54 protein-coding genes (2 of these 54 running past the window's edge) are annotated in these 55949 nt (G+C 72.3%); 30 read left to right on the top strand and 24 right to left on the bottom strand.

Annotated features, from left to right (window positions below; genetic code table 11):
- From RIN75_RS12040 to RIN75_RS11995, 10 genes are all read left to right on the top strand, one after another.
- Positions 1-192: the 3' end of an AAA family ATPase gene (locus RIN75_RS12040; protein ID WP_309111932.1), read on the top strand. The gene continues 1746 nt to the left of window position 1, outside the view; only the last 192 of its 1938 coding nucleotides appear in the window; the start codon falls outside the window, past its left edge; its stop codon occupies positions 190-192.
- Positions 189-752, top strand: a complete 564-nt coding sequence (locus RIN75_RS12035) for an FHA domain-containing protein (protein WP_309111931.1) — start codon at positions 189-191, stop codon at positions 750-752. The genes RIN75_RS12040 and RIN75_RS12035 overlap by 4 nt, the downstream gene beginning before the upstream one ends.
- Positions 749-1882: a hypothetical protein gene (locus tag RIN75_RS12030; protein WP_309111930.1), complete on the top strand. Its 1134-nt coding sequence runs from the start codon at positions 749-751 to the stop codon at positions 1880-1882. The genes RIN75_RS12035 and RIN75_RS12030 overlap by 4 nt, the downstream gene beginning before the upstream one ends.
- Positions 1879-2541: a 4Fe-4S single cluster domain-containing protein gene (locus RIN75_RS12025; protein WP_309111929.1), complete on the top strand. Its 663-nt coding sequence runs from the start codon at positions 1879-1881 to the stop codon at positions 2539-2541. Before RIN75_RS12030 ends, RIN75_RS12025 begins: the two co-directional genes overlap by 4 nt.
- Before the next feature lie 125 nt (positions 2542-2666).
- Positions 2667-3566, top strand: coding sequence for a hypothetical protein (locus tag RIN75_RS12020; protein ID WP_309111928.1), 900 nt, complete (start codon positions 2667-2669; stop codon positions 3564-3566).
- A 46-nt stretch (positions 3567-3612) separates the two neighbouring features.
- Positions 3613-6369 carry a CHAT domain-containing protein gene (locus RIN75_RS12015; RefSeq protein ID WP_309111927.1) on the top strand — a complete coding sequence of 919 codons (2757 nt, stop codon included), beginning with the start codon at positions 3613-3615 and terminating at the stop codon, positions 6367-6369.
- 49 nt (positions 6370-6418) lie between these two features.
- A complete protein-coding gene (locus RIN75_RS12010) occupies positions 6419-7834 on the top strand; it encodes a hypothetical protein (protein ID WP_309111926.1) in 1416 nt (471 codons plus the stop codon).
- A 1-nt stretch (position 7835) separates the two neighbouring features.
- Positions 7836-10673 (top strand): AAA family ATPase, encoded by a 2838-nt coding sequence (locus RIN75_RS12005; protein WP_309111925.1) that lies wholly within the window; start codon positions 7836-7838, stop codon positions 10671-10673.
- A gap of 19 nt (positions 10674-10692) precedes the next feature.
- Positions 10693-13095, top strand: a complete 2403-nt coding sequence (locus RIN75_RS12000) for a caspase family protein (RefSeq protein WP_309111924.1) — start codon at positions 10693-10695, stop codon at positions 13093-13095.
- Positions 13092-13316 carry a hypothetical protein gene (locus tag RIN75_RS11995; RefSeq protein WP_309111923.1) on the top strand — a complete coding sequence of 75 codons (225 nt, stop codon included), beginning with the start codon at positions 13092-13094 and terminating at the stop codon, positions 13314-13316. The genes RIN75_RS12000 and RIN75_RS11995 overlap by 4 nt, the downstream gene beginning before the upstream one ends.
- A 46-nt stretch (positions 13317-13362) precedes the next feature.
- Here RIN75_RS11995 and RIN75_RS11990 read toward each other — a convergent pair whose 3' ends face one another.
- From RIN75_RS11990 to RIN75_RS11965, 6 genes are all read right to left on the bottom strand, one after another.
- Positions 13363-13815 carry a luciferase family protein gene (locus RIN75_RS11990; RefSeq protein WP_309111922.1) on the bottom strand — a complete coding sequence of 151 codons (453 nt, stop codon included), beginning with the start codon at positions 13813-13815 and terminating at the stop codon, positions 13363-13365.
- A 31-nt stretch (positions 13816-13846) separates the two neighbouring features.
- A complete protein-coding gene (locus tag RIN75_RS11985; RefSeq protein ID WP_309111921.1) occupies positions 13847-14062 on the bottom strand; it encodes a hypothetical protein in 216 nt (71 codons plus the stop codon).
- Between the two features lie 30 nt (positions 14063-14092).
- Positions 14093-14629 (bottom strand): hypothetical protein, encoded by a 537-nt coding sequence (locus RIN75_RS11980; RefSeq protein WP_309111920.1) that lies wholly within the window; start codon positions 14627-14629, stop codon positions 14093-14095.
- Positions 14630-15069: 440 nt separating this feature from the next.
- Positions 15070-15984, bottom strand: coding sequence for a hypothetical protein (locus tag RIN75_RS11975; protein ID WP_309111919.1), 915 nt, complete (start codon positions 15982-15984; stop codon positions 15070-15072).
- A 176-nt stretch (positions 15985-16160) separates the two neighbouring features.
- Complete coding sequence (locus tag RIN75_RS11970; RefSeq protein ID WP_309111954.1) at positions 16161-17021, bottom strand: carbohydrate-binding protein; 861 nt, start codon at positions 17019-17021, stop codon at positions 16161-16163.
- Positions 17022-17142: 121 nt separating this feature from the next.
- Complete coding sequence (locus RIN75_RS11965; RefSeq protein ID WP_309111918.1) at positions 17143-18051, bottom strand: helix-turn-helix domain-containing protein; 909 nt, start codon at positions 18049-18051, stop codon at positions 17143-17145.
- 224 nt (positions 18052-18275) lie between these two features.
- Between RIN75_RS11965 and RIN75_RS11960 the strand changes: the two genes are divergently transcribed.
- Positions 18276-20519: a PQQ-dependent sugar dehydrogenase gene (locus tag RIN75_RS11960; protein WP_309111917.1), complete on the top strand. Its 2244-nt coding sequence runs from the start codon at positions 18276-18278 to the stop codon at positions 20517-20519.
- Positions 20520-20854: 335 nt separating this feature from the next.
- Entirely contained in the window at positions 20855-21232 is a 378-nt protein-coding gene (locus RIN75_RS11955; protein WP_309111916.1) for a hypothetical protein, read from the top strand.
- A gap of 92 nt (positions 21233-21324) precedes the next feature.
- Here the strand turns inward: RIN75_RS11955 and RIN75_RS11950 are convergent, their stop codons facing one another.
- Positions 21325-21846 (bottom strand): peroxiredoxin-like family protein, encoded by a 522-nt coding sequence (locus tag RIN75_RS11950; protein ID WP_309111915.1) that lies wholly within the window; start codon positions 21844-21846, stop codon positions 21325-21327.
- A gap of 76 nt (positions 21847-21922) precedes the next feature.
- Between RIN75_RS11950 and RIN75_RS11945 the strand changes: the two genes are divergently transcribed.
- Positions 21923-22519 carry a TetR/AcrR family transcriptional regulator C-terminal domain-containing protein gene (locus RIN75_RS11945; protein WP_309111914.1) on the top strand — a complete coding sequence of 199 codons (597 nt, stop codon included), beginning with the start codon at positions 21923-21925 and terminating at the stop codon, positions 22517-22519.
- 192 nt (positions 22520-22711) lie between these two features.
- On the opposite strand, the gene RIN75_RS11940 is transcribed toward RIN75_RS11945, so the two are convergent.
- The 3 genes from RIN75_RS11940 to RIN75_RS11930 form a co-directional block, all read right to left on the bottom strand.
- Positions 22712-23011, bottom strand: coding sequence for a hypothetical protein (locus tag RIN75_RS11940; protein ID WP_309111913.1), 300 nt, complete (start codon positions 23009-23011; stop codon positions 22712-22714).
- Positions 22995-23234, bottom strand: coding sequence for a DUF397 domain-containing protein (locus RIN75_RS11935; protein ID WP_309111912.1), 240 nt, complete (start codon positions 23232-23234; stop codon positions 22995-22997). Before RIN75_RS11935 ends, RIN75_RS11940 begins: the two co-directional genes overlap by 17 nt.
- A 135-nt stretch (positions 23235-23369) precedes the next feature.
- Positions 23370-24254: a helix-turn-helix transcriptional regulator gene (locus RIN75_RS11930; RefSeq protein WP_309111911.1), complete on the bottom strand. Its 885-nt coding sequence runs from the start codon at positions 24252-24254 to the stop codon at positions 23370-23372.
- Positions 24255-24477: 223 nt separating this feature from the next.
- Between RIN75_RS11930 and RIN75_RS11925 the strand changes: the two genes are divergently transcribed.
- Positions 24478-25311 carry an SAM-dependent methyltransferase gene (locus RIN75_RS11925; RefSeq protein ID WP_309111910.1) on the top strand — a complete coding sequence of 278 codons (834 nt, stop codon included), beginning with the start codon at positions 24478-24480 and terminating at the stop codon, positions 25309-25311.
- A 64-nt stretch (positions 25312-25375) separates the two neighbouring features.
- On the opposite strand, the gene RIN75_RS11920 is transcribed toward RIN75_RS11925, so the two are convergent.
- Genes RIN75_RS11920 through RIN75_RS11905 form a run of 4 tightly spaced genes read right to left on the bottom strand, consistent with a single transcriptional unit; the run spans position 25376 to position 28100 of the window.
- Positions 25376-26170, bottom strand: coding sequence for an alpha/beta hydrolase (locus RIN75_RS11920; RefSeq protein ID WP_309111909.1), 795 nt, complete (start codon positions 26168-26170; stop codon positions 25376-25378).
- 12 nt (positions 26171-26182) lie between these two features.
- Entirely contained in the window at positions 26183-26809 is a 627-nt protein-coding gene (locus RIN75_RS11915) for a DUF998 domain-containing protein (protein WP_309111908.1), read from the bottom strand.
- Positions 26806-27513, bottom strand: a complete 708-nt coding sequence (locus tag RIN75_RS11910) for an SRPBCC domain-containing protein (protein ID WP_309111907.1) — start codon at positions 27511-27513, stop codon at positions 26806-26808. The genes RIN75_RS11915 and RIN75_RS11910 overlap by 4 nt, the downstream gene beginning before the upstream one ends.
- Complete coding sequence (locus RIN75_RS11905) at positions 27513-28100, bottom strand: helix-turn-helix domain-containing protein (protein ID WP_309111906.1); 588 nt, start codon at positions 28098-28100, stop codon at positions 27513-27515. Before RIN75_RS11905 ends, RIN75_RS11910 begins: the two co-directional genes overlap by 1 nt.
- 137 nt (positions 28101-28237) lie before the next feature.
- On the opposite strand from RIN75_RS11905, the gene RIN75_RS11900 reads away from it, so the two are divergent.
- Positions 28238-28966 (top strand): DUF2306 domain-containing protein, encoded by a 729-nt coding sequence (locus tag RIN75_RS11900; protein WP_309111905.1) that lies wholly within the window; start codon positions 28238-28240, stop codon positions 28964-28966.
- On the opposite strand, the gene RIN75_RS11895 is transcribed toward RIN75_RS11900, so the two are convergent.
- From RIN75_RS11895 to RIN75_RS11885, 3 genes are all read right to left on the bottom strand, one after another.
- Positions 28915-29406 (bottom strand): methylated-DNA--[protein]-cysteine S-methyltransferase, encoded by a 492-nt coding sequence (locus RIN75_RS11895; protein WP_309111904.1) that lies wholly within the window; start codon positions 29404-29406, stop codon positions 28915-28917. The two genes, RIN75_RS11900 and RIN75_RS11895, sit on opposite strands and share 52 nt — an antisense overlap.
- A 10-nt stretch (positions 29407-29416) precedes the next feature.
- Entirely contained in the window at positions 29417-30874 is a 1458-nt protein-coding gene (locus RIN75_RS11890; RefSeq protein ID WP_309111953.1) for an AlkA N-terminal domain-containing protein, read from the bottom strand.
- Positions 30875-30978: 104 nt separating this feature from the next.
- Positions 30979-31164, bottom strand: coding sequence for a hypothetical protein (locus RIN75_RS11885; protein WP_309111903.1), 186 nt, complete (start codon positions 31162-31164; stop codon positions 30979-30981).
- A gap of 297 nt (positions 31165-31461) precedes the next feature.
- On the opposite strand from RIN75_RS11885, the gene RIN75_RS11880 reads away from it, so the two are divergent.
- Both RIN75_RS11880 and RIN75_RS11875 read left to right on the top strand, forming a co-directional pair.
- On the top strand, positions 31462-35505 hold the full coding sequence (locus tag RIN75_RS11880; protein ID WP_309111902.1) for a WD40 repeat domain-containing protein: 4044 nt from the start codon (positions 31462-31464) through the stop codon (positions 35503-35505).
- Positions 35506-36114: 609 nt separating this feature from the next.
- Complete coding sequence (locus RIN75_RS11875; protein WP_309111901.1) at positions 36115-36588, top strand: DUF2165 domain-containing protein; 474 nt, start codon at positions 36115-36117, stop codon at positions 36586-36588.
- Between the two features lie 65 nt (positions 36589-36653).
- On the opposite strand, the gene RIN75_RS11870 is transcribed toward RIN75_RS11875, so the two are convergent.
- Positions 36654-37241 carry a TetR/AcrR family transcriptional regulator gene (locus tag RIN75_RS11870; RefSeq protein WP_309111900.1) on the bottom strand — a complete coding sequence of 196 codons (588 nt, stop codon included), beginning with the start codon at positions 37239-37241 and terminating at the stop codon, positions 36654-36656.
- 81 nt (positions 37242-37322) lie between these two features.
- On the opposite strand from RIN75_RS11870, the gene RIN75_RS11865 reads away from it, so the two are divergent.
- From RIN75_RS11865 to RIN75_RS11855, 3 genes are read left to right on the top strand one after another with little or no spacing between them, the layout of a single operon-like run.
- Positions 37323-37832: a sigma-70 family RNA polymerase sigma factor gene (locus RIN75_RS11865; protein ID WP_309111899.1), complete on the top strand. Its 510-nt coding sequence runs from the start codon at positions 37323-37325 to the stop codon at positions 37830-37832.
- Positions 37825-38151 (top strand): hypothetical protein, encoded by a 327-nt coding sequence (locus RIN75_RS11860; RefSeq protein WP_309111898.1) that lies wholly within the window; start codon positions 37825-37827, stop codon positions 38149-38151. Before RIN75_RS11865 ends, RIN75_RS11860 begins: the two co-directional genes overlap by 8 nt.
- A complete protein-coding gene (locus tag RIN75_RS11855) occupies positions 38144-39037 on the top strand; it encodes a VOC family protein (RefSeq protein WP_309111897.1) in 894 nt (297 codons plus the stop codon). The genes RIN75_RS11860 and RIN75_RS11855 overlap by 8 nt, the downstream gene beginning before the upstream one ends.
- Before the next feature lie 150 nt (positions 39038-39187).
- On the opposite strand, the gene RIN75_RS11850 is transcribed toward RIN75_RS11855, so the two are convergent.
- Together RIN75_RS11850 and RIN75_RS11845 are read right to left on the bottom strand one after the other, a co-directional pair.
- On the bottom strand, positions 39188-41560 hold the full coding sequence (locus RIN75_RS11850; protein ID WP_309111896.1) for a LuxR C-terminal-related transcriptional regulator: 2373 nt from the start codon (positions 41558-41560) through the stop codon (positions 39188-39190).
- Between the two features lie 8 nt (positions 41561-41568).
- Positions 41569-42849, bottom strand: coding sequence for an Hsp70 family protein (locus tag RIN75_RS11845; protein ID WP_309111895.1), 1281 nt, complete (start codon positions 42847-42849; stop codon positions 41569-41571).
- Positions 42850-43078: 229 nt separating this feature from the next.
- On the opposite strand from RIN75_RS11845, the gene RIN75_RS11840 reads away from it, so the two are divergent.
- From RIN75_RS11840 to RIN75_RS11830, 3 genes are all read left to right on the top strand, one after another.
- On the top strand, positions 43079-44014 hold the full coding sequence (locus RIN75_RS11840) for an IniB N-terminal domain-containing protein (protein WP_309111894.1): 936 nt from the start codon (positions 43079-43081) through the stop codon (positions 44012-44014).
- Positions 44015-44119: 105 nt separating this feature from the next.
- On the top strand, positions 44120-45919 hold the full coding sequence (locus tag RIN75_RS11835; RefSeq protein WP_309111893.1) for a dynamin family protein: 1800 nt from the start codon (positions 44120-44122) through the stop codon (positions 45917-45919).
- Complete coding sequence (locus RIN75_RS11830) at positions 45916-47283, top strand: GTPase domain-containing protein (protein ID WP_309111892.1); 1368 nt, start codon at positions 45916-45918, stop codon at positions 47281-47283. Before RIN75_RS11835 ends, RIN75_RS11830 begins: the two co-directional genes overlap by 4 nt.
- 144 nt (positions 47284-47427) lie before the next feature.
- Here RIN75_RS11830 and RIN75_RS11825 read toward each other — a convergent pair whose 3' ends face one another.
- Positions 47428-48243, bottom strand: a complete 816-nt coding sequence (locus RIN75_RS11825) for a LysR family transcriptional regulator (RefSeq protein WP_309111891.1) — start codon at positions 48241-48243, stop codon at positions 47428-47430.
- A 74-nt stretch (positions 48244-48317) separates the two neighbouring features.
- Here RIN75_RS11825 and RIN75_RS11820 point away from each other — a divergent pair, with 74 nt between their 5' ends.
- Entirely contained in the window at positions 48318-49133 is an 816-nt protein-coding gene (locus RIN75_RS11820; RefSeq protein ID WP_309111890.1) for a PhzF family phenazine biosynthesis isomerase, read from the top strand.
- On the opposite strand, the gene RIN75_RS11815 is transcribed toward RIN75_RS11820, so the two are convergent.
- Complete coding sequence (locus tag RIN75_RS11815; protein WP_309111889.1) at positions 49130-49555, bottom strand: nitroreductase family deazaflavin-dependent oxidoreductase; 426 nt, start codon at positions 49553-49555, stop codon at positions 49130-49132. The genes RIN75_RS11820 and RIN75_RS11815 overlap by 4 nt on opposite strands.
- A 320-nt stretch (positions 49556-49875) precedes the next feature.
- Between RIN75_RS11815 and RIN75_RS11810 the strand changes: the two genes are divergently transcribed.
- A complete protein-coding gene (locus RIN75_RS11810) occupies positions 49876-50865 on the top strand; it encodes a LysR family transcriptional regulator (RefSeq protein ID WP_309111888.1) in 990 nt (329 codons plus the stop codon).
- Here the strand turns inward: RIN75_RS11810 and RIN75_RS11805 are convergent.
- On the bottom strand, positions 50862-51677 hold the full coding sequence (locus RIN75_RS11805) for an NAD(P)H-binding protein (protein WP_309111887.1): 816 nt from the start codon (positions 51675-51677) through the stop codon (positions 50862-50864). The two genes, RIN75_RS11810 and RIN75_RS11805, sit on opposite strands and share 4 nt — an antisense overlap.
- A gap of 95 nt (positions 51678-51772) precedes the next feature.
- On the opposite strand from RIN75_RS11805, the gene RIN75_RS11800 reads away from it, so the two are divergent.
- The 4 genes from RIN75_RS11800 (at position 51773) to RIN75_RS11785 (ending at position 54816) form a co-directional block, all read left to right on the top strand.
- Entirely contained in the window at positions 51773-52147 is a 375-nt protein-coding gene (locus RIN75_RS11800; RefSeq protein WP_309111886.1) for a helix-turn-helix domain-containing protein, read from the top strand.
- Positions 52148-52298: 151 nt separating this feature from the next.
- On the top strand, positions 52299-53360 hold the full coding sequence (locus RIN75_RS11795) for a gamma-glutamylcyclotransferase (protein ID WP_309111885.1): 1062 nt from the start codon (positions 52299-52301) through the stop codon (positions 53358-53360).
- A gap of 91 nt (positions 53361-53451) precedes the next feature.
- Complete coding sequence (locus tag RIN75_RS11790) at positions 53452-54030, top strand: DUF4232 domain-containing protein (protein WP_309111884.1); 579 nt, start codon at positions 53452-53454, stop codon at positions 54028-54030.
- Positions 54031-54816, top strand: coding sequence for an alpha/beta fold hydrolase (locus tag RIN75_RS11785; protein WP_309111883.1), 786 nt, complete (start codon positions 54031-54033; stop codon positions 54814-54816).
- On the opposite strand, the gene RIN75_RS11780 is transcribed toward RIN75_RS11785, so the two are convergent.
- A complete protein-coding gene (locus RIN75_RS11780; RefSeq protein WP_309111882.1) occupies positions 54804-55550 on the bottom strand; it encodes an SDR family NAD(P)-dependent oxidoreductase in 747 nt (248 codons plus the stop codon). The genes RIN75_RS11785 and RIN75_RS11780 overlap by 13 nt on opposite strands.
- A gap of 124 nt (positions 55551-55674) precedes the next feature.
- On the opposite strand from RIN75_RS11780, the gene RIN75_RS11775 reads away from it, so the two are divergent.
- A protein-coding gene (locus RIN75_RS11775; protein ID WP_309111881.1) for a hypothetical protein crosses the window boundary here: on the top strand, positions 55675-55949 show its 5' portion. Its footprint extends 604 nt past the window's final position; only the first 275 of its 879 coding nucleotides appear in the window; its start codon is at positions 55675-55677; its stop codon lies off the right edge, out of view.

Below are 55949 nucleotides of genomic sequence, written 5' to 3'. Positions count from 1 at the left end.
GCCGCCGCGTGCACCGCCGACCTGGAGAACGGGGGGCGCGGCATCGGCAACCTGCTGGAGAGCAACCTGGTCAACCCGCTGGCGCGGGTGCTGTTCGACGAGGACGTCCAGCCCGGCGCGCGGGTGCTGGTCACCGGTCTGCGCACCGGGGACCGGGGTCCGGTGCTGTCCGCCCGGGTCGGTGCGCCGTGACCAAGCGGTGCCCGGTCGACCCGGACGAGGTGTTCGACGACGCGGAAACCCTGTGCCGGGCGCACATCCGGCCGCTCATCGTGGTCGTGGACGAGCCGGAGCCGGTCGTGGCCGCCCCGGCGGAGGGCGTGCCGCGCGAACCGTGGTCGCTGGAGGTGTGCTGGCACTGCGGCACGCCCTCGCCGCACCCGGACAACCGGTCGTGCCTGCGCCCGGACTGCCGCAGCTCGCTGACCCCGCCCGCGCTGCACGTCCGGTTCCGCGACGGCGAGGTGCAGCTGGACCCGGGCGGACGGGCCGAGCTGGGCCGGCAGGGTCCGCACGCGCGGGCGTTCCGCGGGTTCCCCAACGTGTCACGCCGGCACGCCGTGCTCGGGGTGGACCCCGACGGCCGGGCCTGGATCGAGCCGCTGCCCACGCCCAACGGGACGTTCCTCAACGGGGCGGAGCTGCCCGAGTCGGTCGGCAAGACGCTGCACTCCGGCGACACCGTCCGGCTCGCGCTGCACGCCGAGGGCACGGTCACCCTCTACGACCGCACGACGGGAGGCACCCGGTGAGCGTCGTGTCCACCTGGTTCGGTGCCCGCTGGTTTCGGACCAGGACCCCCGCGGACCCCGAACTGCCCCGCCCGGTCGTCGAACCCCGCACGCCCGCCGCCCTGCTCATCGCCCAGGCCGAGGCGCAGGCCGCCGCGGACGCCCGCCGGCACGTCCGGGACAGCTGGTCGTTCGGCGGGCCGGACGAGGGGCCGTCCGAGGCGTTCGACCCCGAGTACGTGGTGAGCCTGCGCCGGTTGCGCGACGCGGCGGTCCACTCGGCGGTGGAGCGGCACGCCATGGCCCGGGACCGGACCGCCCACCTGCGGGCGCGGGCCGACGAGGCGAACCGGCTGATGAACGCCGCGCGGTCGCAGATGGACCGGCTCGCGGTCGAGGCGGCACGGCAGGTCACCGCGGGCGGGCCGGCGCCCGAGGACGTCGCCGACGACGACCCGGTGTGGGAGGGCGAGACCACCGCGCTGCCGCTGGTGTGGCGGCTGGTGATCCTGCTCGGGCTGGTGGTCGCCCAGGTCCCGGTGCACTACCTGGTGTTCCGGCACTTCCTGGCGGGCCGGGTGGAGACCGGCGCGATCTGGGCGGTGTGCGGGTCGATGGCGGTGTTCCTGGTGACCGCGCCGCACGTGGCCGCGATGCTGGTGCGGGCGCGGCAGGCCACCGGCACCGAGCGCCGGCTGACGCTGGTGGTGTGGGTGACCGGCGTGTTCTGGGCGTTGGTGGTGTCCATCCTCGGGGTGCTCTGCGGGGCCGTGCTGGAGCTCAACCGGGACCAACTGGTGCCGTTGCACCTCACGTCCCCGACGCTGGTGCTGATGTTCGTCGGCGGGCTGGTGGTGGCGGGCGCGATGGCGTTCATGCTGGGCCTGTCCCGGCGGCACCCGTTCCAGGAGGCCTACGCCCGGTACCGGCGGCAGCGCGACCAGGCGGAGGAGGCGCGGCGGGCGCTGGTGGACCGGCTCAACCCCGAGCACGTGGACGAAGAGGGACCCGAGGCGCTGGTGCGGGCGGTGTGGGCGGCGTACGCGGCGGCGGAGGAGGCGTACTTCGCGGCGCTGACCCAGGCGGTCGGCGACCCGGCGTTCACCGAGGCCGTCCAGCACCGGCGCGGCCTGCGCCCGGCGGCGCCGTGAGCGCGCTGCGGGTCAGCCGGACGCACTTCCCGGTCACCGCGCTGGGTCCGGGCACCCGGCTGGGCGTGTGGGTGCAGGGGTGTTCGTTGGCGTGCAAGGGATGCATGTCCCAGGACACGTGGGACCCGCGCGGCGGCGTGGAGGTCCCGGCGGCGGACCTGGTCGCGCTGTGGCGGGAGGCGGTCGGGCGGGGCGCGGACGGGCTGACCGTGAGCGGCGGGGAACCGCTCCAGCAGCCCGACGCCCTGCGCGAGTTCCTGGCCGGGGTGCACGCCGAGCGCGGCGACGGCGACATCCTGGTCTACACCGGGTACGAGGAATCCGAGCTGGACCAAAAGCAGCGCGATGCCGTCGAATTCGCCGACGTGCTGGTCACCGGGCGATTCGACATCACCCGACCGACCCGGTTGATCTGGCGCGGTTCGGCGAACCAGCGGATGGTTGTGCGCACTGATCTGGGCCGCCGGAGGTACGCCGAGCACCTCGACCACGAACCCGAGCGTGCGCCGATCCAGGTGCGGGCGGACGAGAGCGGGATCTGGCTCATCGGCACGCCCCGACAAGGCGGTTTGGCCGGTCTGGAGCGGGGGCTGCGGGCGAGCGGGCTGCCGGTCGAGGGTGCCAGCTGGCGGTTGAGATCACCGGGCCAGAGCGGTTGAGACGGCCGGAAAGACCCATTTCTTCTGGTTACTATTAATGAGGTTCAAGGCGGTTTATAGATTCACACAAGGCGCGCTCCTAGCTTCGGGGACATCGAATTGGCGATGTGCACTGGAGTGGCGCCATGGATGTTCGGGAAATCGCCCGGCGCGGTGAGTTGGCCGCGTACGCGGGCACCGTGACCGGCGACGCGCGCCGGCGGCTGCGGGCGGCGACCTACGAGGTCGTGCAGCCGGTGGTCTTCCACCAGTTGACCCGCAGGCTCGAACTGGCCCGCGGCCACCGGGCGTGCGCGGTCGCGGTGTCCCGGCTGGACGACCCCTGCCTGGACCGGTTCCACGACGACATGGACGCGGTGATCGACGACGTGTTCCGCAACGCCCGTGTCCCCGTCCACAACCTGGAGGGCTGGGTCAGCCGGCGGCTCGTCCTGGCCACCGTCAACGGCTACCGCCGCCGGCGCGGTGAACGCGGCGCGCTGCAACGGCCCAGGGTGCCGAAGTGGCTGGCGGCCCGGCTGGGCGACGACCCGGCGCTGACCGCGCTCGCCGTGGACGTCCTGGAGTTCGTCGGCAACGACGCGAGCGCCGGCCCGCGGGTGTGGCCCACCGAGCGCTGGGCCGAGGGCCGTGCAACAGGGGATCGGGCGACCGGTGACTGGGCGACCGGTGACTGGGAGGCCGCGCACCGGGCCGTGTTGGCCGACCTGGAGACCGTGCTGGCCGCTATGCGCGCCCGCCCCGCCTGGTACGAGGCCTACGTGGAGCGCCCGCTGGGCCGCAAACCGCACACCGCGGTCCCGTTGCCGCCCGACGAGATCCCCCTGCCGGTGGTCGCGGAGGCGGACGGGCTGCTGGTGGAGTTGGCGGGGCTCGCCGTGGACGGCATCGCGGACCGCCTCGCCCGCGGCGAGAACCCCCGGCACGCCGTGGTGGACGTGGTGACCGCCGTCTTCGGCCCCGGCTCGACGCCGTCCGGCCCGGCCGTCGAGCGCGTCCTCGCGGTCCTGGGAACCCGCGGCTGAGCCGTCCGTCAGAGAGGTGCAGGACCGTTCCCACGAGGAGGGCTGGATGGGGATCGAGGACGTCCTCGCGCGCTGCCGGGCGACCGCGGACCGCGCGGCGGCGGGCGGGGTCGGCAGCGCCGAGGTGGGGTCGTTCGTCGCCGACCTGCGGAGCCTGCCCGCGCACCACCCGGAACGCAGCCGGCTCGCCGTCACCATGGTCATCGCGCTCACCAAGGGCGGCGGCCCGGCCCCGATAGAGGTGGCGGGCCACCTGGGCGACCTCCTGGGGCTCGTGGAGCGGGTGCCCGCGTCGCTGGCGATCTGGCCGCAGGTGCGCGCCTCGGCCCGCGCCCAGGAGCTGATGCATGCCGCCGTCGGGGACGTGCCGGTCGACCTGCCCGCGGCCGAGCGCGAACTCGCCGAACTGGCCGAGGCCATGTGGGACGTCCCCGTGGTCAAGTCGATGGTGGAGTCCGCCAAGCGGGTGATCAGCTCGGTCGCCGCCGGGCAGACCGGCGACGGGCAGGCCATGGCGAACATGCTCGGCTCGCTGAACCCCATGCTCGACATGCTCGGCGACGACCCGAAGGTGCGTGGCTTCCGCTCGTTCGTGGAGGTCGCCCAGCGCGCCATGGCGGCCCAGCGGTCCGGCGACATGGACGAGATCACGCGGGCCTTCCGCGAGATGCAGCGCGCCGCCGCCGAGCTGCCCGCCGACAGCGGGATGCACGAGGTGCTCGAGCGGGCGTCCGCCGAGTTCGACGTGCTGGTGTCCGCATACAAGGGCGAGGTGCCCTTGGACCGCGATCCGGTCGCCGCCGCCGACGACATCGCGCGCTCGCTGGCCACCGACGACGACCCGCTCGCCGAGCGGGTGAAGGCCCGGCTGCTCGCGGCGTCCGCGCTGATGCGGGGCGGCGAGGAGACCGACCTGACCCGCGTGGACGCGGCCGTGGACCAGTACCGGGCGGCGCTGGCCATGGGCGAGGGCCACGCGCAGTACGAGTTCGCGCTGACCGGGCTCGCCGTGGCGCTGTACCGGCGGTCGGAGGTCGCGGGCACCACCGACGGGCTCGACGAGGCCGAGGGCCACCTGGTGCGGGCGCTGGAGCTGTTCGGCGGCCCGCAGCACCCGCAGTGGACGCTGGTCAACGGGCTGCTGGCGAACATCCGGCAGCGGCTGGGCGACCTGGCCGCGTCCGGCGAGTTCGGGATGGCGGCGCAGCGCAGCTACGCGTGGCGCGCGCTGCTGGAGCCCGACCCGGCCGACGCCCGCATCGCCATCCGGGACGCCGTGCGCGACGCGACCGAGCTGGCCCGGACCTGCTTGCGCGCCAACAACATCGCGGACGCCCTGCGCGCCCTGGACACCTGCCGCGGCCTGATGCTGTTCGCCGAGGTGGAGCTGCGGGACGTGCGGGAGAAGCTGGTCGCGGCGGGCCGGGCGGACCTGGCCGACCGGTGGGTGCGGGAGGGCCGGGACTCCGAGGGGCTGCGCCGGGAGGTGGTGGCCGCGCTGGTGGACGCCGGGGCCACCCGCAACCTGCTCGACCCGCCCAGCCTGGCCGACATCCGCCGGGCGCTGGCAGACGCCGAGGCGGACGCGCTGGTGTACCTGGTGCCGGGCGACGGCCTCACGCCCGGCGCGGCGGTGATCGCGCCCCGCGAGGGACCGCCGGCCTGGATGGCGTTGCAGCACCTCGTGGTCGAGGGTGACGCGGACATCGAGCGCTACCTGGCGGCGCTGGCCCACCGGTCCCGTGAAGGCGAACCGAACCGCACCGTCCCGGCGCTGGAGACCGAACCCGCCGACGCGGCCCGGGAGATCGCGCCGGACGGCGGCTCGTTCGGCGACAGCGTCGACGCGCTGTGCGACTGGGCGTGGCGCGCGGCCATGGGACCGTTGCTGGAGCGGTACTTCGCGCGCACCGCCGCCGGTCGGGTGCCGCGGGTCGTGCTGGTCCCGATGGGCGACCTGGCGCGCGTCCCGTGGCAGGCGGCGCGGCGGGGCGACGGCACGTACGCGGTGGAGCTGGCCGCGTTCTCGCAGGCCGTGTCCGCCCGGTTGTTCTGCGACAACGCCGCCCGGCGGCCGGTGAAGCCGGGCTCGACCGGGCTGGTCGTGGGCGACCCGGACACCAAGGGCGCCGCCGTCGGGCTGGACGCCGCGCGCGAGGAGGCGTACGCGATCCGGCAGGCCTTCTACCGCAGCGCGCGCTACGTCGGGCGGCGACCGGACGGCTCGACCAGCCCGTCCGGTCGGGGCACCGCGGCGGAGGTCCGGGAGTGGCTCGCCGACGCCGCGCCGCACGCGGGCACCACGCTGCACCTGGCCTGCCACGGCTCGTACACCACCAAGGACGGCAAGGTGACCGCCGCGTTGCTGCTCGCGCCGGACCAGCCCGGCGGCGCACCGGGTGAGCTGGGCACCGACGAGATCGTGCGCGTGCTGCGGGCGGTGCCGGAGCGCCGGATCGGCCTGGTGGTGATGGCCGCCTGCCACACGGGCCGGTCCATCCACGGCTACGACGAGGCCTACAGCCTGGGCACCGCGTTCCTCGCGGGCGGGGTGCGGACCGTGCTGTCGACGCAGTGGGCCATCCCGGACAAGGCGACCTCGGCGCTGATGTACGTGTTCCACCACCACCTCCGCGTAGACCGCATGGCGCCGTGGGAGGCGTTGCGCGCGGCGCAGATGTGGATGCTCCAAGAAGACCGCGTGCCGCCGCCGGGGATGCCCGAGCGGCTGTGGTCGGTGACCGCGGACCACGACCACGCGCACGTCGTCGCGTGGGCCGGGTTCGTGCACGGTGGCCAGTGAAGAACCGGCCAGTGAAGAACCGGCCAGGCAAAGACCGGAGGGAGACCGGATGTCCTCGGTAGACGGCGTCATCGCGCGGCTGCGGGCCCAATTGGAGGGCCTGACCGGGGCCGCGCGGGTCGAGCCGCTCGGCCGCCTCGGGCAGGCGCTGGTGCAGCGGTTCTCGCAGAACGGCCTGGGCGCGCCGACCGCCCTGACCGACCTCAACGGCGCGGTCGCGGCGTTCGAGGAGGTGCTGACCCACGTCGGCGAGCGCGACCCGCTGCGGGCGAACGTGGTCATGCTGCTGGGTTTCGCGCTCAGCGCCCGCAACAGCTACATGAACGACGACCGGGACCTCAACGCGTCGATCGAGCACCTGAGCGCGGCGCTGGAGTCGGACGGCATCCCGCCCGCGTCCGCGGCAGGCGCCCGGATGATGCTGGGCCAGCAGTACCTGACGCGGGCCATGTCGCGGGTGGCGACGGGCCAGTCGATGATCGGCATGCTGACCGCCGCCGCGAACCGGACCGAGATCCCGGACGTCGACCGGGCCGTCGAGTGCTTCCGGGCGGTCGTGGACGGGCCGGCCATCAGCGACGACTTCCGCGACATGGCGCAGATGTCGTTGGAGATGGCCGAGGCGGTGCGGGCGATCCTGGGCGGTTCGCCGGGCGGCTACGACTTCGGGAACATGCTGGCCGCCATGGGCAAGCTCCAGGACCTCCAGCAGCGGTTCGGCTCGGGCGGCAAACCGGGCTACGGGGCGTTCCGGTTCGAGGACGTGTTCAACTTCTCCAACCCGGGCCGGCTGATCAACATGGACCCGTTGGACCACCCGGTCGCCGTGGTGGAGGGCGCGGTGGAGGAGCCGGGTCCGTCGGCGGCGGCGCCCGTCGAGCCCGAGCCCGAGCCGGAACCGGTGGACCTGCGCGGTGTGCTGCGCAAGCGGTTGGGCTTGGCGGAGCCGGTGTGGGAGTCGGCGGCCGGGCTGCTGGTCGCGGACGTCCCGGCGGTGGACGTGGTGGACGAGGTCGTGGCGATCGCGGGCACCGTGGTCGACGAGGACGAGGACGCCGACGTGGTGGACTGGTTCCTGGTCGCCGTCACGCTGCACCTGCGGCACCGGCTCGATCCCGGCGGCGACGACCGGCAGGCGGGAGCGGACGCGTTGCTCACCGCCGCGCGCAAGGCACCTGTGGATCACCCGGCGCTGCCAACGGTGTTGCGGTCGCTGGGCGCGTTCCTGGACGCGGACCGGCCGTTGGGCGGGGTGCTGGACGCGGTGGCGGCGGGGTTCGCCGGGCGGTTCGACGCGGTCCTGGCCGGCGGCGGGGTGACCGACCCGGACGAGTGGGCCGACCTGCACGCGCTGCGGTGCGTGTGCCGGGCGGCGTGGGCGGTCGCGGAGGCCGGGCGGGCGGTGGACCGGTTGTCGCCGGGCTACCCGTGGCCGGGTCCGCTGAAGGCCGCGGCCCGGCCGTGACATGGCGCAGTTCATCGGGCGCGACACCGAACTGGCGGCGCTGACCGGGCTGCTCGGGCAGGTCGCGGAGCACCGGCCGGCGGTGGTCGTGCTGGACGGCGAGGCCGGGGTCGGCAAGACCCGGCTGGTCGCGGAGTTCTCGGCGGCGGCGCGCGCGGCGGGCGCGGTCGTGCTGTCCGGCGGGTGCCTGGAGCTGGCCGGCGGGGCGATCCCGTACGGGCCGCTGATCGAGGCGTTGCGGCGGCTCGTGCGGCAGCACGGCGAGGAGGAGGCGCGCCGGCTCGCGGGTCCGGCGTGGGCGGAGCTGTCCGGTCTCATCGCGGACTTCACCGGCACCCCGGCCGCGCCGACCCTGGGCGCGCAGACCCGGGTGTTCGGCGCGGTGTCGCGGCTGCTGGACCACATCGGCGAGCAGCAGCCGCTGGTGCTGGTGTTCGAGGACGTGCACTGGGCCGACACGGCGACCCTGGACCTCATCGCGTACCTGGCGCTGACCGGGACCGACCAGCGGATGATGCTGCTGTGCAGCTACCGGTCCGGGCTGCGGCTGGGCCATCCCTTGCGCGCCCGGCTCGCCGAACCGGAGTTCACCCGGCGCACCCACCGGATCAGCCTGGCCCCGTTCACCACCCGCGAGCTGCGGGCGTTCGTGGCGGCGCTGACCGGCGCCGACGTCAGCCCGGAGCGGGCCGACCGGTACTTCGCGCTGTCCGAGGGCAACCCGTACTTCACCGAACAGCTCGTCGCCGCCGGACCGGGCTCGCGGGTGCCGGACTCGATCGGCGACCTGATGCACGGCCGCCTGGCGCAGCTGGGTCCGGACGCGGCGACCGTCGTGCGGGTGGCGGCGGTGGCCGGGCGGCGGGTGGGTGACGCGCTGCTGGCCCGGGTCGCCGGTCTCGACGAGGCCGCGCTGGACGCCGCGCTCACCGAGTGCCTGGCGCAGGGGGTGCTCGTCGAGGACCGGGAGGAGGAGTCCTACAGCTTCCAGCACGCGCTGCTGCGCGAGACCGCGTACGAGGCGGTCCGGCCGCGCGAGCGGCGGCGGCTGCACGGGGTGCTGGCGGAGGCGCTGGCCGAGGAGGTCGACGGCAACCCGCACGTGCTGCCCGAGCTGGCCCACCACTGGATCGCGGCGGACCGGGTGCCCGAGGCGCGGTGGGCGGCGGTCGGCGCGGGCGACCTCGCCGTGCGGGTGCGGGCGTTCCCGGAGGCCGAGGCCCAGTACCGGTCCGCCCTCGACCTGTGGGACCGGGAACCCCGCGCCGACGACGCGACGAAGGTCCGGGTGCTGACGGCCGCGGCGGACGCCGCCCGGTGGGCCGGGCACCTGCGGCAGGCGGTGACGTGGGCGGAGGAAGCGGTCGCGTGCGCGGAGAACACCGATCCCGCGCTGTTGGGCGAACTGTACGAACGGCTGGGCAGCTACCGGTGGGAGGCCGGGTTCGACGACGACGCCGTGGCCGCCTACCGCGCCGCCCGTCGACTGCTCGACGACGCGCCGCCCAGCGCCGCCGGGTCACGGGCGAGCGCTGCGCTGTCCACTGTGGACATCAAGCGGGGCGACTACACCGGGGCGCTGGCGCTGGCCCGCGCGGCGGAGGACGAGGCGCGGGCCGCGGGCGCGACCGCCGAGGTCGGCCGGGCCAAGAACAGCTCCGGCCTGGCGCTGACCCTGCTGGGCAAGCACACCGAGGGCGTGGCGGACCTGCGCGAGGCGCTGCGCGTCGCCACCGAGGTCGACCACCTGGAGGACATGCTGCGCGCCTACGGCAACCTCGGCGTGTGCCTGGAGCGCGCGGGCCAGGTCGCCGAGGCGGTCGAGGTCTTCCAGCAGGGCCTGGAGAAGAGCCGCGAACTGGGTCTGCTGGGCGCGCGGCAGGCCGGGCTGCTGGCCAACAACGCGTGCGCCACGCTGTTCCTGCTCGGCCGGTGGGCCGAGGCGGGCGTCCTGATCACCGAGGTGCTGCGCTACTACCCGGCGCGCGAGACCACGTTCCAGCGGCTCACCAAGGCCGAGATCGACCTGGCCACCGGCCGGCTGGACGACGCCGAGCAGCTGCTGGAGAGCGTACGCGACCAGCCCAGCTCGCAGCCCCGGTTCCTCAGCCCGCTCTACCGGTGCCTGGCCGAACTGGCCGCCCACCGCGGTGACCCGGAGGCCGCGCTGGACACCGTGCGGCACGGCGTGAAGGCCATCGCGGACGCCGAGGACCACCTGCTGGTGCTGCAGCTGTGCGCGTTCGGCCTGCGGGTCGCCGCCGACTCCGGCACGCGCGCCCCCGACCTGGTCGAGTGGGCCCGGACCGCGGGGCGCGGCGCGGACGACGCCGAGTCGGCCGTGCTCGCCGCGCAGAGCGACGCCGAGCACCACCGGGCCGACGACGCCGACACCGCCGCGGAGTGGACCGCCGTGGCGCACGCGTGGCGGACCCTCGACCGGCCCTACCCGCTGGCGTACGCGTTGTCCCGCTTGGCTTCCGCCGCCGCCCGCGACGGTGACCGGGCGGGCGCGGCGGGCGCCGCCGCGGAGGCCGCGGAGATCGCCGAACGGCTCGGCGCCGCACCCCTCCTGGACGCGGTCACCCGGCTGGCCAAGGCGCACCGGCTGGCCCGCCGGGCCGAGCCGAAGGACAAGCTCCCGTTCCACCTCACCGCCCGCGAAGTCGAGGTGCTGCGCGAACTCGCGGGCGGGTTCACCAACCGGCAGATCGGGACCCGGCTGTCGATCACCAAGGAAACCGTCGGCACCCACCTGTCCAACGCCTACCGCAAGCTCGGCGTGGACAACAAGGTCGCGGCCCTGGCGAAGGCCCGCGACGCCGGACTGCTCCGCTAGCTCAACCCTGGAGGACCCCATGGCCCGCAAGGCCCTGCTCATCGGCGCGCAGACCGGTGACCTCACCGGCGTCGCCAACGACGTCGCCGCGATGGCGGACGCCCTGGCCCTGTGGGGCTTCGAGAGCACTCGGCGCGAACGGGAGAACGCGAGCCGCGCGGGCATCCTCGACGCCTACGAGCGGCTCATCGCCCAGGCCCGCCCGGACGACGCGGTGGTCGTCTACTACAGCGGCCACGGCGCGTACGCCCCCGACCCGGAACGCGGCTGGGGCACGCCCGGCCACCGCGTGCTCCAGCTGATCGAGCCCACGGACTTCGCGGCCTCGACCGAGGACGACTTCCGCGGCATCACGGCGCTGGAGCTGTCCGTGCTGCTGGCCCGGCTGACCGAGCGGACCCGCAACGTCACGGTGGTGCTGGACTGCTGCCACTCCGCGCACATGTCCCGCGACCGCGACCCGGTCGTGAAAGGACGGTCCCGCGCGGTGCCGGCCCGGCTCATCCGCGCCCACCTGGACACGTTGCGGCGGGAGGGACTCCCGGTCGACGTGGGGCAGCCGACCGGCAACCCGCACGCGGTGCGGATCGTGGCGTGCGGGCCGGAGCAGCTGGCCGGCGAGGCCGCCAACGCCGACGGCGTCCGCATGGGCTACCTCACCGACGCGCTCACCCGGTCGCTGACCGAACTGCGGGACAGCGGCCTGGCGGTGTCGTGGGCGACCGTGGTGGACCGGGTGCGGCAGCGCGTCCTGGCCGCGTGGCCGACCCAGCGGCCCGAGGTGGAAGGCCCGGCCCGGCGGGTGGTGTTCGACACCGTCGAGGCCGACCCGGTCGCCACGTTCCCGGTGAGCCCGCTGCGGGACCGCGTCCGGATCGCGGGCGCGCCGCTGTTCGGGGTGCGTCCGGGCGACGAGTTCGTGGTGATGCCCGACGACTCCCCCGAGGCCGACGACGACCGCAAGCTCGGCGACGTCGTGGTGGAGCGGATCGACGCCCAGGCCGCGTACGGCGTGCTCTCGACCGGCCTGCCGGTGCCGTTGGGCGCCCGCGCCCACCTGGTCCGCGCCGCACTGCCCGCGCTGCCCGTCCGGATCGCCGGCGACGACCCCCGCTCGGCGACCCTCGCCCGGCTCGTCGAACCGGTGCCGATCGTGCGGGTCGCCGACGACGCCGAGGTCCACGTCGAGGCGGAGCCGGGCGGTTTGGTCGTGCACGACGCTTTCGGGCCTTTGCACGCGCCGCAGCCCGCGGATCTCGTGGTGGCCAACCTCAAGCGGGTGGCGCAGGCGAGGGCGTTGAGGTGTCTCACGGAGGACCCCTGGCTGGCGCTGGGAATCCCGGTGTCCATCACGTTCTCGCGGGTGGTGGACGGCGTGGCCGTGCCGCTGCCCCGGTCCGGCGCGGTGGTGCACTCGGGGCAGGCGATCTGCGTGGAGGTGCGCAACGACGGCACGGACACGGTGTACGTGTCGCTGTTGGACATCGGTGTGTCGAACCAGATCTCCGTGCTCAACCCGAACTCGCCAAGCGGGGTGCGGCTGGACGCCGGGCGGTCGTACACGTTCGGCGGCAACGACTACAGCGGCGCCCTGGCCGGTTTGGCGGTGAGCTGGCCGCCGTTGGTGCCGGCGACCGAGCCGCGTCCGGAGACCATCGTGGTCCTGGTCAGCGCCGAGCCCACGGACACCCGGGTCTTGGAGCAGACCGGCGTGCGCGGCGGCGGGTTGTCCCGTTTGGAACGCCACCTCCGCCAGTTGGGCACCGCCGGCGTCCGCGAAACCGCTCCCGAGGCGGCACGTCCGGTCCGCTTCGCCGTGCACACCGTCGACTTCGACCTGGTCCCCACCCCCGCGCCGCCGCCGGAAACCGCGGTGTTCCAGGTGAACGACCGCCCCACGGTGTTGCCGTGGACCCGTTCGGCCCGGTCTCTGGATGTCGCCGTGCACCTGTCGGACCTGGTGGTCCACCACAACCGCCGCTTCCGCCACTCCGACGTGCGGCTGGACGCCCTGGTGGTGACCGGCGGCGAGTTCCACGTGCACACCGAGACGTTCACCGACATCAAGGACGGCGAACGCCTGCCCCTGTCCACGCCCGTGTTCACCGGCACCGCCCGGTCGACGCTGGACGTGGCCGTGTGGATCTCCCCCAACGGCCCCCTCGACCTCGCCGCCCGGTTGCGCTGGCGCGGAGCCGTGTCCGACCTGGTGGACACCGCCCACCGGCTGCTGCGCGACGAGTTGGGCGACACCATCGGCCTGTACCGGACCACGCTGACCGCCGCCGAGCACTTCGGCCTGAGCCGCACGGTCGACGACTCGGCGGTGCGGGCGCAGGACTTCTCGTTCCGCTGCGCGGTGGCGGAGCCGTCCGTCAGGGTTGGGGTAGTGGGTTCACAGCGAGAGGGGACAGCGGGATGAAACGAGTGATCATCGGTGACCAGTCGTGGGGCCTGTCCGACGCCGACGCGGCCAAGGTGGTGTCCGACATCGAGCAGGCCATGACCGACGGCACCGTCGTCCGCCTGCCACTGCTGGCCGAGGGCCGCCCGGTGACCGTCTTCTTCAACGGCAAACTGGCCCTGACCGCCGTCGTGGACGACGACTCCGGCACCCGCCCCACCGAGATCTCCGGCTACTGACCGGTTCCGCTGCGCCGCCGGGCAGCGCGTCCCGGCGGCGCAGCGGTCAGCCGACCGCGAAGGCGTGGCTCTCCCGCACCAGGCCCCACACCACGTCCAACTCGGCCTCGTCCCGGGGACCGAAGACCATCAGCAGCGTCCCCGGACGCTCCCCGGCCCGGGCCACCGGGTGCAGTTCACCCCACCCCGCGCGCTCGACGTCGGCCACCCGCTCCAGCGGCAGGCACAGGTGCAGGCTGCCGTCATCAGGACCGTGCAGGTGGGCGAACTCGGCGTCCACCAGGAACGCCGTGGGGTCCGAGCCCGGTCGAGCCAGGTGCAGCGCCCGGGACTCGGGGAAGGAGATCCCGCTGGGACCGGTGCGGACACCGGCCAACCCGGTCATCCGCCGCCACAACTCCTCCTGCAACGCCACCGGGGCGATCTGGCTCAACTGCTGGTGCGGCACGGCCGGCCCAGTGGCGGGACGCGGCCCCTTGCGGATCGGCAAAACCTTCATGCGCGGGACGTTACTGTCGTGGAGATAGTGGTTACCTAGAGGAAAGTGCGTAATCCGGCAGGGTGATGTCCGTCGCGAACCAGTCCGTCGACTTCAGCAGCAGCTTCAACAGCAGCCGCGAACGGAACATCGAGTTGCGCATCGCCATCCGCAGCCGGGTCGGCGGAGCCAGGAACGGGCCCGTGTTGGCCTTCACCGCGACCTTCGCGTACCCCCGCAGCAGCGACTCGTACCGCGCGAACGCCACCCCCGGTGATCGCCCCGCGCCGCCACCAGCTCACCCGCCAGCACGTACGCGCCGACCACCGCCAGCCCGCTGCCGAACCCGCCCAACGTGTTCCCGAACTCGGAATCCCCCAGCAGCACCACGCGCCCCTTCGAGTACGACGGCACCCGCACCCGGCTGATCGTGTCCAGGTAAAGGTTGTCCACCCGCGACAACCGCTCCACCAGCTCGGGGAGCCGCCACCCGCCACCCCGGTAGGCCTCCGTGCGCCGCCGCCGCGGTCACCAAGCGCATCGCGGTCGGCTGGTCGTGGCGCGCGGCCCAGCGCAGGGCCGCCACCAGGTTGTCGTGCTCGGCGGACAGCAGGGCCAGCCGGTCGAGCTGCTCGGCGCGCCGCAGGTGCGGGTCGGCGCGGTGGACCAGGTCCAGGAAGTGCCGGGCGTGCACCTGCTCAAGCTCCTCACCGGACTCGACAAGCTTCTCCTTGCAGTACAACAGGATCGTGTCGAGCATCCGGTAGCGCCCGGCGCGCACCCGCGGCAGCGACCGGTCCACCAGGTCGGCCAGCGCGTCGTCCGACCCGCACACCGCCGCCACCGCCTCCGAGCACCACGTGCGGCACCTGCGCCCCGTCGACCAGCGCCGACAGGTCGACGAAGCACACGTCCCGCGCCCACCGCCCGGCCGCCTCGACCGCGAGCCGGGTCTTGCCGATCCCGCCCGGCCCGGTGGCCGTCGCGAGCCCGGTGCACGTCCACGTCGTCCGGGTCCACCACGATCCGGTACCCGCCCCCGGCGAACTCGATGACCCCGTCCGGCAACCCCCGCCGCAACCACGACACCCGCGCCTGCACCGCGTTGGGGTTCTCCCCACCGAAGTCCACCACGCGCCCGGCGTCGAGGAGGAGCCCGGTCAACAAGGCCCGAGGCTTGGGCCCACCAACCGCGACCACCGCACCGGCGTCCGTCCGCACTTCCAGTGGACCAAGGATCCCGAACCACATGCCCCGATGCTGCCGACCGGGGCCTCACTCGCAGCCGATGCCGTCCTTGTCGTTGCCGTCGAGCCGGTACACGTCCGGACCAATCACCTGGATCGGACCGCGCACGTAGGCGGGGCCGTCACCGCTGCCGCCCTCGCAGTCGACGTCCGATGCGATCGGTACGCACGGGGTGTAGCTCGGGTGGCACTCCTGCGCGGGTGCGGGCGGCGGAGGCGGCGGGGCCTGCGTGACCTCGCGCGTGGTGGGTGCCGGTGCGGGCGGCTGGGTGTCCGGCGGCGGGGCCGGGGCGACCGTGGTGGTCGTCGTGGTCGTGGTCGTGGTCGTCGGCGGTGCGGTCGTGGTCGTCGTGGTCTTCGTAGTTGTGGTCGTGGTGGTGGTGGACGAGTCGGCCGCAGTGGGCGTCGTGGGGGTTCCGCTGTTGGCGGCGACCACGATGAGGAAGATCGCGCCCAGCACACCGCCCGCGATCCACGCCGGCTTGTGCGCCGCGAACGTGTTCTGCCGCTGCGCCGGGATCGGCGGGGTCCACGCGATCGTCGGGGACGGAGCGGGCGCGACGGGTGGCATCGGCACCGCGGAGGGGTCGCGGGGCAGGTGGAGGACGATCTCCAGACCGCGCGCGCCGCGCGTCACGGTCGCCTCGCAGCCCGGCCGCGCGCCCTGTCCCAGCAGGCCCGACACGAGGTCGCCGTACCGCTGCGACATCAGCCAGGTCAGCTCGCCCACCCGCTGGCCGTCCAGCCGCACCTCGACCGCCTGCTCGCCGCGGTACTTGCCGGCGGCGATGGCGCACCAGCCCAGCTCCACCACCACGCGCCGCTGCCCGCCGGGTGCCACCGGGTACCGACCTAACACCTGTTGGTGGTGCTCCTCGCGCGTCACGGTGACGGCCACCTCGGCCGCTACCACCACCAGTCCCGACGACGGGTTCTCGACCACGACGACTCCTGACGCTCCAACCGACGTACGCGCTGACCATCGGAGGAACGGAGCAGGTGTTACCAGTTGGGGCACAACGACACCCGGACAGTCCAATGTGGATCAGCCACGAATACACCGAAGGCCCCCGGGGTGTCCAGGGGCCTTCGGCCCGGCCTGTCCGCAATTCTCGGGAATCAGGCGGCGCGCCACAGGGCGGGTGTGTTCGGCGGTTCCCAGCCGGGTTGGGCGGTGTGGGTTTGGAGGCAGACGTAGCTCGCGCCGCCGTACGTGACGCTCGCCCCGGTCGAGTAAGTGGTGCCGACCGACCACGTGCCGCCGGGTGGCTGCGAAGTGGTCGTGGTCGGGCTGGTGGGCGAGGTGGTCGGGTTCTGGGGGACGTTCAGGACGAAGTCGAACAAGCCCTCCCGGCCGGTCCCGACGTTGCGCACGGTCATCAGCAGGCGCGGGTCGAAGATCGAGTCCGTGTTGTTCCGCGGCTCGTTCGGGAAGTACAGCTGCGTGGTCAGGATCCGACCGCCGGGGTTCTGCACCTTCACGTGGATGTGCCGCGTCCGCCCCGGGTACAGCCCCGGCACGATGGTCTGCAACGTGAACTTGCCGTCCGGGCCGGTGAACTGGTGGCCGCGGAAGCGGTAGCCCCGGTTGTCGTAGACGCCGTTGTTGTCGCACTGCCAGAAGTCCAGCAGGGCGTTGGCGATCGGCACGCACGCCAGGCCGAAGACGTAGCCGCTGACGGTCAGCCGGGTGCCGACGGTGCCCGCGTCGACCAGCGACGTGCGGCGCGGCGAGTTCGGCTTGAAGTACGGGCCCTCGGTCTGCGGCGGGGTCGGGTCGTCGCCGTCGTCGCACTCCGGGGTCAGCTCCAGCGTGCCGCCGGTGCTCGGGACGGTGCGGGCCAGCGCGGGCACGCCCATCAGCGCGGCGGGCAGCGCGACGCCGGCGGCGACGGCCGCGCGCAGCACGGGTCGGCGGCTGACGTGGCGGGAGTCTGTCTCGTCCTGGAGGGCGCCCTCGGTGGGGCGGTCGCCGTCCATCGGCGTGTCCATGCCTGCTCCTCGTGGGGATGGCTCGGGATTCATCTCGAACCTATGGAGCTGCCCCGACCCGCGACGATGGACTGGACCGGTTGGTCGTGGTGAATCTCGCGGGCGGCCATCACTGTGAACGCCCCACCGCGCGGACGTCCCCGCGGCGGCGGAAATCGCCCGGGCTCACACCCGCCTCGCGCCGGAAGAACCGGCAGAAGTAGGCCGGGTCGCCGAACCCCACCCGCCCGGCGATCTGCCGAACGGTCAGGTCCGTCCGGGCCAGCAGCCGCTTGGCCTCGCCGGCCCGCGCCTCGCGCACCAGCTGCGAGGGCGTCCGGCCGGTCGCCGCCTTCACCGCTTCGGTGAGGTACCCGGGAGTCACGCCGATGCGCTCGGCGTAGGCGCTCACCGACCACAGCCCCAAGTCCGGTCGGGCGGTCAACCGCGCGAACTCCTCGGCGACCGCGCCGGGACGGGCGGGTGGCACGGCCGAGGCGGTCTGCGGCAGCCGCGCCGCGCGCACCACCAGGACGTGCAACAACGCCCGCAGCACGGACTCCACCCCGCGCGCCCCGGCCCGGTACTCCTCCTCCAACTCGGCGATGAGCCGGCCCAGCCGGGCGTGCGTCGGCCCGTCGAGGGTGAGCCAGGGGCGTTCGGACAGCCGGCGCAGCAGCTCGCGGTCGCCGGGGTGGTCGAGCAGGAAGTCGTCGGTGAACAGGACGACGTGGCCGGACAGGTCCCGGGCGTCCCAGTGGTGCACCTGGCCGGGCGCGATGACGCACAGGTGGGGCGGCCGCAGTTCCCACCGGGCGAGGTCCACCACGTGCGTCCCGGTGCCGCCGGTGACGTAGACGATCTCGTGGAACGTGTGCCGGTGCGGGAAGTTCGCCCGCGACATCGGTCCGATGGCGTCGAAGGTGCCGATGGCGAACGGCAGCGCGTTGAGCATCGGCACTTCCAGCCGGTGCATGGGCAGCTCACCGCCGTTCTGGACCTGGCAGGGCGTCCCGGGTAACACGGTCGTGCCGCGCATGTCCCAATTCCTCTCGCAGGGGGCGGACCGGCGCCCGGTCGCAGGAGGGCGAAGGTCCAGACCAATCACGTTCACCATGACACGGCCGGCGAGCCCGCGGAACTGCTCCGAACGTGGGTGACTCACCGGGTGAACGGGCGACACGCGCCAAACTCCGAGTGGTCGATCATCCGACGTGTCACCCTTCCGAGCCCACTCATCCGAGTTAGGAGGGGTCCGCCGCCATGAACCCACTGCGTCTGAGACGCACCACCGCCGCCCTCGTCCTCGCCCTCGGCGCCGCCTGCCTGGCCGCCGTCCCGCCACCCGCCCGCGCCGCCGTGCCCGCCGGCTTCACCGACACCCTCGCGATCGGCGGCCTGACCCAACCGACCGCCGCCGCGTTCGCCCCCGACGGCACCGTGTTCGTCGCCGAGAAGAGCGGCCTGGTCAAGGTCTTCGACTCGCTCGCCGACCCCACCGCCACCGTGTTCGCCGACCTCCGCACCCGGACCCAGGACTTCTGGGACCGCGGCCTGCTCGGCCTCGCCGTCGACCCCGCGTACCCCGCCCGCCCGTACGTCTACGTCGCCTACACCCACGACGCCGAACCCGGCGGCACCGCGCCGCGCTGGGGCGACACCTGCCCCACCCCGCCCGGCCCGATGGACCGCGGCTGCGTCGTCACCGGCCGCGTCTCCCGCCTCACCATGGGCGCCTCCGGCGTCTCGATCGCGGAGAAACCCCTGGTCACCGACTGGTGCCAGCAGTACCCGAGCCACTCGATCGGCACCGTCGCGTTCGGCCCGGACGGCGCGCTCTACGTCGGCGGCGGCGACGGCGCCAGCTTCGCCTTCGCCGACTACGGCCAGGTCGGCAACCCGTGCGCCGACCCGCCCGGCCCCGCCGGCACCGACCTGTCCGCACCGACCGCGCGCGGCGGCGCGCTGCGCTCGCAGTCCCCGCGCCGACCCGCCGGCGAACCGGTGAGCCTCGACGGCGCCATCGTCCGCATCGACCCGGACACCGGCGCGGCCCTGCCGAGCAACCCGCTGGCCGGCCACCCCGACGCCAACGCGCGCCGGATCGTCGCGCACGGCCTGCGCAACCAGTTCCGCTTCGCCTTCCGGCCCGGCACCGAGGAGATCTGGGTCGGCGACGTCGGCTGGGGCGACTGGGAGGAGGTCAACCGGATCGCCGACCCGGACGACCCAATCGTGGAGAACTTCGGCTGGCCCTGCTTCGAGGGCACCGGGCGGCAACCCGGCTACGACAGCGCCGACCTGTCGCTGTGCGAGTCCCTCTACGCCGGCGGCGGCCACACCCCGCCGCACTACGCCTACCACCACTCGGCGAAGGTCGTCCCCACCGACCCGTGCCCGACCGGCGGGTCGTCCATCGGCGGGATCGCGTTCGAGGGCAACGGGAACTACCCCGCCGAGTACGACGGCGCGCTGTTCTTCGCGGACAGCTCGCGCGGCTGCGTGTGGGCCATGAAGACCACGAACGGGGTGCCGGACCCGGCGAAGATCGTGCCGTTCGTGACCGGCGTGGACCTCCCGGTGCAGCTGCTCACCGGCCCCGGCGGCGACCTGTTCTACGTGGCCCTGGGCGCGGGCCAGCTGCGCCGCGTCAGCTACCCGACCGGCGGGAACCGCGCGCCCACGGCGGTCGCCCAAGCGAGCCCGTCCACCGGTCCCGCACCGCTGTCGGTGCAGTTCGACGGCCGGGCGTCCAGCGACCCCGACGGCGACCCGCTGACCTTCGCGTGGGACCTCGACGGCGACGGCGCGTACGACGACTCCACCTCCGCCACGCCCACCCACGTCTACCACGGGACCACCGTCGTCGGGCTCAAGGTCACCGACTCCGCCGGGGCGTTCGCCACCACGACCACCACCGTCACGGTCGGCGGCCAGGACCCGGTGCCGGTGATCGACGACCCGACGTCGCTGGTGCGGTGGGCGGTCGGCGAGACCGTGACCTTCGCCGGCCACGCCACCGACCCGCAGGACGGCACGCTGTCCGCCGGGAACCTGCGGTGGCGGCTGAGCATCCAGCACTGCGCGACCACCGGCTCGTGCCACGAGCACGTGGTGCAGGAGTCCACCGGCACCTCCGGCTCGTTCGTCGCGCCGGACCACGAGTACCCGTCGTACCTGGAGCTGACCCTGACGGCGACCGACTCCGCCGGCCGGTCCGCCGCCACGAAGCTCCGGCTCGACCCGCGCACCGTGGTGCTGACCTTCACCTCGTCACCGTCGAACGCGAACCTCACGGTCGGCAGCACGACCCAGCGGACCCCGTTCTCCCGCACGGTGATCGTCGGTTCGGTCAACTCGATCAGCGCGCCCTCGCCGCAGATCCTCGGTGAGCTGCGCCTGGGCTACCGGTGGTCGAGCTGGTCCGACGGCGGCGCGCGGACGCACAACATCGTCGCGCCCGCCTCGCCGACCACGTACCACGCCCAGTTCCGGGTGTGGTCGTAGGCCGCTTCGAGAAAGCGAAGGACCCTCACCCGCGGTCCTTCCGGGCCGCGGGTGAGGGTACTGCGAGCAGCTCAAGACATGCCGTCGAACGCCATTTCGGAATACTCCACCGGGTCCCGCCCAATTCTGTTGCCGGCCAATGCCCCAGCTCACCCGAGTGGCACCGCAGCGCTCCCACCAGCCCAGCCGCACACACTCTGACGTGCAACCGAAGCCGGCCTTTCACAGTCGAGAAGAATGGTGAGCGCGCTTTTTGTAATGCGCTGTCAACGTCGGTTCAGGTGCCGGGACATGGCACCGGGGGAAGTCGAATCCGACATTCTGGAGACATCGACATGAAGAAGTTCGCGCGCGTTCTCACCACGGCCGCCGCCGGCGCCGCGGCCGCACTCGCACTCACCGCGGGCGTCGCGCAAGCCGCCCCGAACGGCTCGGTCTACCTGTACACGGGGACGAACGCGCACTGCGCGTTCAGCGGGGACAACGGCGTGGCGGGCGGCGTGTTCACCGGCTACGAGTGCCGCAACGGGGTGGCCGGGTACAGCGTGCTGGTGGACGCGACCGGCGGTTCGTTCAGCGACGTCTACATCAACACCTTCGACGGGCTCGCGAACTGCTCCTTCGCCGGCGACAACGGCACGTCCGGCGGGGTGTGGGACTCCTACCACTGCCAGTCGGGCTTCGCGGGCTACAGCCTGACGGTCAGCGCCTGATCCGTTCGGCCCGGGGCGTCACCCGCCCCGGGCGTTCGAACACACGTTCGAGCGGTCCACAGCTGTGGACAGCCCTGTGGACAACCGGTGGATCACCCCGCCGCGGCAAGGAGTTCGTCCACCGACCACTGGTCGTAAGCGTGCACACCGCGCTTCTCCGCCACGATCCGCCCGTCCGGCGCGATGAGGAAGTCCGCCGGCAACCCGAGCCGACCACCCGACGGCGTCGGCAGCGGTCGCCGCCCGCGCAGCACCGGCCCGAGGTCCCGGACGATCCCCCGCACGATGGCGCCCCACGCGCGCGGGTCGAGCAACGCCCGCGGCTTGGCCTCGACGCCGAACTCCACGTAGAGCCGCTTCTCCGGGTCCGCGATCACCGCGAACGGGAAGTCCTCGACGTGCGGCCGGAGTTCGTCGGCGGTGGAGTGGAAGACGACGACCTCCGCGATGCCCCGGGCCGCGATCTCGCCGTGCCGGTCCACGATCGACCTCAGGTGCAGGTTGCACACCGGGCACCCGGCGAACCGGCGGAACTGAAGGTGCACCAGGCGTTCCGGGTCGGGCACCCGCACGGGTCCGCCCAGCACCGCTTCCCACTCGCGCGTCGTGATCACAGCTCCCCCTCGTCACTTTAAGCGTGTGCTGTACGCCTACGACGTTATGAGCGTATGCCGTACGCTGTCAAGCGCCATGCCACGACCCAAGTCGCTCACCCCGGAAGCCCTCGCCGCCGCCGCGCTCGCCGTGGTGGACCGCGACGGCCTGCCCGCCCTGTCCATGCGCGCGGTGGCGCAGGAACTGGGCATGGGCACGATGTCCCTCTACCGGTACGTGCGGGAGAAGACCGAGCTGGAAGCGCTCGTCGTCGACCTCATCCTGTCCACAGTGGACGTCGAGCCGCCGGAAGCCCCGTGGCCCCAACAGGTCACCGTGCTGGTCCGGCGCGTTCGGGACGCGGTCGCGGCCCATCCCAACGCGGTCGTCCTGACGATGACCCACCGGCACCGCTCGGCGGCGATCAGCCGGTGGTCGGAGGCGGTGCTGGAAGTGTTGGCCGCCAACGGTTTCAGCGGTCCGCGACGGGTCGTGGCGCTGCGCTGCCTGCTGAGCTACCTGATCGGTGCGGTGCAACTGGAGCACCTGGGCCCGCTGACCGGACCAAGCACCGCCGTAATGGCCGGCAACGCGGAGTTCCCACTGCTGGCCGAGACCGCGCGCGCCGCGCCCGCCGTGGACCACGGGTTCGCGCGCGGGCTGGCCATCGTGTTGCGGGGTCTGGAGGGGTGAACTCCAGGTCGGCGCGGAGGTCGAGTGGGCGCCGACCTCCGCGCCGAACCGTGACGAACACGGAGTTCCGCTTCGAGCGTCACGGAACCGACAAGGGCGCGGAGCCGGTTCCCGCTGCGTCTCCAGGTCAGGTTCGTCGAGCGGGGCCACGTGCCGCCCCTGTCCCGTTCGGCGCGAACGGGAAGCCGGAGGTCATACGATCCGGTCGTCGGGCAGTTCGAGCAGTTCCTCGAGCACGCTCGACGCCGGACCGCGCCTGCGCCAGGAGAACCGGGACGGTGCCAGGACGTTCACCTCGTCCGCGGGCATCCGCATGGCCACCGCGTCGTCCTCCGTGTGCAGCCGGACGACGTCGATGACGGCGTCGTGCGCGCGGACTCCGACGACGGCGGCCAACTCGCCCCGCGCGTCGCGCGGGTGCAGGAACTGGAAGCCGCGGGCGATCAGCTGACGCAGTTGGAGCGTGGTGCGGGCGTCAGTCGACGAGGTCATCGAACTCCCCGTCCCTGGCACCGGCCACGAAGGCCGCCATCTCCGCCCTGGTGTAGACCAGCGCGGGACCGTCCGGGAACCGGGAGTTGCGGACCGCGACGTCGCCGCCGTCCAGCACCGCTACTTCGACGCAGTTGCCGTACTGGCCGCTGCGCGCGCTCTTCCGCCAGGTCACGTCCCGCAAAGCCGCAGCGGACATGCCGTTGTGCGCCTTGCCGGTCATCGACATCACCTACCCAACGACGACGGAGTGCATCTGCACGTGCATTTGACTGTGCACGGACGGTAGCACTGCGTGAGACCCGGGTAAATGCACGTGCAGATGCAGACGGCGAATCTCGCCCGGACGGAGGAGTCGCTAGAGGGCCGCTCGGAATTTCATGAGCATCTGTCGGCTCCGATCCGGCGTCTCCGCGTCCACCGTCAGCCGGTCGAAACGGCGGCTGTAGATCTCCAGCTCCTCGATTTTGTCCAGGTAGAGGGCACCGGCGAGGTGTTCGAGGTAGACGATGTCGGGCAGGTCGGGCTCACCGAAACGGAGCATCGTGAATGGTCCTTCCGCTGCGTAACCGCTCAGCTCGAAAGGAACAATCTGAAGAGTGATCGGTGCGTCCTTGGTTACGGAGAGCAAATGCTCGATCTGGGCGTGCAAGACGTCACGACCCCCGATCGGGCGATGCAACACCGACTCGTCGATGACCGCCCACAGCCGCGGCGCGCTCGGCCGGAACATGATCTTCTGCCGCTGCATGCGCAAGGACACCCGCCGCTTGACCTCCGGACCGGCCAGCTCGGGCCGACCGTTGCTGGCGATCGCCATCGCGTAGTCCTCGGTCTGCAGCAGGCCCGGCACGAAGTGCGTCTCGTAGGTCAGGATGCGGGTCGCCGCCTCCTCCAGGCCCACGTAGTCCTGGAACCAGTCGGGCATCAGGTCGTTGTAGCGGTGCCACCAGCCGGGCTCGTTGGACCGGCGGACCATCGCCAGGAACTTGTCCCGCGCGTCCGCGTCGGTCACCCCGTACATGGTCAGCAGGTCGGAGACGTCGCGCTCCTTCAGGCCGACGCGCCCCAGCTCCATCCGGCTGATCTTCGACTCCGACCCGCGGATCGCGTAGCCCGCGTCGGCCCGGGTGATCTCGGCGGCCTCGCGCAGCCTCCGCAGCTGCGATCCCAGCACGATGCGCAGGGCCGTGGGACCGCTCTCCCGCTCGGTCGCCGAGCCCTCGGAGTCACCGGCGCGCATACCTGATCCTCCCGACCGCGCTCTCTCGTGCGATCCCCCGCCACCCGAACAGCGGTTGCGTCCGAGCGGGGCGAACTCGCATCGTCACCGAACGTACACCCACGATCTTCCCCCGTCCGCCGCACACCGCTCACTCGGGCAAAGGGCCCATACTCTTACGCTCAGTGGACTGTGACGCGGCGCACAACCGCCGCCCCCCTGAACAACTCATGCGAGGTCACCAATGCCGGGCACGTCCTCGGACACCGCCATCCCCACCTACATCGACACCAGCAAGGCCAGTATCGCCAGGGTCTACGACGCCTTCCTCGACGGCAAGGACAACTACGAGATCGACCGCGAAGTGTTGCGCAGGGTCGAGCGCGTGGCACCCGAGGCCAAGACGCTCGCCGTCGACAACCGCGCGTTCCTGATCCGGGTGACCCGGTTCATCGCGAGCCAGACCGGCGTCACCCAGTTCCTCGACTGCGGCTCGGGCCTGCCCACAGCGGAGAACACGCACCAGGTGGCGCAACGGATCCAGCCCGACGCGCGGGTCGTCTACGTCGACAACGACCCGGTGGTGCTGGCCCACGGCCGCGCCCTGCTGGAGGAGAACGACCAGACCCACTTCTCCGCCGCGGACATCTTCACGCCGCAGGAGATCCTCAACGACGAGGTCGTGCGCCGCCACATCGACTTCGACGAGCCGCTGGCCCTGTTCCAGCTCGGCACGCTGCACCACTACAACGGCGAGTCGCCCACACCGGCCGAGATCATGGCCGAGTACATCGAGGCGCTGCCGACCGGCTCGTACGTGGCGATCAGCCACTTCCTGGACCCGCAGACCGAGGAGCACTCGGCGATCGCGCGGCGCATGGAGGAGACGTTCCTGCACTCCCCCATGGGTTCCGGGAAGTTCGCGACCCACGACGAGCTGCTGGCCATGTTCAACGGCCTGGAACTGGTCGACCCGGGCCTGGTCATCTGCGCCGACTGGTGGCCCGACGGCCCGCGGCTCAAGGAGCTGGACGCGGTGTCGTACTGCATCGCGGGCGCGGTGGCCCGCAAGTCGTAGCGCGGCCGGCCGAGGGGGCTCGAAGCGCCGTGTCGCGTTGCGGCACGGCGCTTTTTCGAGAGCTTCAGCGGCCGAAGAAGTCCACCAGGACCGGCGCGGTGACCTTCGCCTTGACCATGTGCGTCTGTCCACTCAGGACCTTCAGCTCGGCGTCCGGCAGGGTGTCGGCGAGCACCGCCTGCGCGTTGCGCATGTACTCGGGGCTCTTGCCGCCGGCGATGACCAGGCCGGGCACCTTCGCGCCGGACCACCGGTCGGCCGCCGGCTTCTCGCCCCGCTGGAACTCGCCCACCAGGCCGAAGTCGTGCGGCAGGGTGTGGGCGACGGCCTTGAGCTGCCGCCACGGCGGCGTGATCCGCATGATCGCCGTGACGAGCTTCGGCGTGCCCACGTAGTCCATGAACATCTTCACCGCGTCCGACCGCCGGTCCTCGGCGACCGCGCGCCGCACCCGTTCGGGCAGGTCGGCGGGCATCGGGGCGTGCGTGCCGTCGACGACCATCGGCGACTCGTAGATCGCGTACCGGTCGACGGGAACACCGCGGTGCACGGCCTCGGCGACGAGCGTGCCGCCGGACGACATGCCGAACAGGTACGCCCGGCCACCGGCCTCCTCGACCAGCGCGGCGATGTCCTCGACCTCGCGCGCCACGTCGTAGGGCGCGGTGTCGCCGCTCTCGCCCCGGCCGCGCCGGTCGTAGGTGTACACGGTGAAGTGCGGTGCCAGGGCCTGCGCGAGCCGGGTGGCCGGGCCGAACGCGCGGTGGCACAGCGCGCCGTCGACGATGACCAGCGCGGGCCCGGAACCGGTCTTGCCGTAGGCGATGCGCGTGCCGTCCTGGGACGTGACGTGACCCATCTTTCGTTCTCCTCAGATCTCGGCGCGGAGCTTGACGGCGACCGCGGACACCCACAGCCAACTGACGACGGCGACGACGTAGAGCACGACGGTCGCGTAATCGGTGCCCACGAAAGCGATGGGCACCACCGACGCCACCCCGACCGCCACGCACAAGCGCGACCACGCTCCGGTGAAGCGGCGGGCCATGACGAAGCAGGACGTGATCAGCGCGGGGAAGGCCGCGAAGAACGCCACACCGTGCAGGACTCCGTGCCACGACAGGGTTTCCGGCTGACCGGCCGGCGCGCCCGCCGGGTACCCGAACGCCGGGTCGGCCACGAACACACCGCCGCCGATCATGCCGACCGCGAAGATCCCGAACAGGATCGGCGCCCACGTTCCCGCCCGCTGTCCCTTGAGCGCTTTCCGCACCCCGAAAGCGAAGGCGAGGAACAACAGTCCACTGAGGACGAAGTTGGCGATCTGCACCCAGCCGCCCTCGCCGAGGGACAGGAAGCTCATCGGGTGCTTGGTCATGTCGAAGCCCTCGCGGGTGAACGCCTGCGCGAACCCCGTGACGAGGTAGAGCGGTCCGGCGATCGCGCCGCAGCCGAGGAGGAGCTTCGTGGTGTCCTGGGTCTTGGTGATCGTGGTCATGACAGGGTTCCCATCCAGGCGGACCACGTGCGCTCGTCGCGGTGGTCGTCGACGAAGACGTGGTGCATGGCGATCAGGTGTCCGGTGATGCCTTGGAAGAAGCGGTAGAGCGCGTCCGGGGTGCGGATGCCGATGGTCTGGGCGTTGGCGTAGTAGACGACGCCCGGGGTGCCGTCCACGTCGACCTGGTCTCCGGGCTCGGCACCGCCGAGCTTGGCGTGCAGGCGGGTCCAGAGGGTCGGCCAGTCGCCGATCTCGGGGCCGAACACGGTGACCGGCTCGGCGATCCGGCCCGCGAAGTGGGTGAGGTACTCGATGAGCGTGCGCCAGAACATCGCGCCACCGGCGGTCATCGCCTCGAACTCGTCCTGCCAGTCGTCGCCGGGCAGGAAGCCGGCGACGACCATGCGGAGCACGGTGCTGCCGTGGTCGCGGCCCTCGATCAGGAACTCGTAGGCGAGCTTGCGGCCGTCGGGGGCGGGTTCGCCGCCGTAGGCGAGGTGCTTGCCGGGCTCCCAGGCGGTGACCGGGTGCGCGGGCTCGTAGCCGCCGAACGCGCCCCGGATCGTGGCGCCCGGGTCGACCTCGTTGTGGCCCATGAACCACGAGTCGATGCCGGGGCCGGTCGCGATCGCGTCCCAGACCTGGTCGGGCGTGACACCGGCCAGCTCGACCTCGTTGACCTCTTCGAACGCGTGGCCCATCAGGACTCCTTGGGGATGCTGGGGTGGACGGCGACGACGATGCGATGCGGGCGCCCGCCTTCGGCCGCCTCGTCGTGGTACTTGGCGACCAGGCCGGCGACGGCGGTCGCGAGCTCTTCGGCGAAGGCCGCGCGGTCCTGGGCGGAGGCGAACCGGACTTCGCCGTCGATGGCGAACGTCGCCACCTTCTTGCCCGCCTTGGATGCGCCGGTGATGAGCTTCCCGACGTCTTTGACCAACCGCGCCGCAACCGCGAGCAGCCAACGTGCCGAGAGTCGGTCGGGCGACCGCTCCGGGTCGGGCTGCACGGCGGCGAGCGCGACGGGCGAGATCACGTAGGACGCGGCAGTCGCGCGCATGACCCGCTCGGTCATGTTGCCCTTGCGACGTTCCTCGGCCAGCTCGACCAAGCCGTGCTGTTCGAGCGTGCGCAGGTGGTAGTTGACCTTCTGCCGCGGGAGCCCCACCTTGGCCGCCAACGTGGTCGCCGAGCCGGGTTCGACCAGTTCGGCCAGCAGCCGGACACGTACCGGGTCCAGCGTCACCTCGGCCGTAGCCGGGTCCTCGATCACCGCCACTTCAAGCATGGGAGAACCTTCGCACCGACAAGTTCGATTGTCAAGACAACTCAACTTGTCGGTGTCCGACCTGCCCCGCCGGCCGCCGAGCAGTCCGTCAGCGTTTGGTGCGTGGCTCGTCAGCGGCCGTCGGCAGAGTCGGCCGCATGGTGCACACACAGGGGAAGCAGAAGTGGTGGCGGCGGCCGTGGGTGGTGCCGCTGGGATTCCTGGTCCTGCTGTTCGTCGCGTTCTCGCTACCGCCCTACCTCACCGGCGACCGCGCCCAGTCCCGCGTGCCCGACCCCGGCTACGCCTGGTACTACCCCGCCCTCGTCGGCCACGTCGTCTTCGCGTCCGTCGCGATCCTGACCGCCGTCCTCCAGATCTGGCCCTGGTTCCGGCAGCGCCACCCCAAGTACCACCGGTACCTGGGACGCGCCTACGTGTTCGCGGGTGTCCTGCCGGGCGGGGTGCTGGCGCTCCTGATCGGCGCGGTCAGTCCGTTCGGGCCGGTCAACGCGCTCGGCAACGTCCTCATGGGCTCGCTCTGGCTCGGCTTCACCATCACCGCCCACCGCATGGCCCGTCGCAAGCGCTACGTCGAGCACCGCCGCTGGATGCTGCGCAGCGCCACCCTCACCTTCTCCATCATCACCAACCGCCTCTGGGCCGTCGCGATGATCATCATCCTGCCGCCGTTCAAGGACAGCGCGTTCGGCGGCAGCGAGGTCGCCCTGATGCAGGCGACCTCCGCGATCTCCGCGTGGATGGGCTGGGTGCTGCCCTTCCTGTTCGTCGAGTGGTGGCTGGAGCGGGACGTCGCGCGCAAGCAGCGGCGGGTTCAGCGGCCCGCCGACGAGGCCAGGGTCGCGGTCTCGAACTCGAGCAGCTGACGCTTGCGGTCGATGCCGCCGCCGTACCCGGTCAGGTCGCCGGTCGACCCGACCACCCGGTGGCACGGCACGATGATCCCGACCGGGTTGCGGCCGTTGGCCATGCCGACGGCCCGCGCCGCGGTCGGCCGACCCACCAGCGCGGCCAGCTCCCCGTACGACACCGTCTCCCCGTACGGGATCGAGCACAGCGCCCGCCACACGGTCCGCTGGAACGGCGTCCCGAGCAGGTCCAGCTCCAGGTCGAACGACGTGCGCGTGCCCGCGAAGTACTCCTCCAACTGCACGATCACGTCGGCGAACGGCGCGGCGTCCGCCGGCCCGAACGACTCGTCGTCGGGCCGGTACCGCTGGTCGGTCATGTACAGCCCGGACAGCACGCCGTCCGTGGCCACGAGCGTCAACGGGCCGACGGGACTGTCGACCGTGGTGTGCGTCATGAGGGTCCTTTCACGCGGGCAGCCGGTTGACCGCGTGGTCACCGGTGGCCCAGAGGTGTTGGACGGCGTAGGCCCGCCAGGGGCGCCACGCGCGTGCGCGCTCGACGAGCGCGCCGGGGGTGTCGGGCAGACCGAGGGTCCGCGCGGCCAGCCGCACGCCCAGGTCGCCCGGGATGAACGCGTCCGGGTCGCCCAGCGCCCGCATCGCGATGACCTCGACGGTCCACGGGCCGAACCCGGGCAGCGCCAGCAGGTCCGCGCGCGCCTTGTCCCAGTCCGCGCCGACGCCCAGGTCGAGCGCGCCGGACGCCAGGGCGTGCACCAGCGCGGCGAACGCGGTCTTGCGGGACTGCGGCATGGCCAGCACGGCCGGGTCCAGCTCGGCTAGTTGCTCGGGCGTCGGGAACAGGTGGGTCAGGCCGTGGTCCTCGACCGGCGTGCCCGCGGCGACGACGATCCGCGCCGCGTGCGTGCGGGCCGCGGCGGTGGACACCTGCTGGCCCAGCACCGCGCGGACCGCGAACTCGGCGGCGTCCACGGTCCCCGGCACCCGCCGCCCCGGGTCCTTGTCCACCAAGGGTTTCAGCAACGGGTCCGCGGCCAGTTGCTCGTCGACGGCGATCGGGTCGGCGTCCAGGTCCAGCATCCGGCGGCACCGGGCGATCGCCAGCGACAGGTCCCGCAGGTCGGTCAGCGCCAACTGGCACGCCACGTGGTCCGGCTCGGGCCGCAGCGCCACGACCGCGTGGCCGTGCGGGGTGCGCATGGTCCGCCGGTACGCGCCGTCCCGCCACTCCTCCACGCCCGGCACGGCGGTCGCTGCCAGGTGCCCGAACAGGTTGTCCGGGCACAGCGGCGCGCGGAACGGCAACCGAAGCGACAGCACCCCCGGCGCGGCGGACGGCGCGGACCGCCGCGTCCGCAGGTCGGTGGGCGACATCGCGAACACCGCGCGCACGGTCTCGTTGAACGCCCGGACGCTGGCGAACCCGGCGGCCAGCGCCACGTCCGCCATCGGCAACCCGGTCGTCTCGATCAGCAGCCGGGCGGTCTGCGCGCGCTGCGCCCGGGCCAGCGCGAGCGGTCCCGCGCCGAGTTCGGCGAGCAGCTGCCGTTCGACCTGTCGGACGCTGTAGCCCAGCCGCGCGGCCAGTCCGGGGACGCCTTCGCGGTCCACCACGCCGTCGGCGATCAGGCGCATGGCCTTGGCGACGGAGTCGGCGCGGTGGTTCCACAGCGGTGAACCCGGACTCGCGTCCGGACGGCACCTCTTGCACGCGCGGAATCCCGCTTGTTGCGCCGCCGCCGCACTCGGGTAGAACCGCATGTTCTCGACCTTCGGCGGCACCACCGGACAACTCGGCCGGCAATAGATCCGCGTGGTGAGCACGGCGGTGAAGAACCACCCGTCGAACCGCGCGTCCTTGGACTGCACGGCTCGAACACAACGTTCCGCGTCTTGGTGCACGGCATCCAGCATCGGTCAACGCCAGGCCGTTGGCTGGCGGAAATGCGACATGAAGACAACACGCACCGGGCCGCCGCCGCACACCGTTGTGCGACCGGCCGGCCTCAGGCGTGCAGTGGAGCCGCGAGCCTGGCCAGTGCGGCCAGGTTCACCTCGGCCCGCTCCCGGTCGGCCGCGTCGAGCACGGTCCGCAGGATCGGGCACACCCTGGACGCGCCGGGGACGCCCCGTTCGTCACGGTCGGTGACCGGAACGGGTCCGGTCGTCCACGGCTCAGTCCCGGTCGGCATGGCAGGTCGCCGCGCCGTTCCACCGGCCGGGCCGGCTCTGTGCACCCCGCTGAGAAGACCCCCAGGACTCCTCAGCGGCGAACGTTCTGCCACTCGCGTTAGTTGCTTGCGAAACCACTTCGACCGGTCCCTTCGCACAACCTGGCGACGTCAGCGACAACGTCACGGGCAGCTTGGCAGCGCAAGTCGTTAGGGTGGACTGCCCGGAGTCGCACCGGTCCACAAACGACCTGTTCACGCGCTCTCAGCCGGTTTTCCGGTCCGGAAACAGCGGACCGACGAGGAGGTCCCCCGCGGATGGCTGGTTCTGGTCAGGGGTCGGGTCCCCGCGCCGTTTTCGCGGAGCGGTTCGCGCTGCTCTACGCCGCGGCGGGCGACCCACCCCTGAAGCGGGTGACCGAGTCGGTCAGCCGCGCCCGCCGCACGGACGACCGGGGCCGGCCCGTCCGGGCCACCGCGCAGCGGGTCAGCGACTGGCGGCGCGGGCGCAACGTGCCCGCCCGGTTCCCGGCACTCTCGGTAGTGCTCGAAGTCCTCATCGGCGAGGCCCGCAAGGCCCGGCCGAAGCCGTCCGTCGCCGGCCTGTACGACCTGGAGGCGTGGCGCGCGCTGTGGGAGGAGGCGCTGGCGAGCCCCGCCGCGTCCCCCGAGGACGAGGACCCGCCCAGTTCCGACGAAATCGGCGTGTGCCCCTACCGCGGGCTCGCGGCATTCCAACCCGAGGATTCCTCGTGGTTCTTCGGGAGGGAACGCAGCACCGCCGCGCTGGTTTCCCGATTGGGCGCCGCGGTGGACAGCGGTGGAATCGTCATGCTGGTCGGCGCTTCGGGTGCCGGGAAATCGTCGTTGGTGCGCGCCGGGGTCATTCCGTCCATTCGCGACGGCGCATTGGCGGTGCCCGGTTCGGAGAAATGGCCGTCGATCGTGCTGACGCCCGGCGCGGACCCGGTGAAAGAACTCGTCGGGCACATCCCGGAACTCGCCGACGTGCTGGACCCGGCGGTGGCAATGGACGTGCCGGAGCACCCGTCGGAGACGTTCGTCGGGCAGTCGATGATCGGCGTGCTGCGGTTCGCGGGGCGCATCCGGGACGCGTTCGCCGCGCACGCGGCCAACCACGGCGGAGACCGGGTGGTCGTCGTGGTGGACCAGTTCGAGGAGGCGTTCACGCTGTGCCCCGACGAGGGGCTGGTGCAGCTGTTCGTGCAGGCGCTGCACGCGGCGTGCACCCCGTCCATCCCCGGCGGTGACGCGCCCGCGCTGGTCGTGCTGGGGGTGCGGGCCGACTTCTACGGCCGGTGCCTGGCCTACCCGGAACTGGCCGACGCGCTGCAGGACCGGCAGATGGTGCTGGGTCCGATGACCTCGGCCGAGCTGCGCGAAGCGGTGTCCCGGCCGGCCAAGGCCGCCGGACTCCAGTTGGAGCCGGGCCTGATCGAGCTGATGCTGCGCGACCTGGGCGTCCGCAGCGGGCGCGCGCCGGGGCGGGCGTCGCAGGGCGCGTACGACGCGGGCGCGTTGCCGCTGCTCTCGCACGCCCTGCTGGCCACCTGGCAGCGCCGCACCGCGGGCAAGCTGACCATCTCCGGCTACCGCGCGGCGGGCGGCATCCAGGGCGCGGTCGCGGCGACCGCCGAACGGGCGTGGGCCGACCTCGCGCCGGAAGCCCAGGCCGCCGCCCGTCCCCTGCTGCTGCGCCTGGTCCGGGTCGGCGAGGACACCCAGGACACCCGCCGCCGTTCCACCCGGCACGAGCTGGTCGAACAGGCCCCGAACCGGGCGGCCGGCGAGGAGGCCCTGGAGGTCCTGGCCCGCGCCCGGCTGGTGACCCTGGACGCGGGTTCGGTCGAGATCACCCACGAGGCGCTGCTCCAGGCGTGGCCCCGGCTGCGCAGCTGGATCGACCAGGACCGCGAGGGCCAGTTGCTGCGCCAGCGGCTGGAGGAGGACGCCGCGAGCTGGGCGCACCAGGACCGCGACGCGTCCCTGCTGTACCGGGGCGCCCGTCTGGAGACCGCGCGGCACTGGGCGGACGCCGCGGGACCGGGTGGCCTGACCGGGGTGGCGCAGGACTTCCTGGCCGTGTCGACGCAGTACCGCAGGCGCGCCCTGTGGGGCAGGCGCAGCGCGGTGTCGGTCGTCGTGGTGCTGGCGATCATCGCGATCACCGCGGCGGTGCTGGCCGTGCGGCAACGCGACGACGCCGTGTTCCGCCAGGTCGTGGCCGAGGCGGACCGCCTGCTGGAGACCGACCCGTCGCTGTCGGCCCAGCTGGACCTGGTCGCCTACCGGATGCGACCCGAGGACCGCGAGGTCCACACCAGGGTGCTGTCCACTCAGGGCCTCCCGCTGGCCACCCAGCTCGTCGGGCACCAGGGCGCGGTGTACCTGACGTCGTTCTCCCCCGACGGCAACACCCTGGCCACCGCCTCCTACGACAACTCCGTCCGCCTGTGGGACCTGCGCGACCGCGACAACCCGAAACCCCTCGGGACACCGCTGCGCGCGCACAAGAGCTGGGTCAGCTCGGCGGTCTTCAGCCCCGACGGCAAGACCCTCGCCTCCGCCAGCGACGACGGCACCGTGCGCCTGTGGGACGTCACCGACCCCAGCCGACCGCGCGCCCTCGGCCAACCCCTGGACGGCGACAACGGCACCGTCTACCTGGTCGCCTTCTCCCCCGACAGCCGCACCCTGGTCACCGCCAACGGGGACCACACCGCCCGCCTGTGGGACGTCACCGACCCGGCCGCCCCCCAACGCCTGGGCGACCCCCTCGGCCACCACACCGGCCAGGTCCGCTCGGTCGCGTTCTCCCCCGACGGCCGCACCCTCGCCGCCGGCGGCGACGACCGCACCGTCGTCCTCTGGGACGTGTCGGACCGCAACGCCCCCACCCCCATCGGCGCGCCGCTGACGGGCTACGACGGCATCGTCCGCTCCCTGGCCTTCTCCCCGGACGGCAAGACCCTGGCGACCGGCAGCGACGACAAGACCATCCGCCTCTGGAACGTGGCCACCCCCAGCGCCCCGGTCCCCCTGGGCCGCCCGGTGACCGACCACACCGGCCCGGTCTGGTCCGTGGCCTGGCACCGCGACGGCCGCATCCTGGCGTCGGGCTCGGCGGACGGCACCGCCCGCCTGTGGAACGTCACCGACCCGGCGCACCCCCTCGCCGTCGGCCACCCCCTGACCGGCCGCAACGGCATCGTGTACGCGGTGGCCTTCAGCCCGGACGGCTACACCCTCGCCACCGGCAGCCAGGACAGCGCCGTCCGCCTCTGGTCCCTCCCCCGCACGGTGCTGGTCGGCCACGCGGCCCGCACGGTCGGCCCGGTCTTCACCCCCGACGGCAAACGCATGGTCACCGGCAGCCGTGACCGCACCATCCGCGTCTGGGACCTGACCGACCCCCAAGCCCCCCGCAGCGCCCTGTCCACCACCACCCCGGACGATGCGGGCGTGTGGGGCATGGCGATCAGCAACGACGGCACGACCATCGCCTCCGTCAGCGACAAAACCCTCCGCCTGTGGGACCTCACCGACCCGCGCGCCATCACCCCGCTGGCCGGCCCCATGACCCTGAACACCCGCTACACCGCCCCGGTCGCTTTCAGACCCGACGGAAAACTCCTGGTCACCGGCTACGACGACGAGTCCGTCCAACTCTGGGACCTCAGCGACCCGAAAAACCCCCGCGCCGCCGGCAAACCCCTGGTGGGCCACATCGGCTACGTCCACTGGGCCGCCTTCACCCCGGACGGCAAAACCCTGGTCACCGCCAGCGCCGACCAGACGGTCCGCCTGTGGAACGTCGCCGACCCCACCGCCGCCCAGCCGTTGGGCCAGCCGATGACCAGCCACACCGGCGCCATCCGAGCCGGCGCCCTCAGCCCCGACGGCAAGACCCTCGCCACCGCCAGCGACGACAAGACCATCCGCCTCTGGGACCTGACCACCCCCGCCAAGGCCAAGCCCTTGGGCGACCCGCTCACCGGGCACGTCGAGGCGGTGGTCTCGGTGACCTTCAGCCCCGACGGCAAGACCCTCGCGGCCGGCGGCGACGACCGAACCATCAAACTCTGGTCCCTCCAGGACCACCTGCGCCCGGAAGCCATCGGCCAAGCCCTGACCGGCCACGACGCCGGCCTCCACGACGTCCGCTTCTCGCCGCAGGGCAACACCATCGCCTCCACCAGCCTGGACACGACGGTCAGGCTGTGGGACCTGGAACCGGCCGACGCCATCACCCGAATCTGCGCCAAGACCAAGGGCGTCCTACCGGAGGACCAGTGGCGCAAACACCTCCCCCAACTCGACTACGCCCCACCGTGCACCTAGCCCCTCGCCGCCGCCCGCTTCCTCAATTACGGGACGCACGAGCCGGCGATCGGTGCCGAAATCGACGACTCACACGATCGAGTGACGTCCCTATCGGGCTGCGGTGAATCGCGAAACCGCAGGTAGATCGCGTGCGGTGAGAGCGGAGGCGGTGCTCGGGTCGGCGGGAACGTGCGCGGTGCGAGCCGGTGCGGCGGCCTGAGTCGGGCGGCGAGCACGCCTGCGCGATAGCCGGGCGCGAGCGGCCGGCAACAGGCAGCGGAGGCGGGCAACACAGCCCAACACGGCAGCCCGGCCCAGCAGCGCAGGCCGGCGGCGCGGCTAGGCAGGGAACGCGACTCGGCAGGGAGGGCAGGTCAGCAGCGCGGCAGCGGGAATGCGGCCGGCGGGGGACTGCGGCACGCCGGGTGGTGGCTGGGTGCAGCGCGAGCAGTGGGTGGTGCGTGACTGCGGCGTGCGAGGGGCGGGGTGGCGATGAGCGTCGGCGGGGTCGGCGTGCGAGTGGTCGGTGTTTGGGGAGGTGTGGGGGGGCCGTAGGTTTGGGCAGGAATTGGCATGGACTTTGCACGGCTTGTCACTAGGTTGCCAGGCATGCGTCTACTTGGCCGGGTGGGGAGCCCGCAAGCGGCGGTCGCGGTGCTTGTCGCGATCACCGGTGTCTACATGGGGCTCGTGGTTCTGGGCAACGTCACCGACTACGAGACCAACCGCGCGTTCGTCCAGCACGTGTTCGCGATGGACACGACCTTCCAGTCGCCGAACACCATGTACCGCGCGATCACCAGTCAGACCGTCGTCACCATCGCCTACCTGCTGATCATCGCCTGGGAGGCGGTCACCGCGGTGGTGTTGCTGGCCGGACTGGTGGCCTGGGTGCGCGGGAGGACGGTCGTCGCTCGGCGGTTGTCGTCGGTGGGATGGGTCATGCAGATCCTGTTGTTCGGCGGTGGGTTCATCGTCATCGGCGGGGAGTGGTTCCTGATGTGGCAGTCGAAGGACTGGAACGGGTTGGCGGCGGCGTTCCAGAACTTCGTCGTGGCGGCTGTCGGGTTGATCGTCCTGCACTCATCCACAAAGGACTGATGCGGAGGGGCGTGTGTGCGGAGGGGAGGTCGTTGTGTGGCGGCCTCTCCTCCGTGTCAGTGGGGTTACCTGGCTTGCGGATGTCCTTGTGTGGTCGCGAGGTCTGCCAGCGTGAGCAGCTCGCGTTCGCAGAGGTCGAGGTCCAGTGACTCGTCCTCGGCCGCCCTGGCCAGCACCCCGTTGCGCAGGGCCAGGATGAAGATCGCCATCGTGTCCGCGTCGAACGCCCGGAACTCCCCCGCCCGCTGCCCCTCCCGCAGCAGGTCGGCCATCCGCCGGTAATCCTCGTCCCGACCCTTCACCGAGACATGTGGTCGAACCTGCATCAACGCGACCGTGTGGGACCGGTGGGCGCGCATGAACCGCAGGTTCGCCACGAGGAACGCCCGCAGCTCGCCGGCCGCCGTCTCCGACCGGTCGAGGAAGCCCATGACGAAGTCCGCGTACCGCCGCAGGACCTCGGCGTACACCTCGTCGACCAGTTCCTGCTTGCCCTTGAAGTGGTACGAGATCAATCCGGTGCTGCTCAGCCCGGCGCGCGTCGCGATCTGCTTGAACGACGTCGCCGCGTAGCCCAGTTCGGCGATCGTCTCGATCGCCGCGCCCACGATCTGCGCCCGCCTGGCCTGCTCGGTCACCGATTTTGCTCGCACGAGCAAAAATTAGCACGAGCGAGTAAGAATTTCACTCGACGGACCCGTCGGAGATCCGGCCTCCCGACCGACGATGGGGGTGTGAGCGATCCGCAAGCCCACCCGGACCCGGCGTTCGCGCTGCTCGACGTCTACGACGCGGCGCTACCGCAGGTGTACGGGTACCTGCTGGCCCGGTGCGGCAGCAGGGTGCTGGCGGAGGAGTTGACCTCGGAGACGTTCCTGGCGGCGGTGCAGTCGGCGCGGAACGGCGGCCCGGTGACCCCGGCGTGGCTCATCGGGATAGCCCGGCACAAGCTGGTCGACCACTGGCGGCGCCGGGAGCGCGAGGAACGCGGACTGCGCCTCGCGCACACCGAGCCGGACGTCGAGGACCCGTGGGACGAGCACATAGACGCCATCCAGGCCCGCGACACCCTCGCCGGGCTCAGCCGCACGCACCGGTGCGTGTTGACGCTCCGGTACGTCGACGGACTGCCGGTGCCCGAGGTGGCCGAGCTGCTCGGGCGGACCGTCCACGCGACCGAGGCGCTGCTGGTCCGCGCCCGTGCGGCGTTCCGCCGGGCCTACCCGGGAGGCCGCCATGGGTGAGCGGTGGCCGACGGTGGCTCGTGCGATGTGGAACGCGCGCCGGGGTGGGCGTGCGACCGCCGCCGTGGAGGTGTGGTCGGCGGGAGTGCGGTCGGCACGGGTGCGGTCGGTGCCGGTGTGGTCGGTGCCGGTGTGGTCGGTGCCGGTGCGGTCGGTGGGGGTGTGCGCTGCCGCGGGGACGAGGTCTGGAGAGTGGGCCGGTGGGTTCGCCGGCGGGCAGGCCGGGGTTGGGCGGTCCGCCTCGGGGAAGGTCGAGGTCGGTGGGTTCGCTGTCGTGTCGGGGTTGTCGGGGAGTTTGGTCGGGGGTTGCGATGACTGATCCGTTCGACGCCCTCTACCTGCCGCTGCGACCGGTCGAGCCGGACGCCGGGTTCGCGGAGCGCCTGCGCGAGCGCCTGGAACGAACGATCTTGTTGGGAGAGGACATGAGCACCACCGGAGCTGTGCAGACCGAGTACTCCACCGTGACCCCCTACCTCGCGTTCCAGGACTCCATGGCCGCGATCGAGTTCTACGTGGACGTGTTCGGCGCGCAACGGCGGGGCGAGCCGGTGATGATGCCGGACGGGTCGGTCGGGCACGCCGAGATCGCAATCGGCGGCTCGGTGCTGATGCTCGCCGACGAGTGGCCCGAGTACGACCACGTGGCCCCCACCGGCACTGGTGTGCGCCCGATGCACCACGTGCAGGTGGACGACGTGGACCTCGTGGTCGAACGCGCCCGCGAACGGGGAGCCGAGGTGCTGCGGCCCGCCGTGGACACCGGGCACGGGTACAGCAGCACGATCCTCGACCCCTTCGGGTACCGGTGGATGGTCGCCGCCCGCACCAGCCGGGCGCAGGGCGTCTCGCCGCAGAGCACGGAGAGGGTGCCGCACGGGCACGTCGGCTACTACACGCTGACCGTGCCCGACGACGAAGCCGCCAAGCGCTTCTACGGCGCCGTGCTCGGCTGGACCTTCACGCGGGGCCGTGTGGAGCACGGGTGGGGGATCGAGGGCGCGGGACTGCCGATGTCGGGCCTCTGGGGCGGACAGGCTCGGGCCGGTTGGAAGCTCATGTACGCCGTGGACGACCTGGAGGCCGCGCTGGCCCGGGTGCGCGAGCACGGCGGCACGACGCGGGAACCGGAGCAGCAGGCCTACGGGCTGGCCGCGGAGTGCACGGACGACCAGGGCATCGAGTTCTGGCTCTGGCAGCAGTGACAGCGGAACCCGGGACAGCGGCTGCCGGGACAGCGGGAGCCGGGACAGCGGGAGCCGTCGGACCGAGGACTGCGCGAGTGGTGATCGAGTCATGGGTCCATGTTCGAACATGTGTTCGAACTTGACAAGATCACTTTCGAGTGAAACGGGCTAGCCGAGGATCTGGCGGAGCTGGTCCAGCAGCTCCGCCCGGCTCGTGCACCCCAACCGCTGCCGCATCCGGGCCATGTGGTGCTCGACGGTCTTCGCCGAGATGAACAGCCGGTCCCCGACCTGTTTGTAAGTCAGCCCGCCCACCACCAGCTCGGCGACCTCGCGCTCCCGGTCGCTGAGCTTGCCCGCGTCCACGGCCTCGACCACCGGCTCGGCCGGCTTGCGCCCAGCGCCCACCGGACGACCCTGCAACAACCGGGCGCAGTCCAGCAGCCGCACCATCGCCTGCCGGTCGGACGTCCTTATCGCCGCCTGACCGGCCAACCGCGCCGCGTCCCACCACTGCCCGGCCGCGTGCAGCCCGCGCGCCGCCGACTCCACCTGGTCCGGGTCGACCTTGCCCGCCAGCACGTCCAGCCAGCTCTCCGCGGCCGCCGAAACCAAAGCCCCGTAACGGCTCCGGTCGCGGAAGGAGGCCAGCGCGGAGGCGTGCTCCTCGGCCACGGACGTCTCCTCCGCGATGATCGCCGCGTGCAAACCCGCCCAGTGCAGCGGGATCGCCCACAGCGGCGGGTCTCCCAACTGCCGCAACACGTTCCGCGCCGCCATCAGGTGCGGTGCCAGCCGGTGCTGGTCGCGCAGGCGCGCAGCCGCCGCGGCGAACTCGCCCAGCGGCAGGAACGTGTAGAGGTCCACCGGGTGCCGCAGCACCGCCTCGCACGCCTGGTCCCATGTCCGCTTCAACGCCGCCAGGTCGCTGTTGCGCCGCGCCACGCCGATCTCCAGCGCCACGGCGAAGATCCAGTCACGCGGTTCCAGCGGACGCCCGACCTTGCGCAGGAGCACCAATGTCTCCCGTGCCTGCACCAGGTTCCCTTGCACCATCGCGATCCACGCCCGCAGCAACCGGTGCCGCACGTCCATCAGCACGCCGCCGAGCGACGTCGCCACCGCGCGGTCCAGCACGGATTCCGCGACCGACAGCTCACCGCTCTGCATCGCCACCAGCGCGGCCAGCGCGGCGGGTGTGTCGGGCAGCAGCACGGCCCGCCCGGCGGGTTCGAGCAACGCCGCCGCGCGCACCAATGTGGACAGTGCGGCCGTCGAAGTCCCGGTAACCGACTCGACAACCCCTTGTGCCATCAGGGAAGCACCGCCGTCGAGCATGGTCGGCGGTGCCACCGGCAGCGTCCCGGTCGGCATTCGACCCGTGCCCACCTGCCCGACCACGGCGAACGCGGTCGACGTCGCGCTGGGCGACCACCGGTGCAACTCGGTGCTGCGCGCCAACTGCCCCCGATGCGCCAGCGCGATCGCCGCCACCTCGGCCGCCGCGCCCCGGTGCTCCTGGTCGCCGCCGGAGATCACCTGGTCGGCCAGCCGCAGCGCCGCGTCCAGGTCGCCGGACATCGCCGAAGCCGCCGCCTGCCGCACCGCCACCTCGGCGGACGGCGTGCCCACGGCGGCCAGCAGCCGCGCGGACAGCGCCGGGTCGGTCGGCAGCGCCTCACGGGCCGCTGCCTGGAACGCCGCCTCCATCGCCGGACCACCCACCCCGGTGCCCAGCAGGGGCTTGACCAGGTCGAGCACAGGTCCACCGGACCTCAGTTGCAGCTCGGCCAGCTTCTGCCGCCCGGCGATGCGCCGGTCGGTGCGGCTCAGCGCCGCCACGGCCGCGCGGGCGATCGGCAGCAGGGTTCCGTCCGGCGCGAGCAGGCCGGTCGCGCGACCGGCCTCGATCACCTCGCCGACGGCGTCGACGTCCTTGCCCAGCAAGGCGCTCAGCAGGTCCAGTCGCAGTGCGGCGCCGGCTTCGGCGGCGAGCAGGAACTTCTGCACGTCCGCGTCCAGCCAGTCGAGGTCGGCGCGGAAGGACGCGATCACCTCGGCGGTCACTTCCGGCGCATTAAGACCGGCCAAGCGCGCCACAAAGCGGGGCACACCGCCCGTCTGGTGGTGCACGAAGTCCACCAACGCGCGGCTCGACGCCGGTAGCACCGCCTTGACCTGCTCACGTGTGAACGCGGGAGGCATCAGAGGCGCACGTACGCGTCCCAAGGACTCCGCCAACGCCGCCAAAGCGCGCGACCGGGGCCACGGCCGGTACGCGACGACGATCCGCGTGTCCCCTTGCTCGACCAGCGATCGCAGGGAGAGCAGCTCACTGTCACCCAGGAGGTGGGCGTCGTCCACGATCGTGGCCTCGACGCCGGCGTCCCGGTAGGCGCGCTCGACCTCCCGCAGCACGGTGGTCTTGCCGTACCCGCCGGGCGCCAGGACGCCGAGCCGCAGCACCGCCTCGGGCGCGGCGGCGATCCCGTCCAGCACTCGGCGGGCGTCCGCGTCCAGCACCGGTCGTTCGGTAGTCATGCGCAGGCTCAACGGCCGTCCTCTGAGTCGTGTGCGTCGCGGGAACGGCGTCGTCCCCCGGTCACCGCGAGCCCCTGCACGACGCGCTTCACGGTGCGCCGTTCGGGCAGGTCCAGCGGGGTGATGTCGATCGGCGGGCGCGGCGGTGGGGCGGTGAACTCGGCATCGGGGACGTCCATGTCGCCCACGGGGAACCGGAGCAGCGGGTCGTCGTCCCGGACCATCACGGAGGTCTCTATGGGCTCGCTGTCGTCGGGTCCGAGGATCATGTGCCGCCCGGCGAGCGCGGCGCCCTTGACGGCGGTCGTCTCGGGGGCGGCCTCGAAGACCACCCGTCCGGGGAGCAGGGCCGGGATCAGGGGGATGCGGGTGCTGCCGCCGACCAGCACGGTGGCCTCCAGCGACGTGCCGCGCACTACCCGCTCGAACACGGACACGGCCTGTTCGACCGACGACCGGATCAGTTCGTCGAACTTCGCCCGGCTGAGTGGCACGTCCACTCGTCCGGATGGCAGGTGCACGGGGATCACGGTCTCGAAGGTGCCGGAGAGCACGCGCTTGGCCGCCTCGCAGTCGCGCCGGAGCCGCCCGTAGAGGCCGCGGGTGCGCGGGTCCTGCGCGTCGAGTTCGCTGAACGCCCGGCCCAGCTCGGTCCGCACGTGCCCGAACACGAGGTCGTCGAAGTCCACACCGGTGTCCTGGTCGGGCCCCTCGGCCCAGGCCACGACCTCGAACGGGCGGACCACGGCGGCGCTGAACGCGTGGCTGCCCATGCTGAACACGCCGACCGGGCCGCGGGTGAACGAGTGGCCGGCCGCGGCGGCGAGCGGTTCTGCGAGCAACGTCACGTTCTCCAGGCCCATGACCCGCAGCGCCTGGTGCATCAACCCCTTGTGGTGTGCCCCCCACCCGACCGGGTGACTGAGCACGATGCGTTGAGCTTGCTCACCCTCCCGGGCGGCGACCTGGCCGGCGACCCAGCTCACCATGAGCGCGGTCAGCTCCTCGGCTGTGAACGGTTCGTCGCCGAGGACCACGGGCACGCCGTCACCGACCCGGGCCCCGAAGCCGGTGGCGGTCCACCGGGGGTCGCCGGGCTCACCCACCGCGAACGTCCCGTCCGCCATGAGCTGCAGAGACGACGCGACACCGCCGCCCGGCCCGCCCAGGCCGACGACCTCCGGCTCGGCCCGTCCGGCGCCGCCGAGGCGGCACAGGGCGGCGGCGGTGCGGGTGGTGCCCACGTCGACTCCGAGGACGTACGGCAACTCGGAGCCTCCTTCACTCACCTGGTCGGGGTAGCGCTTGACGGTTCGTACACGGGCTACCGAGGGGTCACAAGCACATCCCCTAATCCCCTAGGGAGTGAACGAGAACCACCCCATCGTGGTTGCGGCATCTACTGGGAGTAATCCCCGATGGCGGGATCTCCCCCGGTCAATACCTTGATCGCCATGGCGGGACCCACCCCTGCCGGTCCACGCCACCCCGCGACTACCTAGCCAGGAGAAATCGATCATGGGCACCAGCCCCAACACGCTGCACGACTTCGTCCTCGACCTGCTGAGCAACCCGACCGCGCTGGCCGAATTCCAGGCCGACGCCGAGGGTTCCCTGGCCGCCGCGGGCCTGAGCGACATCAGCGCTCTGGACGTGCAGGAGGTCCTCCCGCTGGTCCTCGACTACGTGCCCGCCGGGAGCCTGCCCGCTCTCGACGGCTCGCTGCTCAACGAGCTGCCGCTGGACGCGACGGACGCCCTGGGCGCCATCGGCCAGCTGCAGGCCGTGGCCCAGCAGGTGGCCCTCTCGGGTGTCTCCGGCTCCTCCGACGTGAACCTGGCGGCGGCGGGCGCGCTGAGCGCCGACGCCAGCGGCCTGGAGGTCTTCGGCGGTGTCGCCGGCTGGGGCCCGGTGGGCGACGTGGCGGGTTCGCTCGACGCGTCCCTGTCCGGCGACTTCTCCGCGGTGGGTGACGTGACCGGTGCCCTGGACGGCACGCTGGCCACCGCGGGCGGGGTCACCGACCTGGCGACCGGCTCCCTGGACGGCGCCCTCGCCACCGCCGGCGGAGTCACCGGTGCGCTGCCGGCCGCGGACGGCCTGACCAGCCCCGCGTTCGGCGCGGTCGACACGCTGACCGGCGTCGTCGACAGCTTCGGTGGCTTCGCCGGCAAGGTCGCCGGCAACGTGACCACCAACGTGTCCGGCCTGGACGCGGGCGACGTGACCACCGCCCTCAACGTGGACGGCCTGACCGGCCTGGCCTCCTCCGGCGACGTGTCGCCGGCGAACGTGGTCGACACGGTCGAGGACACCGCCGACGGCCTGATCGGCACCGCCGGCCTGACCAGCACCGTCAACCACGTCGGCGCCGTCAACGCGCCGCTGCTGGGCGTCGGCCTCAACGACGTCCCGGTGGTGGGTGGCGGCGACATCAGCGACGCGCTCTTCTAAGTCGCTCGCGGACTGATCCACTACCCGAGGGCCGGTTCTGTCCAGAGGACAGGGCCGGCCCTCTCTTTCACCTCACCGAGTGAACACGGCACACTCTTCCGGGTGATGTCCGCACCCTGGCTCGACGTGCTCGACGACACGATCCGGTCCTGCGCCGCCCACAACCGGCCGGACCTGGCCGAACGACTCCGCGAGAAGCGCGCCCGCCAGCTCGACCCGAAGCTGCGGGTGCTCGTCCTGGGCGAACCCAAGCAGGGCAAGAGCCAACTGGTGAACGCCCTGGTCAACGCCCCGGTGTGCGCGGTCGGCGACGACGTGACCACGACCGTGCCGACGTTCGTCCAACACGCGGAGACCCCCAACGCGGCCCTGGTCAGAACGATCGCGAACACCCCCACCGAACGCATCCCGGTGCCCATCGACCAGCTCGCCAGCAAGGTCCGCGCCGGGCACACCGGCGAGCTGCTGCGCGCCGAGGTCGGCATCCCGCGCGCCCTGCTCACGTCGGGACTTGTGCTCATCGACACACCCGGTGTGGGTGATCTGCGTCCCGCGCACACCGCCAGCACGTTCACCGCGCTCCTCCAGGCCGACGCCGTCCTGATGGTGTCCGACGCCACAGCCGAGCTGACCGCGTCCGAGCTGGAGCTGCTGCGGCAGGTCATGGCGTCCTGCCCGAACGTCACCGTGGTGCTCACCAAGATCGACATCGCCGCCCAGTGGCGGCGCGTCCTGGAGCGCAACCGCGCCCACCTGGCGCGCGCGGGCGTGCCGGCCAAGCTGATCCCGGTGTCCGCGGCGCTGCGGCTGCGCGCCGCGAAGACCGGTGACAAGGCGCTGAACGCCGAGTCCGGGTTCCCCGAGCTGCTGGAGTGCGTGCAGCGCGACATCGTCGCCGCCGCCGACGTGCTGGCCCGCCGGTCGGTCGCCGTCGTCGCCGCGGGCGCGATCAAGCAGCTGGTCGCGCCGGTGCGCGAGGAGCTGACCAACGACGGTTCGAAGAGCACCCACCAGACCATCGCCGCGCTCAACGAGGCCCAGCGCCGCATCGACGAGCTGCGCCGCCGGTCCGCGCGCTGGCAGACCGTGCTGTCCGACGAGATGGCCGACCTGGTCTCGGACATCGAATACGACCTGCGGGAACGGACCCGGCGGATCCTGCGCGAGGTGGACCGGGTGTTCGAGACCGCCGACCCGGCGCTGGGCTGGGAGGAGTTCGAGCGGTGGCTGGAGGACAACCTCACCGAGGCCGCCACGCAGAACTTCACCTGGCTGATGGAGCGGGCGGAGTGGGTTGCCGAGAAGGTCGCGCGCAGCTTCCCGGTGCGGCGCGACGACCTGCTGCCCGAGTCGATCTTCCCGGCGGACGTGCTGGACCGGGTGTCCAAAATGGAGAAACCGACCATCGAGCGGTTCACCATCGGGCAGAAGCTGTTCACCGGCCTGCGCGGCTCCTACGGTGGTGTGCTGATGTTCGGCCTGGTCACGAGCCTGGCCGGGATGCCGTTGATCAACGCGATCTCGCTGGGGGCGGGCGCGTTGTTCGGCGGGAAGTCCATCTTGGACGAAGGTGAGCAACGGCTGAAGCGGCGGCAGGCCGCGGCGAAGGTGGCGGCGCAGCGGCACGTGGACGACTTCTTCATCAAGTTCAGCAAGGACTTCCGGGACGCGGCCCGGCACATCCAGCGCAGCCTGCGCAACCACTTCAGCACCCTGGCGGAGGAGTTGCAGGAGACGCTGCTGGAGTCGGCGCGCGGTGCGCGGCGGGCCGTGCAGGACGACACCGCCGAACGCGAGCGCCGGGTCCGCGAGGCGCGGCACGAACTGGACCGGCTCGTGCAGCTGTACCAGCGGGTGCAGGCGCTGGCGGCTGGGCACACGCCGCCGTTGGGGATCAGCGCGTGACGCTCGTCGACGAGGTGTGGGCGCTGCTGGAGGACGCGCTCGCGGTGTACCGGGACAGCCCGCGCGCGGTCGCGTGGCTGCGCGGTCACCAGGCGCGGTTCAGCGAGCCGGTGCGGGTGGCGGTCGCGGGCGCGCCGCGGACGGGCAAGTCGACCGTGGTCAACGCGGTGATCGGCGAGGAGTTCGCGCCGACCGGGACGTTCACCTGGTACCGCGACGGCGCGCAGGCGCGGGCGACGGTGGGGCCGCACGAGGTGCCCGTGGCGCGGCGGGACGGGCGGGCGTTCATCGACGTGCACGACGTGGACCGGGTGACCGTGGAGTGGCCGTCGCGGTCGCTGCGGGACCTGACGCTGATCGACACGCCGGGCGACGCGCCGGTCGAGCAGGTGTACGGCGAGGCGGACGCGGTGCTGTTCCTGACCAGGCACATGCACAGCACGGACGTGCGCTACCTCCAGACCGCGCACGACCACCCGGTGGCGCGGGCGGCGCCGGTGAACACGGTGCTGGTGCTGGCGCGGGCGGACGAGATCGGCGGCGGGCGGATCGACGCGCTGTCGTCGGCCAAGCAGATCGCGCGGCGGTACCGGCGGGAGGCGCAGGTGCGGCCGTTGTGCCAGAACGTGGTCGCGGTGGCCGGGCTGCTGGCGGTGGCGGCGCGGACGTTGCGGGCGGAGGAGTTCGCGGCGCTGGCGGCACTGGCGTCGTTGGCGCGCACGGAGTTGGAGGACCACCTGCTGTCCGCGGACCGGTTCGTGGGTGCGGACTTCCCGGTGCGGCTGGACCCGGCGGTGCGGCGCGGGTTGGTGGAGCGGTTCGGGATCTTCGGGGTGCGGCTGACGACCACGTTGATCCGGCAGGGGTTCGACACGCAGGTGAAGCTGACCGGGCAGTTGGTGCAGCGCAGCGGGTTGGGTGAGCTGCGGGAGTCGATCGGGCTGTACTTCAGCGAGCGGGCGGACGTGCTGAAGGCGCGGTCGGCGTTGCTGGGGTTGGACGTGGTGCTGCGCAACGAGCCTCGGCCCGGGGCGGCCGGGTTGGCGGTCGGGGTGGAGCGGATCTTGGCTTCGGCGCACGAGTTCCGGGAGCTGCGGCTGCTGGCGGCGTTGCAGGGTGGGCGGGTGAAGCTGCCGGGGTTGGACGACGAGGCCACGCGGCTGGTCGGGGGGTTCGGGACGTCCGCGGTGGCGCGGTTGGGGATGGAGTACGAGCCGAGCGAGGTGGAGCTGCGGCACGTGGTGCTGGACACGTTGGGGCGGTGGCGGGAGCAGGCGGCCAGTCCCGCGCTGGACCACGGGCAGCGGCGGGCGGCGGGTGTGGTGGTGCGCAGCTGCGAGGGGATGCTTGCCGGGTTGGGCTGAGGTCGGGGCGCCTAGCGATGCTGGGTCCTTGCGATGCGGGGCGCGGCCTCCGGCCCCCGGTTCCATTGTCCCACTGGGGTACGACAATTCTGGCTGAGCGCCCCCTGGGGCTCATTCTTCCAGTCGGGTACGACAAAAGAGCGGTCAGGCCAGGGCGTCGGCGACTGTTCGGGCGGCTGCTGAAGGGGTTCGGCGGGGATCGGTGACCAGGTAGAGGGTGGTGTCGGGGAGTTCTCGGACTCGTTGGAGGGTCCCCGCGTCGAGTTGTTCCGCCACCGCCACCCGCGGCAGCACCGACCAGCCCAAGCCCGCCATCACGCACGACCGCACGGCCTCGATGCTGCCGAACCTCGTGATGTTCGGGGTCGCCGCGAGATCGCGTACGAAGCGGTCCGTGTAGGAGCAGCCTTCTTCCAACAAGAAGTAGCGCTCGTCCACTGGGACGCCTGGAGCCGACACCAGTTCGATGGGTTCCACGCCGATGGCGTTGACCTTCAAGCCGGGAGCGGTAACCGCCTCCTCCAACACCAGCGCCAGGTCCAGAGCACCGGTGCGGACGCCGGCGATGGCGGCCCGAGTGCCAACCGGGGTCATGTGGACGCTGATGCCGGGCCAGCGCAGGGCCACGTCCGCTATTCGTTGGGGCAGGCGGTAGGCGCAGACGGACTCCGGGGCGCCGATTCGGACGTCGCCTTCCACCTCGGAGCTGCCTCGAACGGCGTCGCGCAGGCGTTGTTCCGCCACCAGCACCTCGCGGGCGTGTTCGACCGCCCTCCGACCGGCTTCGGTCAGCCGGGCACCGCTGGGCAGGCGGTCGAAGAGGCGGGCGCCCAGGTGCCGCTCCAGCGCCTTCACCTGGCTGGTCACCGTGGACTGCACCAGGTGCAGCTCCGCCGCGGTGGCGGTGAAGCTGCCGGTGCGGGCCAGCACCAGGAGGGTGCGGAGGAGGCGGGTGTCCATGTATCGACAATACCGATTGGACGGATCGGAGAGAATCGTTGGATTCGATGCCCGCCGTGCCGCACTCTGGTGGCATGACCGACGTGCTCCGCTACAGCGCCTTCACCACCGATCCGACCGGCGGGAACCCCGCGGGTGTCGTCCTCGACGCTACCGGGCTCGACGACGCCGCGATGCTCGCGACCGCCGCCGAGGTCGGTTACTCCGAGACCGCCTTCGTCTTCCCCCGGGCCGAGGCGAACGAGTTCGACGTGCGCTACTTCAGCCCGCTGGTCGAGGTCCCGTTCTGCGGCCACGCCACGGTCGCCACCGCGGTCGCCCTCGGCACCACCGGCACGCTGCGGTTCCACACCCCGGCCGGGCTGGTCGAGATCGAGACCGGGAACGGCGTCGCGACGCTGACCAGCGTGCCCTCGTCCTCCGAGCCCGCTCCCGAAGAGGACGTCGAGACCGCGCTGAAGGCCCTGCGGTGGTCGGCCGAGGACCTCGACCCGCGGTACCCGCCGCACTGGGCGTCCGCCGGCGGCCGGCACCTGGTGCTGGCGACCAAGACCCGCGCCCGGCTCAAGGACCTCGACTACGACTTCGACGCCCTCGCCGACCTCCTGCGCGCCAACGACGCCCTCACCGCGCAACTCGTGTTCCAGCGCGAGGAGGACGTGTTCGACGCGCGCGACCCGTTCCCGGTCGGCGGGGTCGTGGAGGACCCGGCCACCGGCGCGGCGGCCCTGGCGTTCGGCGGCTACCTGCGCGCGCTGGGTCTGGTGACCGCGCCGCGCACGATCACCATCCACCAGGGTGTCGACATGGGCCGGCCCAGCGAGTTGACGGTCGACGTCCGGCCGGACGACGCGCGGGTCCGGGTCACCGGCGCCGCGGTGCGGATCTAGGCGCGGTCCAGGACCACGACCGGGATCTCGCGGTCGGTCTTGCGCTGGTAGGACTCGAAGTCCGGCCACACCTCCTTCATCAACGCCCACAGCTCGGCCCGCTCGTCCCCGGTGGACGTGCGGGCCGTCGCGGTGAACTCGTCGTCGCCCACGCGCACTTGGACGGTGGGGTCTTCGAGGAGGTTCTTGTACCAGGCGGGGTGGTCCGGCGAGCCGCCGTACGACGCCACCACGACGTAGGAGTCGCCGTAGGGCTGGTAGATCAGGGCGGTGCGGCGCGGTCGGCCGGACTTCCGGCCCGTGGTGGTCAGCAGGAGCGTGTAGACGCCCGGCCGCCACTCGTGCCCTCTTTCGCCATCGGATTCGATGTAGTCCCGGATGTGCTTGTTCACCCAGCCGACGGGGCTGTCCACTACTGCCATGCCCTGGACGCTACCCAGAACGCGGCGAGGCCGCCGGTCGCTACTCCGCAGTCACGACCGGCGGCCCGCAACGGGGTGGGGACGTCCGCCTCGCACCCCATCGGCCGCTCACCTGCTCCCGGGCGTCCCCCGGACCAACCGCCCGCGTAAACGGGGTCCGGATCGCTCGTCGGGAGGGGAGGGCCACAGCTTCGTTGCGTCTGTTTCTAGTAGATCTGGCTGGCGCGACGCATGTCTTCCTCTCCACTTCACGGGGACTTCGCCAACTATGGCGTCCGTGAGGGGTGGCGGCTCATACAAAAGGGGGATAGAAGAGCGTTATGCCCGAGCTTGAGCTGCGCCACCTCCGCGCGGTGTGCGCGATCGCCGAAGAAGGCAGCCTCACCAAGGCCGCGACCAGGCTGGGCCTCACCCAGCCGGCGATGAGCGCCCAGTTGCGGACCGTGGAACGCGTCGTGGGCGGTCGGCTGTTCGACCGCACACCGGGCGGCAGCGTGCCCACGGACCTGGGCAAACAGGTCGTGGGCACGGCCCGGCTGGTGCTGGACGAGGTCGAGCAGCTGGTCAGCCTGGCCAAGGAGCGGACCCGGGACCGGACTCCCGGACCGCTCATCGCGGGCGGCGTCCCCACGCTCTTTTTCGGCCACTTCGTGGAGGAATTGCGCCGGACCATCCCGTGCTCGGAAGTCCGCACCGAAATCATGCCGGGCGGTTCGGACCTGTTGGAACTGCTCGTCTCCGGCCAGGTCCACCTGGGCGTGCTGGACCGCTTCGAGGGCATGGAACGGCGGGAACTGCGCGGTCTGGAGGTCCGCCGGCTGATCAGCGAACCCCAGTTCGTCGCGCTGCCGGAGTGGGACCCGCTGGCGCGGCAGGACGAGGTGGAGTTGGGCCAGTTGGCCGACCGGGACTGGGTGACGCCACCGGACGAACTGGTCGGCAACCGGCTCCAGATGTTCAACGCGTGCGCGGAGGCGGGCTTCACGCCCAGGCTCACCCACCACGTCAACGAGGCCACCACCGCGCGCGGCCTGGTCGCCAACGGCGCGGTGTCCTTCGCACTGCCCCAGAGCCGGAGCGGCGACGGCATCGTGATCCGGCCGTTGAAGGGCGCGCCTCTCATGGTTGACCTCATGCTGGCCACCCGGCGCCAGGGGCCGGCGGCGGGGCGGGCGCACGACGTCTTCGCGTGCGCCGCCCGCGCCTACAAGGCCGTGCTGCCCCGGAACCCGGTCTACGCCAAGTGGTGGGAGGAGAACCCCGGGGCGCACGCCGAGATCGACGCGGCCCTGCTGGTGGCGGGCGCCTAGGCCAGGGCCGCGCGGACCGCGTCCTCGATGGGCGTGGCCGCCCGGCCGATCAGCTTCTCCAGGTCCGGCCGGACCTCGGACAGCGCGCCCGCGCCGATGCCGACCTCGATGTCGGCCAGCAGTTCGGCCACGAACGGCGGCAACCCGAAGCCCTCCAGGCCGGCGACCCGCTCCGCCTGCGTCACCCGCTGGTGGGTGGTGCCGGCGAGCGCGGCCAGTTCGTCGAAGTTCCAGGCGCGCGGGCCGGTCAGCTCGTACACCGCGTTCTCGTGGCCGGCGCCGGTGAGCACGATCGCCGCCGCCAGGGCCAGGTCGTCGCGGGACGCGCTGGCGATCCGGCCGTCGCCCGCGGCCGTCACGACCGGGCCGTGGCCGAGGGTGCCGGTGTAGTTCTCGTGGTACATGCCGTTGCGCAGGAACGTGTAGGTCAGGCCGGTCTCGCGGATCATGTCCTCGGTGGCCTTGTGCACCTTGGCCAGGCCCAGCGGGGACGTGTCGGCGTCGGTGACCGAGGTGTAGACGATGTGCCGCACGCCCGCGTCCACCGCGGCGGCGACGGCGTTGCGGTGCAGGCCGACGCGAACCTCGTCGGGGCCGTCGGCGGAGATCAGCAGCAGCTTGTCCACGCCCGCGAAGGCGGTGGCGAGGGTGTCCGGTCGCGCGAAGTCGCCCAGGCGGACGTCCACGGGCAGGTCGGCGCGGTCGGGGTTGCGGACGGACACGGCCAGGTCGGTCGCCGGGAGGCGGTCGAGCGTGTGCTGGACGACGAGTGAACCGAGGTGGCCGGTCGCGCCGGTGATCAACGTGGTCATGGCGGAAACGCTAAGAGTGGCGCTAACTATTCGTAAGTACCCACCTTTCCGTGGGGTACTTACCGCGCAGAAAGTGTGCAGGTAGAGTGACTGAGGTGGCGACCAATGGTGACGTGTACGACCGCAACTGCCCCTCTCGGGTGATCGCCAACCACGCGACCGGGCAGTGGGGCAGCCTCGTGATGGGCAAGCTGCTCGACGGCACGCGGCGGTTCAGCGAATTGCGCCGCGAGATCGCGGGGGTGAGCGAGAAGATGCTCGCCCAGACCCTCCAGGCGCTGGAGCGCGACGGTCTGGTGCACCGGGAGGTCCATCCGGTGATCCCACCGCACGTCGACTACTCCCTCACCCCGCTGGGTACTCAAGCGGCGGAACGGATCAGCGGTCTGTTCACGTGGATCGAGGACAACCTGCCCCACATCCAGGCCGCGCAGGTCGCCTACGACGCCCGACGCGCCGAGAACGTGTGACGAGTCACGTCCAGACCTCCGATCTGGATCGCTCCAAACCGGCACAACGCTGGACAGGTTGCGCCAAAGGGCCCAGGAAACATCGGGTGTTTGCTGTCAGCGAAAACCCAACATGACGTGAATTCCATGTGAGCTTTGCCAGAATGGGGTCATGACGCAGCCCTTCACGGACGATACCCACCCGGCCGAGCCCTACCCGGGCGCTCGGCCGGGACACTGCTTCGTGCACGTCGACGGCGCGGGGTGGCCGGTCACACCGGACCCCGACGCCGACTCCGGCTGGCGGGTCGCACCGGACGGCAAGGACCTCGACGAGTGGCTCGCCGACCACGGCGAACCACCCCTGGCGGGCCGGATGCCGGTGCTGGCCTACGGCTCCAACGCCAACCCGGCCAAGGTGACGTGGCTGCGCGAAGAACTCGGACTGACCGGCCCGGCGGTCGTGCTCCGAGCCCGCTGCGAGGGCTTCGCCGCGGTGTGGGCGGCCGGGCTGCGCGCCCGCGACGGGCAGCGCCCCGCGACCCTGGCCGCCGCGCCCGGCGTCGAGGAGGAGCACGCGGTGTGGATGGCCACCGCGGAACAACTGCGCGTGCTGGACCGCTGCGAAGGCCGCGGGCTGCGCTACCGGCTGGTGCGCGTGCACACCGGACGCGTCACCCTGTTCGACGGCGCCGTGGTGGACTCCGTGCTCGCCTACACCGGCGCCGGCAAGCGGCGGATGCCGCTGCTCGTCAACGGACGTCCGGTGCGCTGCGCCGACGTGGACCAGCGGAGGGCGTGGACCATGGGCGGACGACCGGCCGAGAGCGACGGCCTCGACGTGACCCCCGTGCACGGCGACCCCGGTCCCGACGACTGGCCCGACCGGATCTTCGTCTACGGCACCCTCCAGCCCGGCATGAGCGCGTGGCACCTGGTGGAGCCGTTCGTGACCGGCGAGCCCGAGCCCGCGCGGCTGCCCGGCAGCCTGCACGACACCGGCGCGGGCTACCCGGCGCTGCGCCCGGGCGACGGACCCGGCGTGCCCGGCCACGTGCTGCGCCTGGAGTCCCCCGAGGACGCGCTGCCGGTGCTCGACGAGTACGAGGGCGACGAGTACCGCCGCGTCCGGGTCACCATGCCCGACGGGCGGGTGTGCTGGACCTACCTGTGGACCGCCGCCGTGGACGGCATGCCGGTCCTGCCGCACGGTTGGGTCGAGAACCGTCCGTGATGCCCCCGATCCGGTGAATCTTTCCCCACCGCACCCAACCGCACGACGGCCGGGTACGTCCTCCTGGTAGGACCACGACCAGGAGGTGGACATGAGGCGACTCCTCGTGTGCTGCGGCGCCCTGGTGGCGCTGGCCGCGTGCGGCAGTCCGCAGCAGGCGTCCGACCAGCAGTTCCTGCCCCTCACCCCGTCCTCGACCGGCACGGTCGCCCCCGTCCCGCCGACGTCGCCGACGACCGCCGCGCCCGCGGTCGCCCGGTGCACCGCCGCCACCCTGAGCGGCAAGGTTGAGCCGACCGACGCGGGCGCCGGCAACCGCTACGGCAAGTTCGTCGTCACCAACACCGGCCAGGCGGTGTGCACGCTCAACGGCTACAGCGGCTTCCAGCTCCAGGACGCCAACGGGCAGCCGGTGCCCACCGACCTCCAGCGCACCCCGAACCCCGGGCCGTCACCGGTCTCGCTGAACCCCGGCGCGAGCGCGGCGGCCAACCTGCACTGGAACGTCGTGCCCTCCGGCGACGAGCCGGTGGACAAGCCGTGCCAGCCCGAGGCGGCCGGCGCCGCCGCCATCCCGCCCGACGAGACCCAGCCGATGCGCGTGGCGTGGGGCCTGGGCCCGGTGTGCGGCGGTGGGAAGATCGAGATCAGCGCGTTCTACGCTGCATAGGTGATCGAGTCCAACGTCCCCGGCCACGCCGGGGAACTCGCGGTCCGGACCTGGCCGAACCTCGACGCCTCGTGGCTCGCCGTGCTGGTGCACGGCCACGGCGAGCACGGCGGGCGGTACGGGCACGTGGCCGACAGACTCGTCGAGGCGGGCGCGCTCGTGGTCGCGGCCGACCAGGCCGGACACGGCCGGTCCGAGGGCGAACCCGTGCTGATCACCGACTTCGACGGCCTGGTGGCCGATGTGGCCGCCACCGTCAGCTCCGCGGCGTCCGACCTGCCGACCGTCCTCATCGGACACGGGATGGGCGGCCTGGTCGCGACCCGGTACGCGCAGCAGAACCCGTTGGCGGCACTGGTGTTGTCCGCGCCGGTACTGGGCACCTGGCAGGGCTTGGACGTGCTGTCCCTGCCGGAGATCCCGGACACCCCGGTCGACCCGGACCTGCTGTCCCGCGACCCGGAGGTCGGCAAGCAGTACGCCGCCGACCCCCTGGTCTGGCACGGTCCGTTCAAGCGGCCCACGCTGGAGGCCGTGGAACGCGGGCTGGACGAGGTCAACTACGGCCCCACCCTGGAGCACCTGCCGACGCTGTGGCTGCACGGCGACGCCGACGAACTGGTCCCCCTCGCCGACACCCGCACCGGCACCGACCGCGTCCGGGGCCTGCTGTTCGAGGAGCGCGTCTACCCGGGCGCGCGGCACGAGCTGTTCCTGGAGACCAACCGGGACGAGGTGCTGGACGACGTGGTGGCGTTCGTCCGGCGGGTGCTTCACCAGAGCTGATCGGTCGGGCGCACCAGGATCTCGTTCACCGACACGTGCTCGGGCTGGGTGGCCGCGTAGAGGACGGCGGCGGCGACGTCGTCGGCCTGGAGCTGGCGCATGCCGGTGATCCGGTCTTCCAGCGCGTTCTTGGCGCTCGCGTCGGTGATGTGCTCGCGCAGCTCGGTCTCCACCACGCCCGGCTCGACCACGACGACGCGGACGCCCTGCGGGGCCACTTCCTGGCGCAGCGACTCGCTGAACGCGTTGAGGCCGAACTTGGTGGCCGCGTAGACCGCGGCGGTCGGGCGGGCGCCGCGGCCGGCGGTGGAGGAGATCTGGACGATCGCGCCGCGGCGCTCGATCAAGTGCGGCAGGGCGGCGTGGGTGAGGAAGAAGACGCCGAGGAGATTTGTCGACACCATCCGGGTCCAGTCGGTGGTGTCCGCGCCGAGGACGTTGCCCAGCAGCATGACGCCCGCGTTGTTGACCAGGACGTCCAGCCCGCCGAACACCTCCACGGTCCGCTCGACGGCGGCCCGGCAGGCGGCCTCGTCGGTCACGTCCAGCTCGAGGGTCAGCACCTTGACCCCCTCCTCGGCCAACCGCGCCTCCAGCGCGGCCAGCCGGTCCACCCGCCGCGCGGCGATGACCACGGACGCCCCGGCCCGCCCGAGCGCGACCGCCGTCGCCTCGCCGATCCCCGAAGATGCCCCGGTCACCAGCGCGACCTTGCCTTGAAGGTTGTTCGTCATGCCATTCAGCAAATCGGCTGGAGCGCGCTCCAGGTCAAGTTCGGCCATAGGCACTTCGGTGCGTGCGGCCGAACGGGCGGCGTGCGGGCGTCCGCGTGGTTCGTGGACAATTCGTGCTGCGATGATGGGCGAAGACCTGGAGCTGCTGATCACCGTGGTGGTCGCGGCCGACGACGAGCAGCAGGCGCGGACCGCTTGCGCCGGTCTGCTGCGGCGGGTCGGCGGGCGGGTCGTCGCGGCCGGGGACTGCTCCGACGAGGAGCCCGGGTGCTGGTCGGTGACGGTGTCGCTGGTCAGCGGGGAGCGGGCCACGCAGAACGTCGCGGGCGCGCTGGCCCGGGCGGTCCGGATGTTCGTGCGGTCGCTGGGGGACGAGTTCCCCATGCCGCGGGTCGCGTG

The organism is Saccharothrix sp. (genome assembly GCF_031180885.1).
GTDB lineage: Bacteria > Actinomycetota > Actinomycetes > Mycobacteriales > Pseudonocardiaceae > Actinosynnema.
The sequence above is the reverse complement of the archived record's forward strand: the minus strand, read 5'-3'. Positions and strand labels throughout refer to the sequence as shown.

Bases quoted from the DNA above. Each gene is read 5' to 3' on its own strand.
- RIN75_RS11990 (WP_309111922.1), bottom strand. From the start codon at position 13,815: ATGAAGGTTTTGCCGATCCGCAAGGGGCCGCGTCCCGCCACTGGGCCG.
- RIN75_RS11795 (WP_309111885.1), top strand. From the start codon at position 52,299: ATGACGCAGCCCTTCACGGACGATACCCACCCGGCCGAGCCCTACCCG.
- RIN75_RS11835 (WP_309111893.1), top strand. From the start codon at position 44,120: ATGTCCGCACCCTGGCTCGACGTGCTCGACGACACGATCCGGTCCTGC.
- RIN75_RS11920 (WP_309111909.1), bottom strand. From the start codon at position 26,170: ATGGGTCACGTCACGTCCCAGGACGGCACGCGCATCGCCTACGGCAAG.
- RIN75_RS11940 (WP_309111913.1), bottom strand. From the start codon at position 23,011: ATGACCTCGTCGACTGACGCCCGCACCACGCTCCAACTGCGTCAGCTG.
- RIN75_RS12010 (WP_309111926.1), top strand. From the start codon at position 6,419: ATGTCCTCGGTAGACGGCGTCATCGCGCGGCTGCGGGCCCAATTGGAG.
- RIN75_RS11960 (WP_309111917.1), top strand. From the start codon at position 18,276: ATGAACCCACTGCGTCTGAGACGCACCACCGCCGCCCTCGTCCTCGCC.
- RIN75_RS11815 (WP_309111889.1), bottom strand. From the start codon at position 49,555: ATGGCAGTAGTGGACAGCCCCGTCGGCTGGGTGAACAAGCACATCCGG.
- RIN75_RS11995 (WP_309111923.1), top strand. From the start codon at position 13,092: ATGAAACGAGTGATCATCGGTGACCAGTCGTGGGGCCTGTCCGACGCC.
- RIN75_RS11825 (WP_309111891.1), bottom strand. From the start codon at position 48,243: ATGGACACCCGCCTCCTCCGCACCCTCCTGGTGCTGGCCCGCACCGGC.
- RIN75_RS11810 (WP_309111888.1), top strand. From the start codon at position 49,876: ATGCCCGAGCTTGAGCTGCGCCACCTCCGCGCGGTGTGCGCGATCGCC.
- RIN75_RS12015 (WP_309111927.1), top strand. From the start codon at position 3,613: ATGGGGATCGAGGACGTCCTCGCGCGCTGCCGGGCGACCGCGGACCGC.
- RIN75_RS11855 (WP_309111897.1), top strand. From the start codon at position 38,144: ATGACTGATCCGTTCGACGCCCTCTACCTGCCGCTGCGACCGGTCGAG.
- RIN75_RS11915 (WP_309111908.1), bottom strand. From the start codon at position 26,809: ATGACCACGATCACCAAGACCCAGGACACCACGAAGCTCCTCCTCGGC.
- RIN75_RS11910 (WP_309111907.1), bottom strand. From the start codon at position 27,513: ATGGGCCACGCGTTCGAAGAGGTCAACGAGGTCGAGCTGGCCGGTGTC.
- RIN75_RS11930 (WP_309111911.1), bottom strand. From the start codon at position 24,254: ATGCGCGCCGGTGACTCCGAGGGCTCGGCGACCGAGCGGGAGAGCGGT.
- RIN75_RS11860 (WP_309111898.1), top strand. From the start codon at position 37,825: ATGGGTGAGCGGTGGCCGACGGTGGCTCGTGCGATGTGGAACGCGCGC.
- RIN75_RS11895 (WP_309111904.1), bottom strand. From the start codon at position 29,406: ATGACGCACACCACGGTCGACAGTCCCGTCGGCCCGTTGACGCTCGTG.
- RIN75_RS11925 (WP_309111910.1), top strand. From the start codon at position 24,478: ATGCCGGGCACGTCCTCGGACACCGCCATCCCCACCTACATCGACACC.
- RIN75_RS11790 (WP_309111884.1), top strand. From the start codon at position 53,452: ATGAGGCGACTCCTCGTGTGCTGCGGCGCCCTGGTGGCGCTGGCCGCG.
- RIN75_RS11905 (WP_309111906.1), bottom strand. From the start codon at position 28,100: ATGCTTGAAGTGGCGGTGATCGAGGACCCGGCTACGGCCGAGGTGACG.
- RIN75_RS11965 (WP_309111918.1), bottom strand. From the start codon at position 18,051: ATGCGCGGCACGACCGTGTTACCCGGGACGCCCTGCCAGGTCCAGAAC.
- RIN75_RS11955 (WP_309111916.1), top strand. From the start codon at position 20,855: ATGAAGAAGTTCGCGCGCGTTCTCACCACGGCCGCCGCCGGCGCCGCG.
- RIN75_RS11805 (WP_309111887.1), bottom strand. From the start codon at position 51,677: ATGACCACGTTGATCACCGGCGCGACCGGCCACCTCGGTTCACTCGTC.
- RIN75_RS11900 (WP_309111905.1), top strand. From the start codon at position 28,238: ATGGTGCACACACAGGGGAAGCAGAAGTGGTGGCGGCGGCCGTGGGTG.
- RIN75_RS12005 (WP_309111925.1), top strand. From the start codon at position 7,836: ATGGCGCAGTTCATCGGGCGCGACACCGAACTGGCGGCGCTGACCGGG.
- RIN75_RS11780 (WP_309111882.1), bottom strand. From the start codon at position 55,550: ATGACGAACAACCTTCAAGGCAAGGTCGCGCTGGTGACCGGGGCATCT.
- RIN75_RS11880 (WP_309111902.1), top strand. From the start codon at position 31,462: ATGGCTGGTTCTGGTCAGGGGTCGGGTCCCCGCGCCGTTTTCGCGGAG.
- RIN75_RS11970 (WP_309111954.1), bottom strand. From the start codon at position 17,021: ATGGACGGCGACCGCCCCACCGAGGGCGCCCTCCAGGACGAGACAGAC.
- RIN75_RS11820 (WP_309111890.1), top strand. From the start codon at position 48,318: ATGACCGACGTGCTCCGCTACAGCGCCTTCACCACCGATCCGACCGGC.
- RIN75_RS12020 (WP_309111928.1), top strand. From the start codon at position 2,667: ATGGATGTTCGGGAAATCGCCCGGCGCGGTGAGTTGGCCGCGTACGCG.
- RIN75_RS11840 (WP_309111894.1), top strand. From the start codon at position 43,079: ATGGGCACCAGCCCCAACACGCTGCACGACTTCGTCCTCGACCTGCTG.
- RIN75_RS11850 (WP_309111896.1), bottom strand. From the start codon at position 41,560: ATGACTACCGAACGACCGGTGCTGGACGCGGACGCCCGCCGAGTGCTG.
- RIN75_RS11935 (WP_309111912.1), bottom strand. From the start codon at position 23,234: ATGACCGGCAAGGCGCACAACGGCATGTCCGCTGCGGCTTTGCGGGAC.
- RIN75_RS11945 (WP_309111914.1), top strand. From the start codon at position 21,923: ATGCCACGACCCAAGTCGCTCACCCCGGAAGCCCTCGCCGCCGCCGCG.
- RIN75_RS12000 (WP_309111924.1), top strand. From the start codon at position 10,693: ATGGCCCGCAAGGCCCTGCTCATCGGCGCGCAGACCGGTGACCTCACC.
- RIN75_RS11885 (WP_309111903.1), bottom strand. From the start codon at position 31,164: ATGCCGACCGGGACTGAGCCGTGGACGACCGGACCCGTTCCGGTCACC.